Source organism: Promicromonospora sukumoe 327MFSha3.1 (assembly GCF_000385135.1).
Taxonomy (GTDB): Bacteria; Actinomycetota; Actinomycetes; order Actinomycetales; family Cellulomonadaceae; genus Promicromonospora; species Promicromonospora sukumoe_B.
In genome coordinates this window covers 230,459-287,004 of the sequence record NZ_ARQM01000012.1, presented here as the reverse complement: position 1 = coordinate 287,004, position 56,546 = coordinate 230,459, and the positions used below count along the sequence as shown (strand labels likewise).

Sequence of the window (56,546 nt, the reverse complement as noted above, 5' to 3'; positions counted from 1 at the left end):
ACCGGTACCGCGCTCTCCGGAGGCTGGATCGCATCGGAGTTCCCGGGTTGCTGGCGTCGATTGCCTTGGCCGGGGGTAGTGCCCTTCTTGCTCAGCGCGATGACCTTGTCTACCCGGCATGGGCTGTGTGGGTGTACGGGATTATTGGTCTCGCTTCGTGGACCGCTGCGGGGTTCTCGCTGGTCGGAGGGCGCCTGGTTCTTCTCTCCATCCAGGGACAACGCGAGGTCGAACATGCGGCCGGCTACACGACGTCGCCCTACGCACCCAACTTCATGATCAGACCGCCAGAGATCGACCACGTCGACGGTGAGTCAGGCCGGATCGTGCGGCTCGCCAGCGAACCCTGGCTCACCGAGGCGGAGTACGAGGCCCGCATCCGGGCGATCCGCGAAGCCGCGGGCCACGACGGCGCGTGATCCCCGCCCGTGTCAGACGTACAGGTCACCCGGGGGATCTGTACGTCTGACACGTGGCGGAGGTCTCCAGGTCCGCGGGCGGGCAGGGTCGTCAAGCACTGGTAATGTGGTACCGCCGTCAGAACGGCCGCGGATCCAGAGCGCCCCGGTGAAATCAGTCCCGGAGCACCGCGCAACGACACCGAAGGAGAGCCATGCCGCTCGACACTGCCACGAAGCAGCAGATCATTTCCGAGTACGGAACCAAGCCGGGCGACTCGGGTTCGCCGGAGGTGCAGATCGCGCTCCTCACGCAGCGCATCAAGGACCTCACCGAGCACCTGAAGGAGCACAAGCACGACCACCACAGCCGTCGTGGCCTGCTGCTCCTCGTGGGTCAGCGCCGTCGTCTCCAGGGTTACCTCAAGGGGATCGACATCGAGCGCTACCGCGCCCTGGTCGACAAGCTCGGCCTGCGTCGCTGATCATGCTTCCCACCAGCCCGGCCCCCGTCGCGGGGGCCGGGCTGGTCTGGTGAGATGCTGTAGTACGACAACGCAACAGCGCCGCCCGTGACCTCGTCCGGTCCTCGGTAGTGGCTTCCCGAGTCTTCCGCTCCACGCGAGCAGCGGCTCGGTGGGCCTCGATCGATGACCGTCAGGCACGGGGGCGTTCCCAGAGAACACCACAGAGAAGGAGGGCACCCGTGGAGGGTCCCGAGATCCAGTTCGCCGAGGCAGTGATCGACAACGGTCGCTTCGGCACCCGTACCGTCCGGTTCGAGACCGGGCGCCTCGCCAAGCAGGCCGCCGGCTCCGTCGCCGCGTACCTCGACGGCGAGACCATGCTGCTGTCGACCACCGCGGCCGGCAAGCACCCCAAGGACCAGTTCGACTTCTTCCCGCTGACGGTGGACGTCGAGGAGCGGATGTACGCCGCGGGCCGCATCCCCGGCTCGTTCTTCCGCCGCGAGGGCCGTCCCTCGACCGAGGCGATCCTGGCCTGCCGCCTGATCGACCGCCCGCTGCGCCCCCTGTTCGTCAAGGGCCTGCGCAACGAGGTCCAGGTCGTCATCACCGTCATGGCGATCCACCCGGACGACGCCTACGACACGCTGGCGATCAACGCCGCGTCGGCGTCGACCCAGATCTCCAGCCTGCCGTTCGACGGCCCGGTCGGCGCCGTCCGCATCGCGCTGATCGACGGCCAGTGGGTCGCGTTCCCCAAGTACTCCGACAAGGAGCGCGCGGTCTTCGACATGGTCGTGGCCGGCCGCGTCGTCGGTGACGACGTCGCGATCGCCATGATCGAGGCCGAGGCCACCGACGGTGCCTGGAACCTCATCAAGAACGAGGGCGTCGCCGCGCCGACCGAGGAGGTCGTCGCCGAGGGCATCGAGGCGGCCAAGCCGTTCATCAAGGCCCTGTGCGACGCGCAGGCCCAGCTCGCCGGCCAGTCCGCCAAGGAGACGCAGGAGTTCCCGCTCTTCCCGGACTACCAGCCCGACGCCTACGCCGCCGTGGAGGGCGCCGTCTCCGGCACCACCCGCGACGCGCTCACCATCGCCGACAAGCAGCAGCGTGAGAACACGCTCGACGAGATCAAGGCGACCGTCCACGAGCAGCTCGACGGCCAGTTCGAGGGCCGCGAGAAGGAGCTCTCCGCCGCCTTCCGCTCGCTGCAGAAGCAGCTCGTGCGCCAGCGCGTGCTGACCGACGGCGTCCGCATCGACGGCCGTGGCCTCGCGGACATCCGCACCCTCTCGGCCGAGGTCGAGGTGCTGCCCCGCGTGCACGGCTCCGCCATCTTCGAGCGCGGCGAGACCCAGATCCTGGGTGTCACCACGCTGAACATGCTCCGCATGGAGCAGCAGATCGACTCGCTCGGTCCGGAGACGCGCAAGCGCTACATGCACAACTACAACTTCCCGCCGTACTCGACCGGTGAGACGGGCCGCGTGGGCAGCCCGAAGCGCCGCGAGATCGGCCACGGCGCGCTCGCCGAGCGCGCCCTGGTGCCGGTCCTGCCGAGCCGCGAGGAGTTCCCCTACGCGATCCGCCAGGTGTCCGAGGCCCTCGGCTCCAACGGTTCGACGTCCATGGGCTCGGTGTGCGCCAGCACGCTGTCGCTGCTCAACGCCGGTGTGCCGCTGCGCGCCCCGGTCGCGGGCATCGCGATGGGCCTCGTGTCCGACACGGTGGAGGGCGAGACCCGCTACGCCGCCATGACGGACATCCTGGGCGCCGAGGACGCGTTCGGCGACATGGACTTCAAGGTCGCCGGCACCAAGGAGTTCGTCACCGCCATCCAGCTCGACACCAAGCTCGACGGCATCCCGGCGTCGGTCCTCGCGGCCGCCCTGGGCCAGGCGCGCGACGCGCGCCTGACGATCCTCGAGGTCCTCGCCGAGGCGATCGACGTCCCCGACGAGATGTCCCCGAACGCCCCGCGCGTCATCACCGTGAAGGTGCCGGTCGACAAGATCGGCGAGGTCATCGGGCCGAAGGGCAAGATGATCAACCAGATCCAGGAGGAGACGGGCGCGGACATCTCCATCGAGGACGACGGCACCGTGTACATCGGTGCCACCGACGGCCCCTCGGCCGAGGCCGCCCGCGCGGCGATCAACGCGATCGCCAACCCGCACGTCCCCGAGGTGGGCGAGCGGTTCGTCGGCACCGTCGTCAAGACGACGTCGTTCGGCGCCTTCATCTCGCTGTCCCCGGGCAAGGACGGTCTGCTGCACATCAGCCAGATCCGCAAGCTCGTGGGCGGCAAGCGCGTCGAGAACGTCGACGACGTGCTGTCCATCGGCCAGAAGGTCCAGGTCGAGATCGGCGAGATCGACCCGCGCGGCAAGCTCTCGCTGGTCGCCGTCACCGACGAGGAGGAGTCGGCCTCGTCCGACGCCGCCGAGCCGGCCGCCGAGGCCACCGCGTCCGCGGACGCCTGACATGACGTGGCACCTGCCGCTCGTTCCCACGGGCGAGCCCGGTGCCGAGCTGACCGCCGGGCAGGACGGGGCGACGATCCGTCGCTCCGTCCTGCCCGGCGGTGTCCGTGTGCTCACCGAGAACATGCCGGGCCAGCGCTCGGCCACGATGGGCGCATGGATCGGCGTCGGCTCTCGGGACGAGACCGACGGGCACTTCGGCTCGACGCACTTCCTGGAGCACCTGCTCTTCAAGGGGACCAAGCGGCGGTCCGCGATGGACATCGCCGAGGCGTTCGACGCCGTCGGCGGTGAGGCCAACGCGGCCACCGGCAAGGAACACACCTGCTACTACGCGCGGGTGCTGGACTCCGACCTGCCGATGGCCGTCGACGTCATCGCCGACATGGTCACCTCCGCGCGCCTGGACACCGACGAGCTCGAGACCGAGCGCGGCGTCATCCTCGAAGAGCTCGCGATGAACGACGACGACCCGACCGACGTCGTGCACGAGCAGTTCTCCGCCGTGGTGCTGGGCGACCACGCGCTTGGCCGCCCCATCGGCGGCACGCCGGAGACCATCAACGCCGTGCCGCGCGACGCCGTCTGGGACCACTACCGCTGGAACTACCGGCCCGAGACCCTCGTGATCACGGCGGCCGGCGGCATCGACCACGACAAGCTCGTGCAGCAGGTCACCCAGGCGCTGACCGACGGCGGCTGGGACCTCGACCCGGCCACGGCGCCGCGGGACCGCAGGTCCACAGCGGAGGACCGGGCCGGCGTGCCGGAGGCGGGCGCCGAGCTGACGATCAAGCGCTCGGTCGAGCAGGCCAACATCATCATCGGGTCCACGGGCATCTCGGCCACGGACGACCGGCGCTTCGCGCTGTCGGTGCTGAACGCCGTGCTGGGCGGCGGCATGTCGTCGCGCCTGTTCCAGGAGATCCGCGAGAAGCGGGGCCTGGCGTACTCGACGTACTCGTTCGCGTCCGCCCACGGCGGGCTCGGCACGTTCGGCCTGTACGCGGGCTGCGCGGCCGCCAAGGCCGACCAGGTGACCGAGCTGCTGGTCGAGGAGCTGGAGAAGCTTGCGAACGACGGCATCACGGAGGCCGAGCTGAAGCGGTCCGTCGGGCAGCTCAGCGGCGGCACCGTGCTCGGGCTGGAGGACTCCGGCTCGCGCATGAGCCGCCTCGGCAAGGCCGAGCTCGTGTACGGCGACCTGCTGTCGCTGGCTGAGTCGCTGGAGCGCATCCAGGCGGTCACCGCGGCGGACGTGCGGGACCTGGCCCAGGACCTGGCCGCGCGCCCACGCTCGGTGGTCCGCGTGGGCCCGTTCGACGACCGAACAGCACGTGGCGAAGAACTAGGGTGAGAACGTGAGTGACATCAAGGTGGCCGTGCTCGGTGCGACCGGCCGCATGGGCACACAGGCCTGCGCCGCGGTCGAGGCGGCCGACGGGCTCCGGCTCGTGGCCCGCCTCGGGCGGGGCGACACGGTCTCCGCCGAGACCCTCGCCGGGGCCGACGTCGCCGTGGACTTCACCGTCCCGGCCGTGACCGAGGCCAACGTGCACGCGGTGCTCGACGCCGGCGCGCACGCCGTGGTCGGCACCACCGGGTGGGACGACGCCTCCCGCGCCCGGGTCTCGGCGCACCTCGCCGAGCTCTCGCCCGGGGGCTCGGGCAGCACAGGCGCGCTCGGCGTGCTGATCGCGCCGAACTTCGGCCTCTCGGCGGTGCTCGCGATGACGTTCGCCGCCAAGGCCGCCCGGTACTTCGAGTCCGCCGAGGTCGTCGAGCTGCACCACCCGAACAAGGTGGACGCGCCCTCGGGGACCGCCCGGCACACCGCCGCCGCGATCGCCCGTGCCCGCGCCGAGGCCGGCCGCGGGCCCTCGCCCGACGCGACCGAGACGGGCTGGGAGGCCCGCGGCGCCGACGTCGACGGGGTGCGCGTGCACGCCGTCCGCCTGCGCGGCCTCGTGGCGCACGAGGAGATCCTCTTCGGCAACGAGGGGGAGCAGCTGATCATCCGGCAGGACTCGTTCGACCGGGCGTCGTTCATGCCGGGCGTGCTCCTCGCCGTGCGCTCCGTGGTCTCCCGCCCCGGGCTGACCGTCGGCCTCGAGAACGTGCTGGACCTGTCGTGAGCGATCCGGCGTCCGGGAGCCCGGTCGAGCGGCCGACGTCGGGCCGCAAGCTGCCGCGGGGGCTGCCCGGGGCCATCGCCGTCACGGCGCTGCTGGCGCTGTACGTCTGGCAGATCGCGGGCCGCGGCGTCTCGATGATGCGCACCGGCGAGCCGGTGCTGATCGCCATCGGCCTGGGCGTGCTGATCATCCCGCTGCTGGTCATCGGACTGATCGCCAAGGAGTACTGGCTGGCCGCGACCGTGCAGAAGATGGCGGACACCCTGTTCGCCGAGGGCAACCTGCCCGTGGACGACCTGCCGCGCTCGCCCGGCGGGCGCATCGACCGGGCCGCCGCCGACGAGGCCTTCGAGCCGTACCGGGTGGCCGTCGAGGCGGCGCCCGAGGACTGGCGCGCCCGGTACCGCCTGGCCTTCGCGTACGACGCCGCGGGCGACCGCCGCCGGGCGCGCGAGGCGCTGCGGCACGCGGCCCGGCTGTTCCGCGCCTGAGCCCGTCGTCCCGCGCGGCCGTCAGGCCGGGTCGGCCGCCGGCGTGGGCTCGTCGCCGTGATGGGTCGGCACCCAGCGCAGCGACACCAGCACGAGCCCGACGACGAGCAGCGCCGACGTCAGCACGAACGGGTAGGTGCGGTCGATCCCGGACAGCCAGCCGGAGATCCAGCCGAACGGCGCCGCGGCCAGCATGATGCACGTGCGCTGGATCGCCATGACGCGGGAGCGCTCGCCCTCGTCCACGTGCAGCGCCACGAGCGACTCCGAGAGCATGAACAGCATGCCCGCGCCGAAGCTGTCCAGCAGCAGGCACAGGCCGAGGAACGCGTACGTGGACGCCGTCGCGCCGCCGCTCGCCGCCGGGATCGCGACCAGCACGAGCTGCCCGGCGAGGTGCACCCCGAACCCGAGCAGCGTGGCGCGCCGCAGGTCGACGGCGGTGGTCAGGAGCGGGATCAGCGTGAAGAAGAAGACCACCGACAGCACCGAGCGGACCATCGGGAAGAACGGCAGCAGCGCGTCCGGCACGCCCAGGTGCTGGCTGGCCACGACCTGCCAGAACGTGCCGTTGACGAGCGTGACCGCTGCGGTCAGCGCGGCCACGGCCAGCGCGAGGAGCGACCCCCGCGAGCGCAGCAGCAGGCCGAGCACGCCGCGGTACCCGGCCAGGAGGCTCCACACGCTCTGCCCGCGCGTGGCCGCCATGCGGACGCGGCCCTGCCGGGTCTCGTTGGACCACAGGTAGAGCCAGACGATCTTCACCGTCATCACCACCGCGGCGTTGATGTACAGGATGCGCACAGCGGGCTCCAGCCCGAGCTGGGCGACCAGGACGGCGGCCAGCGGCGCGAACAGCGCCGAGCAGTCGGCCGCGACCTTCACCAGCGAGTAGATCCGCGTGATCTTGCCCCGCTCGGCGTCCTCGACCATGAGGCAGTCCCACGAGTTCTGCGTGACCTGCAGCGCGCCGTTGACCAGCGACGCCGCGAGGAAGAACCAGAAGTCCTGCGCGAACGCCCACAGCACGCACGGGATCACCCAGGCGATCACGTCGAACCACGCCGTCGTGGCCCGCCGGCCGAGACGGTCGGTGATGATCCCGCCGGCCAGCCCGAAGCCGACCTGGGAGATCATGCCGATGGTCGCGAGGAACCCGATCTGGGCGTCGTGCAGGCCCAGGGCCAGCATGAACACCGACGCGTACGGCAGCACGAGGGCCATGGACAGACCCCACAGCGGCTCGGTCCACACGCAGGCGCGGGGGTTGCCGCGGAGCTCGACGAGGGTCCGCCAGAGCGGGTTACGGGCGCGGTTCACGGGGGCAAGTGAAGCACCTCCGCGAACCCGGTCGCGCACGTGCCTCGTCCCTCGGGCAGCCGGACTACAGGACCCGCTCCATGCAGACGAGATCGGCTCGCTCGTCCCAGGGGTCGACGACGACGAAGCCCAGCCTCTCGTAGAGGCCGACCGCGCCCGCACGCCACCGCCAGACCGACAGCGCGGCGGTGCGCACCCCGTCGTCGGCCAGCCCGGTCAGCGCGGCGCCGATGAGCCGGGAGGCCACGCCCCGGCCGCGCAGGTCCGGGTCCGTCCAGAGCCGCTTGAGCTCGGCGCGGCCCGCGACGGGCGCGGTGACGACCAGGCAGCCCACCGCGGCGGCCCCGTGCCGGGCCAGCAGCACCGTGTCGCCCGCGAACGCGGACCGCGGGTCGGTGATCTCCGCCAGGTAGCGCGCGGGCAGCGCGGCCACGTCGTCGACCGGCACACCCTTCTCGGCCTCGGTCCGCAGGTGGTAGGCCGTCAGCAGCGCGGTCAGGCCGTCGGCGGGGGAGCCGGGGCCGAACCGGTGGACGACGACGGACGGGGCGTCGGTGGTGTTCACGGCCGTCAGTCGGTGAGGCTCGTCCAGCAGTACACGCCCTGGCGCTCGTCGGCGGCGCGGGCGGCGAGCGCTCCGAGGGACAGCAGCGCCGAGACGAGCACCTGCGGGGCGACGGCGGGCGTCGCGTCGCCGGACCACTCGCGGGCGGCCGCGGCCAGGCGCGTGGGGCCGGCGGAGGCGAGGTCGTCGACGAGGATCTGCGAGACGGTCACGACCCACGGCCCTTCCTCACCGCCGCTGCCGACCAGCGCGCCGTGCCGCGGGTGCGCCGTGACCTCGGCGTACGGCCGGCCGGACAGCACGCCGGCCAGCCCGCCGAGCATCACGAACGGGTCCACGGACGGCACCGCGACGGCGTCGAACCGGGGCTGGTCGGTGCGCAGGTCCGGTTCGGACGGCCCTCCGGGCGTGTGGAGCGCCGTCGCCGCCACCTCGTCGGTGGGTGCTGCGAAGTACTCCGTGCGGATCCCCATGCAGTCGATGGTCGCAAGGTCGTGTCACGGGACTGTCACGCGGGCGTGAAACCTTGAGTTCGCCTGCCGAACAACGACCGCTCCGGCCACGCGCCGGGGCGGCGTCAGATCTGGGCGGACCAGCGGTGCTCGACGACCTCGCGCACCCCGGTGGCCAGAGTGCGGCTGCGGCCGTCCTCGCCGAGGCCGCTGGCTGCGAGGAACTGCGCGCGGGCGGTGTCGTCCACCAGCGCCCAGGTGGTCACGGTGTCGGAGCCGTCGGAGCGCAGCCGATCGACGGCGGCCGCCAGCAGGCGCGAGCCGTGCCCGCCGCGCTGCGACTCGGGCAGCACCTCGAGCGAGAGCACCTGGCCGGGGGAGACCGCGGCGAACCCGACCACCTTGGGGCCGGCGAGCGCCACCAGCACGGCGAACCCCGGTCCGGGCGGCGACGTGATCGCGGAGGCCCAGCGCTCGCGCATCGCGGGGACGTCGAGCTGCTCGAGCACCCCCTCGCCCAGCACGCCCGTGGCGCGCCACGCGGCGACCTGGACGTCGGTCACCGCCGCCTCGTCACCGGCGACGGCGGGGCGGACGGACACATCGGCGGTCTCGCGAAAAAGGGCCACGCTCAACCCTAGCGGCACCTCACCCGCCGGCGTCGGGTCAGCCCCAGCCGAGGGCGCGGAGGCCTGCCGCGGTGGCGGCCGCCAGGACCACCACCAGGATGAACGGGGCGCGCAGGGCCAGGGCGAGGGCCGCGACGGCCAGGGCGGGGACGCGGGCGTCGACCACGAGGGTGCGGCCGTCCGCGAAGCCCTGGACCACGACGAGCGACACGAGCAGCGCCACCGTGACGAGCGTCGTGACCCGCGAGACGCGCTCGGAGGCGAGCCAGGAGCGCGGGACCAGGTGCCCGCCGAGCTTGAGCGCGAAGCAGGCCAGGGAGGCCACCAGCACGGTGGTCCAGAGGGCGGCGGTGGTCATCGGGCGGGCTCCCTGTCGCTCTCGGTCCCGGGCTCGGCGGGCGTGTCGCCGGCCGGTTCGGACGGCGCCTCGGCGGGCACCGTCGCCGGAGCCACCAGCCCGACGACGATCGCCACGGCGGCCGCGGCGAGCACCGGGATGCCGGGCGGGACGAAGGGGATCAGCACGGCCGTGGCCGCGACGGCGAGGCCCGCCACGAGCTGGGCGCGGCGCGGCGCGAGCCGGGGCCAGACCAGGGCGAGGAAGGCGGCCGCGGCGGCGGCGTCGAGCCCCCAGGCCCGCGGGTCGCCCAGGGCGTCGCCGGCCAGCGCGCCGAGCAGCACGAACGCGTTCCAGAGCACGTAGACGCCGAGCCCGGTGACCCAGAACCCGATGCGGGACACCGCCGGGTCGGGCTGGGCCACGGCGACCGCCGTCGACTCGTCGATCGTGACCTGCGCGGCGGCGATCCGGCGCCAGCCGCGCACCTGGAGCAGCGGCGAGACCACGGCGCCGTACAGGGTGTTGCGCAGGCCGAGCAGGGTGGCGGTGGCGATCGCGGCCACCGGCGTGCCCGCGGCGCCGATCACGCCGATCAGCGCGAACTGCGAGCCACCGGAGAACATGAGCAGGCTCAGCGCCATGGTCGGGCCGAGGCCGACGCCGGCCGCCACGGACAGGGCGCCGAACGAGATGCCGTACAGACCGGTGGCCACGGAGACGCTCACGCCCTGGCGGACGGCGGCCCGGGCCGCCGGGTCGGTGGGGAGGACGTTCACGACGTGAGGCTACGTGGTCGCCGCACCGGGCCGGTCCGGCGACCGCGAGCCGGACGCGCTACAGCGCCACGTACACCGTCTCCTGGTACTCCTCCATGCCCGCCTCCGCGCCCTCGCGGCCCAGGCCGGAGGACTTCACGCCACCGAACGGCGCGCTCGCGTCGGACACCAGGCCGCGGTTGATGCCGATCATCCCGGCCTCGATCTCGTCCATCGCGCGCTGGGCCCGGGCGAGCGAGGTCGTGTACGCGTAGGCGGCCAGGCCGAACGGGGTGCCGTTGGCCAGCTCGTAGGCCTCGTCGTCGGACCCGAAGGCCACGATCGGCGCGACCGGGCCGAAGATCTCCTCGGTGACGATCCGCGCGTCGCCGCTGACCCCGGTGAGCACCGTGGGCTCGAAGAAGTGGCCGGGGCGCTCCAGGCGGGAGCCGCCGGTGAGCACCTGCGCGCCGTGCGCCGCGGCGTCGTCCACGAGGCCCGAGACCTTCTCGACGGCGGCCTCGTTGATGAGCGGGCCCACCTGGGCGCCGGGCTGCGTGCCCGGGGCGGTCACGAGCTCGCCCACCGCGGTGGCGAACCTGTCCGCGAAGGTGCGCGCGACGGCGTCGTGCACCAGGAAGCGGTTGGCCGCGACGCAGGACTGGCCGGCGTTGCGCAGCTTGGCGATCAGCGCGCCCTGCACGGCGGCGTCGACGTCGGCGTCCTCGAACACGACGAAGGGCGCGTTGCCGCCCAGCTCCATGGAGCTGCGCAGCACGTTCTTCGAGGCCTGGGCCAGCAGCACCTGCCCCACGTGGGTGGAGCCGGTGAACGAGACCTTGCGCAGGCGAGGGTCGTCGAACAGCGGCTCGGTGACGGCGCCGGCCCGGGTGGTCGGGACCACGTTGACGATGCCCGTCGGCAGGCCGCGCGACTCGGCCTCCGAGCGGATGATCTCGGCGACCAGCAGGGTGGTCATCGGGGTGAGCTCGGACGGCTTGACCACCACGGTGCAGCCGGCCGCGAGCGCGGGCGCGATCTTGCGGGTCGCCATCGCGATCGGGAAGTTCCAGGGCGTGATCAGCAGCGACGGCCCCACGGGCCGGCGGCTCACGTACTGCTTGTTGCCGCCCGACGGCGCCGTGCGCACCAGGCCGTCGGCGCGCACCGCCTGCTCGGCGAACCAGCGCAGGAACTCGGCGCCGTAGACCACCTCGGCGCGGGCCTCGGCCAGGGGCTTGCCGGCCTCGGCGGTGATGAGCGCGGCGACGTCGTCGGCGCGGGCGATGATGCGGTCGAAGACGGCGCGCAGCAGCTCGGAGCGCTCGCGCGGCGGCACGGCGCGCCAGGCGGCGGCGGCCGCGTGCGCGGCGTCGAGGGCGCGGACGGCGTCGGCGGCGGTGGCGTCGGAGACGTCGAAGATGGGCTGGGCGGTGGCGGGGTCGGTGACCTCGAACGTGGCGCGGCCCGACGCGGGGCCCCAGTGCCCGTCGATGAGGAGGCCGGTGGGCAGGTGCGCCACGAGGGCGGGGGAGAGCGTCGTCGCCGTCATATTCCGAGTATCCACTCCGGCGCAAGCGCGTCGGGTGCCGGATCCGGGACCGAGTATCGTCTGGCGCACGCCAACGAGACGGGGGATCACATGACCGCGACGGCCGACCTGTACGACGAGCACGGCGAGGCGCTGGCCTCGCTGGCCCTGCAGCTGCGCGACTTCGGCGGGGTGCGGGCCTTCTCCGGCCCGGTGCGCACCGTGCGGTGCCACGAGGACAACGCGCTGGTCAAGGCGGTGACGCAGACGCCGGGCGAGGGCGCGGTCCTGGTGGTCGACGGTGGCGGCTCGCTCCGCAGCGCCCTGATGGGCGACCTCATCGCCGCCGCGGCGGTCGAGAACGGCTGGGCCGGGGTGATCATCCACGGTGCGATCCGTGACTCGGTGGCGATCGGCTCGCTGGCGCTCGGCGTCAAGGCGCTGGGCACCAACCCGCGCAAGTCGGCGAAGACCGGCGCGGGCGTGCTGGACGAGCCCGTCGAGATCGGCGGCGTGCTGTTCCGCCCGGGCGCCATGGTCCACGCGGACGAGGACGGCGTGCTGGTCGAGCGGTGACCCGGAGCGAGGGGCGAGCGGAGGTGCCACGGCTGGTCCTGCTCAACGGGCTGCCCGGCGTGGGCAAGTCGGCGCTCGCGGCGGCCTGGGCGGCCCGCCGGCCGGGCACGCTGAACCTCGACATCGACGTGGTCCGCGCGCTGATCATCGGCCCGCCCGGGGAGACGGCCGGCCCGGCCCGGACCGCCGCCTACGCGGAGGGGCTGCGGGAGGTGGCGCGGACCCCCGGTGTGCTCCGCCTGGTCAACGACGATCTCGCCCGCGCGGTCGCGGCGCTGGAGGCGCTCGTGGAGGCCGATACGGAGCCCGGCGGGTCGGCGGGCCCGAGCCCGTTGCAGGGCCGGAAAACGGTACGGTAGGGCCATGGTTCTTCCCACTGATCCCGCGCGCCCGTTCGGCGCGGTCCTGACTGCCATGGTCACCCCGATGACGCCCGACGGCGCCGTGGACCTGAAGGCAGCGGTGAAGCTGGCGAAGAAGCTCGTGGACGACGGCAACGACGGCATCGTCCTGTCCGGCACGACCGGCGAGTCGCCGGTGACGCACACCCCGGAGAAGGAGGAGCTCGTCGCCGCCGTCGTGGAGGCCGTGGGCCACCGCGCCGCGGTCGTGGCGGGCGCCGGCTCGAACGACACCGTGCACGCGATCCGCATGGCCGAGCAGGCCGCGGAGTCCGGCGCGGACGGCCTGCTCGTCGTCTCCCCGTACTACTCCCGGCCCAGCCAGGAGGGGCTGTACCAGCACTTCGTGGCCGTCGCCGACGCGACCGACCTGCCCGTCATGCTGTACGACGTGCCGGGCCGCACCGTGGTGCGCATCGCCCCCGACACCTACCGGCGCCTGGCGCAGCACCCCCGGATCATCGCGAACAAGGACGCCACCGGCGACGTCTACGCGGCGAGCAAGCTCATCGGCGAGACCGGCCTGGCCTGGTACTCGGGCGACGACGGGCTGCTCCTGCCGTTCCTGAGCGTCGGCGGTGCGGGTATCGTGTCCGTGTCGGCCCACGTGGTCGGCGCCCACTTCGCGGAGACGGTCCGCCGGTTCGACGCCGGCGACATCGCCGGAGCGATCGAGGTCTTCCGCACGACGACCGGCGTCATCGACGCGCTCAACGGCGCAGGCGCCCAGGCCGTGATGGCCAAGGCGGCGGTCGAGCTGCTGGGCGTCACGGACAACCGCTTCCTGCGTCTGCCCAACGTCGCCGCGTCGGACGACGAGGTCGCCGCCCTGCGCGCGGTGCTGGCCGAGGCCGGCCTGCTGCGCGACGGCGACGCACACCAGCCCGAGGTGAACGAGCTCGCTCAGGCGAGCTCCGCCGGGCACTGAAACTTTCTGTTGGAACGAGGCCTTGGAGGCCACGTGAGTCATCCTCACCCCGAACTGTCCCTGCCCCCCGCACTGCCCGACGGCGGTCTGCGTGTGGTCGCCCTCGGCGGCCTGGGCGAGGTGGGACGCAACATGGCGGTCCTGGAGCATGCCGGACGGCTGCTCATCATCGACTGCGGAGTGTTGTTCCCCGAGGACAACCAGCCCGGCGTGGACCTGATCCTGCCGGACTTCGACTACATCAAGGACCGTCTCGACGACATCGAGGCGATCGTGCTGACGCACGGGCACGAGGACCACATCGGTGCCGTGCCGTACCTGCTGCGCCTGCGCAAGGACATCCCGCTGGTCGGGTCGCGCCTGACGCTCGCCTTCATCGAGGCGAAGCTCAAGGAGCACCGCATCAAGCCCTACACCCTCGAGGTGAAGGAAGGGCAGCACGAGAAGCTCGGCGTCTTCGACTGCGAGTTCGTCGCGGTCAACCACTCCATCCCGGACGCGCTCGCCGTGGCGGTCACCACCGCCGCCGGCACCGTGCTGCACACCGGTGACTTCAAGATGGACCAGCTGCCGCTCGACGGCCGCATCACGGACCTGCGCGCCTTCGCCCGCCTCGGCGAGAAGGGCGTGGACCTCTTCATGGTGGACTCCACCAACGCCGAGGTGCCCGGCTTCGTGACGCCCGAGGCCGAGATCGGCCCGGTGCTGGACAACGTGTTCGCCCACGCGGACAAGCGCATCATCGTCGCGTCGTTCTCCTCCCACGTGCACCGCGTGCAGCAGGTGCTGCGCGCCGCGCACGCCCACGGCCGGCGCGTCGCCCTCGTGGGGCGCTCCATGGTGCGCAACATGGGCATCGCCGCCGACCTCGGCTACCTCGACGTGCCGCCGGGCGTGCTGATCGACCTGAAGAAGGCCGACTCGGTGCCGGACGACCAGATCGTCTACATGTCCACCGGCTCGCAGGGCGAGCCCATGGCCGCGCTGAGCCGCATGGCCAACGGCGACCACAAGGTGCAGGTCGAGTACGGCGACACCGTGATCCTCGCGTCGTCGCTCATCCCGGGCAACGAGAACGCCGTCTTCCGCATCATCAACGGGCTCACCCGCCTCGGCGCGCGCGTCGTGCACGGCGGCAACGCCAAGGTGCACGTCTCCGGGCACGCCTCGGCCGGCGAGCTCATGTACTGCTACAACATCCTCAAGCCCAAGAACGTCATGCCGGTGCACGGCGAGGTGCGCCACCTCGTGGCCAACGGGGCGCTCGCGGTCCGCACCGGCGTGCCGGCCGACCGCGTGGTGCTCGCCGAGGACGGCGTCGTGGTCGACCTCGTGGACGGCAAGGCCTCCGTGGTCGGCGCCGTGCCCTGCGGCTACGTGTATGTTGACGGTTCCTCGGTCGGCGAGATCACCGAGGCCGAGCTCAAGGACCGCGTGATCCTGGGTGAGGAAGGTTTCGTCTCAGTCTTCGCCGTGATCGATACGGCGACGGGTAAGGTGCTGGCACCCCCGCAGGTGCTGGCGCGGGGTATGGCCGAGGACGCCTCGGTGTTCGACAAGGTGATGCCGGAGGTCACCGCGGCGCTGGAGAACGCGATCGCGGGCGGGGCCACGGACACACACCAGCTTCAGCAGATCATGCGGCGGACCATCGGTCGCTACGTAGCCACCCGGCTGCGGCGCAAGCCGATGATCGTGCCGGTGGTCGTCGAGGCGTGATCGGCAGGTAAGCACCACCCCCTCGGGCGGGGTAACGCTGAGGTAGCACTGCTACCTCAGCGTTACCCCGCCCGTTGTCTTGTCCTTCCCCGGCGGGGCCGAATGTCGTGATCTGCGAAGATCACCCGCTAATTGGCTCAACGTCATGGTTTCCCGGGGCTAGCGTTCGGGTGTTTTCCAGCCGCATCACGAAAGACACCATCCATGACGCAGCCCTATGACCCGTACGCCCCGCCTCCTGCGGGCTCTCCGGCACCGAGCACCACGCCGCTCTACGACGCCTACGCGACCGCGAACCAGGCGCGCAGGCTACGGGTTCCCGAGGGCCTCGCCACCGCGGTGGTCGTGCTGTCGTCGGTCTTCCTGGCGGTCCAGATCCTCTCGACCGCGCTGTCGTTCGGGGCCGTGGAGGCGTACGCCGCCGCCGCCGACCCGATGGACGTCTTCACGGCGTACGACGGCGTGGCGGGGCTGCTCAGCGCGGTCATGCTCGCGGCCTTCATCGTCTCGTGCCTGTGGCTGAACGAGTCCCGGAAGTTCGCGGTCGCCGTCAAGCCCACCTACCGCCACCAGCGTGGTCCGGTGTGGGTGTGGCTCGGCTGGGTGGTCCCCGTCGTGTCCCTCTGGTTCCCCTACCAGGTGGTGCGGGACGTACGCCGGAGCACCATCCGTGGGTCGTCGGGTCTTGCCGGCTGGTGGTCCACATGGCTGATCGGCAACTTCGCCAGCTACCAGGCGACCCTGGTGACCATGCGCGGTGAGGACCCCGTGATGCTGCCCTTCTACGAGCTCGTCACCGCGGTCGCCCTGCTGATCTCGTTTGTCTGCTGGCTCCGGATCGTCCGGGAGCTCACGGCGGCGCAGCGGGCGCACGTCGCGGCACTCGACGGCGTGGCCGGCTGAACCTCCGGTCCCAACCGGCCGGGCCGCGGCCGCTCAGTTCTCGGATCTCGGTCGTCTACCTGGACAGGACGCCGGCACCCCGCCGGTGCGACGGTCCCGGAGGGCGAGATGACACAGGAGACGGAGTTCGACACGGCGGCCGCGGTCACGCGGTCGATGCTCGGCTGGGGTGTGGTGGCGGGGCCGTTCTACCTGGTGGTCGGGCTGGTCCTGGCGCTCACGCGGGACGGTTTCGACTTCTCGCGACACCCGCTCAGCGTGCTCATGCTGGGCGAGCTCGGCTGGATGCAGGTCACGAACCTGGCGCTGAGCGGCCTGATGGTCCTGGTCGCGGGCGTGGGCATGGCTCGGGCGCACGCACGGGGCGCGGGCATCGCGGTGGGCGTCTACGGCGCCGCGATGATCGCGAGCGCGGTCTTCCCGCCGGATCCGATGCCCGGGTTCCCGCCCGGGCAGGACGGCGCGACGACGCCCAGCGCGTCCGGCGTCCTGCACCTGGCGTTCGGCGCGGTCGGGTTCGTCTCGCTCGGCGTGGCCGCCCTGCTGCTCGGGCGCTGGTTCGCCCGGCGCGGCGAGGGGCGGGCCGCCGTCTGGTCCCGGGTCGCGGGCGTGGTCGTCCTCGTGGGGTTCGTCGGGGGAGTCGCGCTGGGGCCCGCGGGCGTGGCCGGCCTGTGGCTGGCGGTCGTGGCCGGGTTCGCCTGGCTGCTGCTGGCCTCCGTGCGGCTGTACAAGACCGTGCCACACCCGGTGGTGTCGCGCCGCTGAGGCGCCGGCGGCCGGCCCGAGGGGCCGGCCGCCGGCCGAGGGATCAGGCGCTGACCTGATCGCGGATCCAGCCGGCGTGGCCGCCGAAGCCGCTGAGCTCCTCGTCGCCCTCGATCCGGGCCTCCACGGCCGCGACCAGCTCCAGGCCGGCCGCGGTGCTGCCCGACTCCACCGCGAGCTCGGCGGCCAGCAGGGCGCTCCGGCACCAGCGCGCGACGTCGCCGGACTCCCGCACGAGCGACTCGGCGCGGCTCGCCAGCGCGTACGCCTCCTCCAGGGCGCCCTCGTAGAGCCCGCGGAAGCGGGCGGTGTCCAGGTCCTCGTCGGCGATGACCCGCGCGTGCTGCTCCAGCGTCTCGGGCAGCTGCACCCGCAGCTCCGCGAGCTCGTCCTCGTCGGCCGAGTCGGCCAGCGCCGCCTCGCACGCACGGGTCGCGCCGGTCATGATCCGGCTCGCCTCGGCGACGTCGCGGTCCCGCACGGCCCACGCCCAGGCGCGGGTGGTGCGGACCTGGCGCAGCGCGTCGCCCACCTCGGCCCAGAGGTCGGCGGCCCGCTCGTACGCCAGCTCGGCCGACAGCCCCTCGCCGGCCCGCTCCAGCGCCTCCGCGGCCAGGGTGGCGAGCATCGCGTGGTCGGCCTGGTCCGGCCAGTGCTGCGCCACCTGCGCGGCGGCCAGCCAGTGCTGGGCGGCCTCCGCCGGCTCGTGGCGGTTGGCCGCGCACTCGCCGAGCCACCAGCGCACCTGCACGAGGTTGCCCTCGCCGTGCGCCTCGGGGGAGGGGTCCAGGTCGCTCAGGGCCTGCTCCAGCACGGGCGCCGCCTCGTCGTGCCGCCCGCCGGCCATGAGGTGGGCGCCGAGCCGGGTCCGGGCCACCACGGCGAACCGCGGGTCGGCGAGGTCGGCCCAGGCCACCGCCTCGTAGCCGTGGTGCACGGCGCCGGGCAGGTCGTCCGCGACGGCCAGCACCTCGGAGAGCTGCAGGTGCGCGCCCGCCCGCCAGCCCGGAGCGGCGGAGTCGCCGGCACGGTCGATGGCCTCGGACATCCCCGCCCGCATCCCGTCCAGGTCCTCGGCGTCCCGGGCGCTCTCGTACCGGTCGATCGCCTCCCGGACGGCGGCGGGCATCTCGCCGGCAGGACCGTCGTCGACGTCGGGTCCGGGCGCCGCCGCGACCTCGTCACCGGCGGTCGCCGGCTCGTCGCCGTCCGCCTCGTCGGTGGTCGCCGCGGTCGCCGCGCCGGCCGGGGCACCGCTACCGGACCCCGCCACGGGGAGCGCCGTCCGCAGGCCCAGCGGCAGCCGCTCCAGCAGCGGCTCGGCGTCCAGGGTCGAGCGCACCCGCTCGCTGACCGCCGTCGTGCCGTTGCGCTCGTCGAACGCGGCGGCGATGCGGAGCGCCTCCGTCCGGGCGTGCCCGGCGAGCTCGGCGGCGGTCCACGTGCGCCCGGCGGGGCCGGTGACCGGCAGGTCGCCTCGGCCGAGGGTGACCAGGCGGTCCATGAGCAGCGCGGTCACGGCGTAGAAGCCCATCCGCGGCTCGGGCTCGCCGTCGGCCTGGAAGTAGCCGGGGGTGTCGGCCAGGAGCTCCAGCGCGCGGGCCTCGTTGCCGGTCAGCGCGCAGAACTCGATGTGCTTGGCCACCGAGTGCATCAGGCTCTCCGAGCCCTTGACCATGGGGTAGCCGCGCATGTGGTGCGCCCGGGCCTCGTCGAGCCGGCCGAGCCGCACGAGCGGCAGGAGCGAGCGGGCCAGCGCGCGGTGCGGCTCCTCGGCGCAGGTGAGGCGACCGTCCAGGACCGGGGCCCAGTGCCGCACCGCCTTCGCGTCGTCGCCGCCGTCGGAGAAGAACTCGCCCTGCCGCGCCGTCTCGCAGGCGTGGCAGTCGGCCAGCTCGCCGCGCTCCGCCGCGAGCCAGCCGTCGAAGGCCCGCTGCGCGCGCTCGGTGTCACCGATGTGGTCGGCGATGTAGAACTCGGACATCCGCACGGCCCGCTCGGTGTGCCCGGCCAGCCGGTAGCGCCGGTCCATCTCCGTCAGCCAGTTCTCGATCGCGGCCAGCGGCACCCGCGGCAGGTCGAGCATGCCCGTGGTGACCCACTTGAAGTCCCAGAACAGGGCGTGGGTGGCGGACGCGTCGAAGACGCTCGGGTCCTGGTCCCACAGCCGCAGGGCGCGGGCGAACGGGACCAGCACCTTGTGCCGGTCGGCGCTGAACTCGTAGGCGCTGATCAGGTGGAAGACCGCCTTGATCTCCGCCTGCGGACCGAGCTGCGCGGCCTGGTCGAGGATGTTCTCGGCGGCCGCGGCCTGCGAGGTGCCGTGGGGGCGCTGGTCGTTCTCCCAGATCGCCTCCTGGAGGGTCGCGAGGTCGGTGATCTGGGTCATCGGTCGTTCTCCTGGGTGTCGTCGGCCCGGTCACGGGGCCGGTCGTCGCGGGCCGGCGGCAGGCTGGGCGCGGCCCACTCCAAGAGCTCGCCGAACGCGCGGTTCACGAGGGCCTGGTCCACCGGGCGCAGGGGCCGGCGCGCCTGGAGCAGCGACTGCCCGTACAGGGCCTCGACGGCCACGCCGGTCAGGTCCGGGTCGGGCAGCCCCGCGATGCGTCGCACCAGCGGGTTGAGGTGGTTCAGCACGAGCCGGGCGCGCGGCGCCTCGTCGCGCAGGGAGCCGAGGATCCCGGCCCACAGGTCGTCGGCCTCGCTCTCGGCCTCGGCCCGGGCCCGCTCGTGCCGGGCGGACCGGTCGTCCAGGTGCACCGCGGCCAGCGACGCCGGGTGGAAGGCGCGCACCACGACGTCGCAGTCCAGCGGGTCCAGGCGCACCCGGGCCGTGGCCAGGAACGGGGCCAGCGCGAGCTCCGCCGCCGGGTCCAGGTGGTCGAGGTGCGCCGTGACGACCGACGCGTCGAGCTCCTCGACCGCCACCCCGGGCCGGGCCAGGGGGAGCGCCTGCACCAGCGCGGCGTCGTAGGTGTACCCGCCGTTGACGACGGCCATGCCCTGCGCCGCCGCGATGGCGGAGACCTGCCGGAACTCGTCGACGGTGCGCGTGAAGTGCACGGTGGCGTGCCGCCGGGCCAGGTCGTCGAGCGTGAGCTCGCCCTCCGACGTCTCGAACGGCAGCCACGGCAGCATGGTGCGCAGCACGTCCTCGTCGTGCAGGGCCAGCGCCTTGACCCCCAGGTGGTGCACCGCCAGGAAGCGCCGCAGGCGCTCCGGCGACGTCGTCGCGAGCTGCGCGAGCCAGCCCCGGACCCGGTCGCCGAGCGCGTCGCGGACGGCGGCGAGCGTCTCGTCCTCGTAGAGCTGCTCACGGCTGGCCGTGGGGCGCAGCGCGTCGGTGTCCAGCACGCACCGCACGAAGAACGCCCAGTCGGGCAGCAGCGTCTCGGCGCGGTCGGTCAGCAGCATGCCCTTGAGGTGCACGCGGTGTCCGCCGCGCTGGGCCGGGCTGACGACGCCGGGCAGCACGTAGGCGACGCCGCGGATGCCGACCAGCGGCAGGTCGAGCTCGATGGAGTCGAGCGGCGCGAAGCCGAACGTGTCCTGGCAGTACGCGGACAGGGCGGCGGCCCGCGCCGTCGGGCTGGCGTGCTGTGCCTCCCACGGCGGGCGCTGACCCGTGATCGGCTCGTCGCCCACGCGGACGTCGTAGGGCAGCAGCGCCCCGAAGTCGGCGGCGAGGTCGGCCACGGTGTCGGCCTCGAACCACTGCTCGCTGCCGCGGCGGGCCGCGAGGTGCACCGTGGTGCCCGGCTCGGGGTGCTCGGCGACGTCCAGGGTGCGCACCGTGTACGAGCCGTCGCCCCGGGCCACCCACTCGACGGGCAGCGCGTCGGGCGTGCGGGCCGACCGGCTCACCACCCGGATGGTCTCGGCCACGACGAAGCAGGCCAGCAGGCCGATGCCGAACTGGCCGAGGAACTCCTTGCGGGCCTCGGCCAGGCCGTCGCGCTTGGAGCTGCGGCCGATCGTGGCCAGGAGCTGGTGCACCTCCGGCTCGGTCAGGCCGATCCCGGAGTCGGTGACCCGCACCGCCGTACCGGTGGCCTGGATGCGTACCGTGCCCGGGGCGTCCGGGTCGAGGGCGCGTCGCGCGGTGATCGCGTCGACGCCGTTCTGGAGCAGCTCGCGGACGTAGACCCGCGGGCTGGCGTACAGGTGCTGGGACAACAGGTCCACCAAACCACGGAGGTCGACCTGGAAGGTGTGCGGTGAATCCGTCGGGGTCTCTTGCGTCGTCATGGTGGGCGCGATGCTAGTGGCGCACACTGACAGCCCCCACGAAAGTCCGGCACGTAACCTGCCCCCATGACCTCTCCCGCGCCGTCGTCCCGCCCGCCACGGGCAGAGCTGCACGTGCACCTCGAAGGCACCCTGGAGCCGGACCTGGCGTTCGAGCTCGCCGCCCGCAACGGCGTCGCGCTGCCCTACCCGGACCCGGAGAGCCTGCGCGCCGCCTACGACTTCGCGGACCTGCCCGCGTTCCTCGACCTGTACACCGCCAACATGGCCGTGCTGCACACCGAGGCCGACTTCGCCGACCTCACGCGCGCCTACCTCGCCCGCGCGGCCCACGCCGGGGTGCGGCACGCGGAGATCAGCTTCGACCCGCAGGCGCACCTCGTGCGCGGCGTGCCGCTCGAGGCCGTGGTCGGTGGCATCACCGGCGTCCTGGACCGTGCCGAGGCCGACCACGGCGTCTCCACCCTGCTCATCGCCGCGTTCCACCGCGACAAGCCCGTCGCCGACGCGCTCGACGTCCTCGAGCGCCTGCTCGCCATCGACACGCCGATCGTCGGCATCGGGCTGGACAACGCCGAGATCGGCTACCCGCCCGGCCTGTTCACCGACCTCTACGCCCGGGCCGAGGCCGCCGGCCTGCGCCGCACCGCGCACGCGGGGGAGGAGGGCCCGGTTGCGAACGTCCGGGACGCCCTCGACCTGCTGCACGCCGAGCGGATCGACCACGGCATCGCCGTCGTCCAGGACCCCGCCCTCGTGGCCCGCGTCGCCGCCGAGCAGGTCCCGTTCACCCTGTGCCCCGTCTCCAACGTGCGCCTGCGCGCCGTCCCGACCCTGGCCGAGCACCCGCTGCCCGACATGGTCGCCGCCGGCATGCTCGTCAGCCTCAACTCCGACGACCCGCCCTACTTCGGCGCCTACGTGGACGACGTCGACGACGCCGTCACCGCCGCCTTCGGCCTGACCCGCGACCAGCGGGCGGCGCTCGCGGCGGCGTCCTTCGAGGGCTCGTTCCTGCCCCGCGACCGGGTCGCGGCGTACGTGGCCGACGTCGAGGCCTGGCGGGCCGCGGGCGCCTGAACTGGGCCCGGTCCGCGGCGGCGCCCACGGCTCATCCCCGCAGCAGCGCGGCCCCCACCGTCCCGCTGGCCCGTTCGAACGCGGCCGCCCGCGTCCGCTCGTCCCCGGGCAGCAGCCCCGCGAGCTCCAGCGACACCAGCCCGTGCACGAGGCCCCACAGCCCGACGGCGGCGCTCAGCACCTGCTCGGCCGGCGCCCCGGGCAGCACCCGGCCCACGGCGTCGTGCAGCACGCGGAAGGTGGGCCGCTCGACGGCGTCGGCCGGGTCGCCGTCGGCGAGCGCCACGCCGCGGTCGAACATGACGCGGTAGAAGTGCGGGTCCGCCAGGGCGAACCCGCGGTAGGCGCTGCCCAGGTCGCGCAGGTCTGCGGCCGGGTCCACGCCCTGTCCGACGGCGGCCAGGTGCTCGGCGAACCGCCGGAACCCCTCCTCGCTCACCGCCGCCAGGAGCGCCTCGCGCGACCCGAACAGCGCGTAGACCGCCGACGCGCTGGTCGCGGCCTCGGCGGCGACCTTGCGCACCGTGACGGCGGCCTCGCCGTCCGACGAGATGACCCGGGAGGTGACCTCCAGGAGGCGGGTGCGCAGGGCGTCGTCGTGCAGTCGGGGTCGGGCCATGCCGTGAGTCTAGAAGCCTTGACGGGAGTTTGCGAACGTTGTTTGATAACACTGTTACAAAACAACGGACGCACCCCAGGAGGACGTCGTGCTCGAGCTCTCGGACCCCGCCCGCATCACCGCGGGCATCGTGCTGCTGACCGTCGTCGGGATCGAGTCCGGCGGCTTCTTCCTGCTCAAGGTCTTCGGCGGCAGGCTCGCCACGACCGACCTGCAGAAGAGCTTCTTCCGGGCCGGGCACGCCCACGCGGGCGTGCTGGTGATCCTCGGCCTGCTCTGCCTGCTGCTGACGGAGGCGACGGACCTGACCGGGTTCCTGCGCTGGCTCGCCGCCACGGGCGTCCTGGTCGCCGCGATCCTCATGCCGGCGGGCTTCTTCCTCTCCGCGATCGGGACGGGGCGCACCACGCCCAACCGCGCTGTCGTGCTGCTGCCGACGGGCGCGGTGGTCCTGGGCGCGGGCGTCGTGACGCTCGCGGGCGGCCTGCTGCTGGGCTGAGCGCCGGGGCGCGTAGCCGGACAAACCGGTCGACGGCCCGGTCCGGGACACACCGCGAGGGGTCCTGGGCCGGGCCGTCCGCGCCGGTTACGGTGGCGACATCATGGCGACCCGCACGTCGGCCCGGCGAAGTTCCGGGAAGAGTTCCGGGCAGGGCGCGAAGAGCGCCAAGCCCCGCGCCGCAGCGTCGAAGCGATCGACCCAGCGCCGGGGGGCTACCCGCCCGGCAGCCAAGGCTGCGCCCGTACCGTCCCGCCCGCCGTGGCCGGTCCGCGCGGTGCGCGGCCTGTGGATGGGTATGGCGCACGCGGTCGGCGGCGCGACCCGCGCCGCGGGGCCGCGACGGGCGCCTGACGCAGCGGACGAGGACGCACAGAACGCGGGAAAGAGCGGCGTGGCGAGGAACAGCACGAGCAAGAGCACAGGACAGCAGGCAGAGACGGAGCTGCCGGACCACCGGCGCGACGGCGTCGGCTTCGCGCTGCTCGCCGTGGCGGTCATCGTCGCGGCGCGTGAGTGGTGGGGTATCGACGGCCCCTTCGGCGACGGCGTGCACGCGGTCGTCGCGGGCACGCTCGGCGTCGCGGGCGTGGCGCTGCCGGTGCTGCTCATGTGGCTCGCCTTCCGCGTCATGCGACACCCCGAGCGCACCCAGCAGAACGGCCGGGTCGCGATCGGGCTCAGCTTCCTGGTCGTGGCCACGTGCTCGCTGGTGCACATCAGCGCCGGCCTGCCCTCGCCCGCCGACGGCTTCACCCCTGTGCAGAACGCCGGCGGCGTGATCGGCTTCCTCTTCGCGACCCCGGTCGTCACCGGGCTGACGCAGTGGTTCGCGATCCCGCTGTACGTGCTGGCCGGGTTCTTCGGCGTCCTCATCGTCACCGCGACGCCGGTGCACCGGATCCCCGCGCGCCTGCGCGGCATGTACGACCGGCTCACCGGCAACCACCGCGAGCCGGAGGACGGCGCCGAGGACGGGCTCTCCCTGGCCGACGGCGTCTCGGCGCACGACGGCAGGCCCGAGGCCAAGCGCCGCAAGCGCCGCACCAAGCAGGAGATCGCCGAGGAGAAGGAGCGCCTGGCCGGGTTCACCGGCGACGAGGCGTTCGAGAAGGCCGCCGAGGTCGAGCAGCGTGGCGGCAAGGCCGGCAAGGCCACGACCCAGCGCATCCCGACCAGCCAGTCCGCCGGCAAGGTCACCGGCGCCCCCGCCATCGGTCCCGGTGTGCTCGGACCGGACGGCGAGCCGGCGGCGTCGGCGGCGTCGGCCAAGAAGGACGGGCCGCGACCGCCGCAGCAGGGCGAGCCGATGCCGCGCGGCGTGCAGCCGATGCTGGAGGGCGACACGGTCTACCTGCTGCCCGACGAGGAGGTGCTGGTCCAGGGCCCGCCGCACAAGGCGCGCTCCGCCGCCAACGACCGCGTCGTGGAGTCCCTGACGGGCGTCTTCGAGCAGTTCGGCGTCGACGCCAAGGTCACGGGCTTCAGCCGCGGCCCGACGGTCACCCGGTACGAGGTCGAGGTGGGCGCCAAGACCAAGGTCGAGCGCATCACGTCCCTGTCCAACAACATCGCGTACGCGGTCGCCAGCGCGGACGTGCGCATCCTGTCGCCCATCCCGGGCAAGTCCGCGATCGGCATCGAGATCCCCAACACCGACCGCGAGACCGTGGTGCTGGGCGACGTGCTGCGCTCGGGCGCGGCCCGCCGCACGGAGCACCCGATGGTGATGGGCGTCGGCAAGGACGTCGAGGGCGGCTACGTCGTGGCCAACCTCGCCAAGATGCCGCACATCCTGGTGGCCGGTGCGACCGGCGCCGGTAAGTCGAGCTTCATCAACTCGATGATCACCTCGATCCTGATGCGCTCCACGCCGGAGCAGGTGCGCCTGATCCTGGTGGACCCCAAGCGCGTGGAGCTCACGATCTACGAGGGCATCCCGCACCTGATCACGCCCATCATCACCAGCCCCAAGAAGGCCGCGGAGGCCCTCGACTGGGTGGTGCGCGAGATGGACGCCCGCTACGACGACCTGGCGACCTTCGGCTACAAGCACGTCGACGACTTCAACGTCGCCGTCCGGGCCGGCAAGGTCAAGCCGCTGCCGGGCTCGGAGCGCAAGATCGCGCCGTACCCGTACCTGCTCGTGGTGGTCGACGAGCTGGCGGACCTCATGATGGTCGCCCCGCGCGACGTCGAGGCCTCGATCCAGCGCATCACGCAGCTCGCCCGCGCCGCGGGCATCCACCTGGTACTCGCCACGCAGCGCCCGTCCGTCGACGTCGTGACGGGCCTGATCAAGGCGAACGTGCCGTCCCGGCTCGCGTTCGCCACGTCCTCGCTCGCCGACTCCCGCGTGGTCCTGGACCAGCCCGGCGCCGAGAAGCTCATCGGCCAGGGTGACGCCCTGTTCCTGCCCATGGGCGCGGCCAAGCCGATGCGCGTGCAGGGCGCCTGGGTCACCGAGTCCGAGGTGCACCAGGTCGTCGAGCACGTCAAGAGCCAGCTCAAGCCGATCTACCGCGAGGACGTCGCCGCGCCCGCCGCGGCCAAGAAGCAGGTCGACGAGGACATCGGCGACGACCTCGACCTCCTGCTGCAGGCGACCGAGCTCGTGGTCACCACCCAGTTCGGGTCCACCTCCATGCTCCAGCGCAAGCTGCGCGTGGGCTTCGCCAAGGCGGGGCGGCTCATGGACCTGCTGGAGTCGCGCGAGATCGTGGGGCCCTCGGAGGGCTCCAAGGCACGCGACGTGCTGGTCGCGGCCGACGACCTGCCCGCCGCGCTCGCCCTCATCCGGGGCGAGGAGCCGGCTGGGGTCTTCGACCAGGCGTCGTCCGACGGCGACGGGGCGGACGGCGGTTCGGCCGACGGCGGGGGCGACCAGTACGCCGACGGCACGGACGGGCACATGCCGCCGGTCGCCCGCGACTACCACGACGACGCCGAGGCGGTCCGCTGACCGTCCCTCGCCACGTGTCAGACGCTCAGATCCCCCTGGTGATCTGAGCGTCTGACACGTTGTCGGTCAGTCGCGGCGGATGACCTTCGGCGCCTTGCCCGCGTCGTCCTTCGGCGGCTGCCGTTGCTCGTCCGCGGCGGTCCCGGCCGCGGTCCGTGCGATCCGCAGGCGCTGCTCCAGCTCGGCGGTGCCGAGCTGCCCCTCCTCGGGGTGCGCCAGGGCGTCGCGCGTGGCGCGCAGCCGGTGCCCGGCGGCGCGGTCGACCGTGGTCGCGGCCCAGCGCGCGTCCGTGACCCGGGCCGGGCCGTTCGGCGGCTGGACGACGTCCGCCACCAGCAGCAGCCCGACGGCGGACGCCGCCACGCAGCACTCCTTGCCCTGGTTGGACAGGAGGTTGCCGAGGCCGTAGGCCACCCACATCCCGTCGCCGCCCGGCCCGCCGCCCAGGTGCGTCAGCGGCTGCGGCACGTGCGCGTGGTGCCCGATCACCAGGTCGACCTGCCGCGAGCGGGCCAGCGCCCGGACGGTCTTCCGCTGGTGCTCGGTGGGCTCGGTGACGTACTCGGTGCCGTCGTGCAGGCTCACCACGACCAGGTCCGCGCCCGCGTCCCGGGCCGCCCGGGCCTGCTCGACGATCCGGTCCGCGTCGATGAGGTCCACCGACCAGGGCCCGGCGGGTGGCTCCAGGCCGTTCAGCCCGTAGGCCGCGGCCAGGTGCGCGACCGTGACGGTCCGGCCCTCCCGGCGCAGCTCGTAGAGCTGGGGTTCGAGCGACTCGCGCTCGTCACGCGCCGTACCGACGTGGCCCATCCCGGCGTCGTCCAGCGCGTCGAGGGTCGCCGCGATGCCGTCGAACCCCGAGTCGGCCGAGTGGTTGGACGCCGTCGAGCAGCCGTCCCAGCCCTGCTCGCCCAGGTCGCGGACGATCTCCTTCGGCGCGCGGAACACCGGGTAGCCCGACGGCCGCGTGCCGGGCGGCGCGACCGGCACCTCCAGGTGGCACAGGGCCAGGTCCGCGTGCTCCACCCAGGGGTCGATGCCCGCCAGCAGCGGCGAGTAGTCGATGCCGTCCGGCCCGGTCGCGGAGTCGTTCACGGGCGTGTGGGTGAGCACGTCGCCGCCGGCGAGCAGCGTGAGCTCGACGTCCTGCGGGGTGGGGGACGGGGAGGGGGTCGGCGTCGCGGACGAGGCGACGGGGGTCGACGTCGTCCCTGGGTCGCCCGAGCCGGCGGACGGCGGTGCCGAGCCCGGGTCGGCTAGGAGCGTGCAGCCCGCGGCCGTCGTGACGAGTGCGCAGGTCACGGTCGCGGATGCGAGGAGCCGCAGGGCGCCGACGTTGGCCACCCTCGGATGTTATGGCAGGCCCGGCGGGGGAGCGAGCGGACGCGCGGGGCGAGGGCGCGGGAGCCGCCCGTGGGACCGTGTGCGGTCCGGGGGGCGGACGATCCGCGGCTAGGCTGGGGCAATGGTCACCGACGCTCCGTCGCCCTGGAACATTGCGAACATCGTCACGATGATTCGCATCGCCATGGTCCCGTTCTTCGCCTGGGCACTTCTCGTCGAAGGCGGGGACGACACGACCTGGCGGCTCGTGGCCACGGCGATCTTCGTGGTCGCGGCGGTGTCGGACAAGGTCGACGGCTACCTCGCGCGGTCGCGGGGCCTCATCACCGACCTGGGCAAGCTGCTCGACCCGATCGCGGACAAGCTGCTCGTGGGCGCCGCCCTGATCCTGCTCTGGATCCCGCTGGGCGAGCTGCCCTGGTGGATCCCCGTGATCATCCTGGTGCGCGAGCTCGGCATCACGTTCATGCGCCTGGGCATGGTCAAGTACGAGGTGATGCCCGCGTCCCGGGGCGGCAAGCTCAAGACGGTGCTGCAGAGCGTGGCGATCTCGCTGTTCCTGCTCCCGCGGGACGGTCTCGACTGGCTCACCGTGATCGCCTGGGTCGTGCTGCTGGCCGCGTTCGTCGTGACGGTCGTGACGGGCCTGGAGTACGTCTACCAGGGCTGGAAGATCCGCCGGGACGCGCGGGCCCGGGCAGCGCGGTCATGACGGCGGCGCGCCTGCTGGCGGCGGCCGCCGCCCGTGGGTGGACCATCGGCGTGGCCGAGTCGCTCACGGGCGGGCTCGTCACGGCGACGCTCGTGTCGGTCCCCGGCGCGTCCAAGGTGCTGCGCGGCGGCGTCGTCGCCTACGCCACCGACCTGAAGGCCGGCCTGCTCGGCGTGGACGCCGACCTGCTCGCCGAGCGCGGGGCCGTGGACGAGGCGGTGGCCGCCCAGATGGCGGCCGGCGTGCGCACGGCCACGGGCGCCGACGTCGGCCTCGCGACGACCGGCGTGGCCGGTCCGGACCCGCAGGACGGTCAAGCGCCGGGTGTGGTGTTCGTCGCAGTCAGCACCCCGCTGGCGTCCGAGGTGCACCGCCTGGACCTGTCGGGCGACCGGCCCCGGATCATCGACGACGCCGCCCGCGGCGTGATCGAGATGGCGTCGCTGCTCGTCAGCGAGCTGCCGGGTGAAAAAAGCGATGCGGAGCAAGTTAGGCTCCCAGAAGTTACAGACAAGTGAAACTTCTTGGCCTAATCTTGCACAGGGCTTGACGCGGGCACACTTCGGGAACAAGGCTCATACCAGCGGCGTTGGTCCCGGTGTGATCACGAACAAGCCGACCACTCGGGGCCGGCGCAAGAACTCTTCGAGCGCGGGGTACGGTAGAACGACCTCCGCACCCGGGGGACGTACCACACGCAAGGCACGGCCGGTCCAGCCAGGACAGGGCGTGAGGACAGGGACAGGCACTGAAAGGGGGCGCGAGATGGTCGTACTACGGCGAGAAATCGGAGACGTGCTGCGAGACACGCGGCAGCGTCAGGGGCGCACCCTCCGCGAGGTGTCGTCGGCGGCGCGAGTGTCGCTGGGTTACCTCAGCGAGGTGGAGCGAGGGCAGAAGGAGGCGTCGTCCGAACTTCTGGGTTCCATCTGCGAAGCGCTCGACGTGCCGCTGTCCTTGGTGCTGCGTGAGGTGAGCGACCGCGTGGCGGTTGCCGAAGGATTCCAGATTCCGGACACCATCCCGGCGGACTTCGTCGCCGGGCTGCTGGCCAGGGGAGGCGAGCGGACCGCAGCGCGGCGGGACGTCGAGCAGTCCGACCTGGCGCCGGTGGGCTGACCTGGCAGCTGCCCCCGAGCAGCGCCTTAGGACGAGGGCGGAGCACCTGGTGCTCCGCCCTCGTCGTGTCTCCGCCGGCCTGTCCTGCCGAGCGGCGCCGGCGTCACTCCGGACCCGGCGCCTGGCAGGTGGGGCACCAGAAGACGGGCCGCTCGTAGGGCTTCTCGTTGGCCGTCCCGACGGCGATGGGGGTGCCGCACCGGTGGCACGGCCGGCCCGCGCGGCCGTGCACGTGCAGCTCGACCGAGCCGAGCCCGCGGGCCCGGCCCACGGCGACGCTCCGCTCCATGAGCCGCCGCGCGGTGCGCAGCAGGACCGTCCGCTCGCCCTGCGGCAGGGAGCCCGCCGGCAGCCACGGCCACAGGCGCCGCGCGAACAGGGACTCCGCCATCCAGATGGTGCCCAGGCCCGCGACCGTGCGCTGGTCCAGCAGGGTGGCGCACAGGGGCCGGTCGGGCTCCCGCACGAGCCGCGCGACGCCGTCGGCCAGCCCGGCGGTGGGGAAGTCGTCGCCCAGCACGTCCGGGCCCAGGCCGTTCAGGATGCGGCTCTCGTCGTGGGTGCGCAGCAGGTCGAGCATCCCGAGGTGCCAGCCGATGGCGGTCCAGGCGTCGGTCGCGAGCACGACCCGGACGGCCGGATGCCGGGCCGTGGCCTCCCGTGAACCGGTGCGGTGCACCCGCCAGTAGCCGTCCATCCGCAGATGGGTGTGCAGCGTCCGACCGTCGTCGAGCCGGGTGAGCAGGTGCTTGCCGTACGCGCTGGTCTCCAGCGCGGTCGCGCCGGTCAGGTGCGCGGCGCCGGCGCTGGGCCACCGCAGCTCCGCACGGACGAGCGGCAGGCCGCGCAGCGCGGCGGTCAGCCGCTCGGCGGTGAGACGCAGGACATCCCCCTCGGGCACGGCCGCTCCCCTCGTCGTGGGGTTTCAGCGTAGTGTGCGCCCGGCCCGGGAAGGCGGCACAACCGGCATATCACCCATGTGATCCGGATCGGCCCCGTTCCGGGGGTCCAGGCCCCCGCAGGTCGGTCAGGGATGGCCCCGAGTGCGGTTCAGGGCGTGACCGGGGGTAAACCCGATGGCTTTCCGCCGTCCGTTACACGACTCTTGTCCCATGACCGTAGTTGGCGCTGACCTGGGCAGACACCCGGACCAGCCGATTGAGTCCCCAGACCCCCGCAGCACCCGCACCGTGAGCTGGTTCGGCGCCACCGCACTGCTGCCGATGATCGCCGCGCACGTGGTGGGCGCCTCCGTCGTGGACCCGGTGCTCGACCCGATCAGCTGGTACGCCTTCGTGCCCATGGGCGGCGAGATGATCCTCGCGGGCGGGGTGATCCTGGCCGTGCTCGGGCTGATCCTCACCGTGCGGATGTACCGCGCGGGGCTGGCCGTCGGCCCGGTGCCCGCCGCCGCGATGATCGTCTTCGCGATCGCCATGGTGCTGGTGGGCGCGTTCCCCACGGACCCGCCGGGGACGGAGGCCTCGATGTCGGCGATCATCCACCGGGTCAGCGCCGCCACGGCGTTCTGCGTGCTCCCCGTCGTCGGGCTGAGCCTTGAGCGCTCGATCGTCCGCCCCCGCTCGTCGCTCCCGCGCTCCCTGCGGTCGGCCGCCCGGGCGCTGGGGATCATGGTCGCGCTGTTCCTCGTGATCCACCTGTCGCTCGTCTACCTCGCCGACTCGGGCATCGCCGCCTTCGGCCTCATCGAGCGCGTGGGCTTCGTCATCATGATCGGCTACCTGTTCCTGCTCGCGGCCACCATCGACCGTGAGGGACCGGAGGGGCAGCCCGACCCGCTCGCCGCCCTCGACGGCCCGGGCCCGGCCCTGGCGCTCAGCGGACCGAGATCCGCAGACCACGTGGAGTGACCGCGAAACCAGCCTCGACGAGGGCCCGCGCCGCCGGGTGGTGGCGTGCGGCCTCCAGCGCGGGCAGGCCGTCGACCCGCTGGACCACCAGGCGCCCGAGCCGGCCCTCGCGGACCGTCCTGGCCAGGGCGGCGGCCGCCGCCGCGAGCCGCGCGGGCTGCTGTGTGAACGACAGCACCGTGCGCCCGCCACGTTCCACGAACAGGGTCAGGTCGCCGTGGGTGAGCACCACGACGGCGCCCGCCTTGCGGCCGGGCCGGTGGGCGGTGACGTGCCGGTCGCCCGGGGTCCCGTCGACTGTGGCCGGGCCGGGGTCCGACGGCTGTCCGGTCGGCTGCCCGGCTGCCTCGGACGACGCGGCCGCCGGCCACGCGAGCGCGGCCCCGTAGGGGTTGGCGGGGTCCATGGCGGCGAGCACCACGGCGCCGCTCGTGCTGTTCGCGCCCGTGCCGGTCGCCACGGCCGCCGTCCGCTCCGCGACCTCCAGCTCCGCCTCGACGATCCGCGATCGGTCGGTCGCGTCCACGCGCAGCCGGTCGACGGCGCCGGGCAGGGCGAACTGCGACCCGCCCAGGTGCTCCACGAAGTACCCGCGGCGCACCGCACCGCGCTCCTCCAGGCCGGACAGCACGCGGTAGACGTCGCGGTAGCCGGCCCCGACGCCCTCCGCGGCCGCGGCCGAACGGGTCAGTACCCCGTGCCGTTCGAGCAGCACCTGGGTCAGGGCGTGGGCGCGCAGCGTGGGGTCCGGCTCCCGCAGCGGCAGGGCGGCCCAGCGCCCGCTGCCGCCCACGGTCGAGGCGCCGGCCCGCAGCGCTGAGGCGGGGCGGCCGGGGGACACGGCGAACCGGGACCGGCGCACCGGCCGGGCCCGCGCGGCGGTCCGGGGCGCGCGGTGCGCGCCGCCGCCGCCGACTCGGTCGCGGAGCGCGCCGAGCCCGTCGTTGGTGACCTGCCCGGCCCAGACGAGGTCCCAGAGCACCTCGAGCACGGCGTCCGGCTCGGCGGAGGTGAGCTCGGCGACCCGGGGCAGGAAGAAGCCGCCCGACCCGGTCAGCAGGTCGAGCACCGCGCGGTGCAGGTCGGAGTCGAGCGGGCTCTCCTCCTCGACCGGTTCGAGCGTGGGCAGGGTGAGCGCGGCGCCGTCGGCCAGGTGCAGGGAGACCAGGCCGTCCCCGCCGCCCGACCCGGGCAGCCGGGAGTGCCCGGCCCACAGCACCTCGCCCGCGACCGTCAGCTCGTCGAGCAGGGCGGGGGAGTAGTCGGTCACGCGGGCGGGCAGCACCAGGGTCTCCAGGGCCGACGCCGGGACCGCGGCCCCCGCGAGCTGCTCGATCGCCTGCACCAGCCCGTCGGCGCCGCGCAGCAGCCCGGTGGAGACGTTCTGCCAGCGGGGCAGGAAAGCGCCCAGCGCCTCCTGCTCGACGGGCTCGACCTCGGCCCGCAGCACGGCGAGCGAACGGCGGCGCAGCAGGCGCAGCACGCCGGGGTCGCACCAGTCGTCGCCCGTGCCGCCGAGCGCGCCCGGCCGCAGCCGCCCGCGCGCGAGGGCGCCGTCGGCCTCCAGCCGGGCCAGGCCGTGCGCGACCACGGCGACGCCCAGCCCGAACCGCTGGGCGGGCGCGGCGGCGCCGAACGGCCCGTGCGTGCGGGCGTGCCGCCGCAGCAGGTCGCCGAGCGGGTCGGGGACGAGCTCGGTGAAGGTCTCCGGGATGCCCACGGGCAGGGCCACGCCGAGCGCGTCGCGCAGCCGGCCGGCGTCCTCGGCGACCGCCCACTGCTCCTGGCCCGCGAACCGGACCCGGATCACGCGGCGCGTGGTCTCCAGCTCCTCCAGCCAGTGGGCGACGGCGTGCCGGGCGTCCTCGCGCGTGCGCGCCTCCAGGGCGTCCAGCGGGTGCGGGCCCGTACGGCGCAGCAGGTCCCACAGGCCCTCGGCGTCCCGGGCCTGCCGGTCGGGGGCGAGCCCGGCGAGCTCGGCCTCGGTGCGCTCCACGGCGCCGGGGTCGAGCAGGTCGGCCAGGTCGGCGGAGCCCTGCTCCCCGAGCAGCTCGGCGAGCAGCTCCGGGTCGAGCGACAGGGCGGCCGCCCGGCGCTCGGCCAGCGGCGCGTCGCCGTCGTACAGGAACTGGGCGGTGTAGCCGAACAGGAGCGACTGCGCGAACGGCGACGGAGTCGGGGTCGTCACCTCGACCACGCGGACGCCGCCCGAGCCGATCTCGCGCATCAGCTCGGTCAGGGCGGCCACGTCGAAGTCGTCCTGGAGGCACTCGCGGGCCGCCTCCAGCACGATCGGGAAGTCCGGGAACTGGCTCGCGACCTCCAGCAGCTGGGCCGAGCGCTGGCGCTGCTGCCACAGCGGCTGCCGCCGGTCCGGCCGACGCCGGGGGAGCAGCAGGGCGCGCGCCGCCGCCTCGCGGAACCGCGCGGCGAACATGACCGAGGAGCCCAGCTCGTCGCGGACGGCGCCGAGCACCTCGTCGGGGTCCAGCAGCAGGTCCTCGAGGGTGACGCGGCCCGGGGCGTGCTGGGGTGCGCCGTCGCCGGTCTCGAACGCCGGCTCGGTGCGGGCCTGGTCGTCGGCGCCGAACCCCGTGAGGTCGGTGCCCACGTCCCACTGGTCGCCGTCCCAGCCGCCGCCGGAGTCGGGCAGCCGCAGCACGATCCCGTCGTCCGAGTGCATGGCGGCCACGTCCAGGCCGAACCGGGCCCGGAGCCGGGCGCTGATCACGAGGGCCCACGGGGCGTGCACGCGCGCGCCGAGCGGCGAGTGGATCACCACCCGCCAGTCGCCCAGCTCGTCGCGGAACCGCTCGACCACGACCGTCCGGTCGTCGGGCACGCGCCCCGTGCCGAGCCGCTGCTCGGTCAGGTAGGCGGCGAGGTTGTCCGCCGCCCAGTCGTCGAGCCCGGCGTCGCGCAGGTGCTTGCGACCGGCGTCGACGTCGTCGGCCAGGGCGGCGTCGGCCTCGCGGACGAACGCGCCCACCGCCTTGCCGAGCTCCGCCGGGCGGCCCGGGGCGTCGCCCTTCCAGAAGGGCAGGCGGCCGGGCAGTCCGGGCGCCGGGGTGACCAGCACCCGGTCGGTGGTGATCTCCTGGATGCGCCAGGTGCTCGACCCCAGCGTGAACGTGTCGCCCACGCGGGACTCGTAGACCATCTCCTCGTCGAGCTCGCCCACGCGCTTGCCGCCGCGGGCCCGCCCGGCGCCGGACGAGCCGCCGACGCTGTCGGCGAGCGTGCCGCCTTCGGGCGCGTCCGTGGCGAGGAAGACGCCATAGGCGCCCTTGTCGGGGATGGTGCCGCCGCTCGTGGCGGCCAGGCGCAGCGCGCCGGGGCGGCCGCGGAGCATGCCCGTGGCGCGGTCCCAGGTGATGCGGGCGCGCAGCTCGGCGAAGTCCTCGCTGGGGTAGCGGCCCGCGAGCATGTCGAGCACCGCGCGCCAGGTGGCGTCGCCGAGGTGCGCGAACGGCGCGGCCCGGCGGACCAGCGCGAGCAGCTCGGCCTCGTCCCAGTCGTCGACGGCGAGCGACGCCACCACCTGCTGCGCCAGCACGTCCAGCGGGTTGGCGGGGACGTGCATGTGTTCGATGGCGCCCGCGCGCATGCGCTGCGCGATGACCGTGGCGGGCACGAGGTCGCCCCGGAACATCGGGAAGACCACGCCCTTGGACACGGCACCGACCTGGTGGCCGGCGCGGCCGATGCGCTGCAGCCCGCTCGCGACCGACGGTGGTGCGCCCACCTGGACCACCAGGTCCACCGCCCCCATGTCGATGCCGAGCTCCAGGGAGGAGGTGGCGACCACGGCGGGCAGCCGGCCCTCCTTCAGCTCCGTCTCGGTACGGGTGCGCTCGGCGCGGCTCATGGAGCCGTGGTGGGCGCGGGCCAGGACGACGTCGGCGGGCGGCTCCGGCGTGCCCGGGACCGCCTCCGGCAGGCCGCGCTCGCCCGGCACGGGCCGGGGGATGCCGGCGGACGTGCCCGACTGGCCCGGGACCAGGGCGGCCCACGTGCTGGCGGGGTCCGCGACGTCGAGGCCCTGGCGCTGGGCCCAGACCTCGTTCATGCGGGCGGTCAGCCGCTCGGCGCCGCGCCGGTTGTTGGTGAAGACGATGGTCGAGGTGTGGTCCGCCACGAGGTCGACCACGCGCTCCTCGACGTGCGGCCAGACCGAGGCCTTGCGCAGAGGCTGGGTCGCCTCGCCGGACAGGTCGATCTCGTCGTCGCCCGAGGCCCGGCCGCCGGGGTCGCCCGGGTCGGGCACGCCGGGGCCCGGCGCGCTGCCCAGGTCCGCGAGGTCCGGCACCGGGACCACCACGTCGATGGCCCACTCCTTGTGCGACGGCGGCTGCACGACGACGACCTCGCGCGCCGCGGAGCCGGTACGGCCGCCGCCGAGGAACCGTGAGACGGCCTCGACCGGCCGCACCGTGGCGGACAGGCCGATGCGCTGCGCGGGCCGCTCCAGCAGCGCGTCGAGGCGCTCCAGGCTCAGCGCCAGGTGGGCGCCGCGCTTGGTGCCCGCCACGGCGTGGATCTCGTCGAGCACCACGGTCTCGACGCCCGCGAGCCCGGCGCGGGCCGAGGAGGTGAGGATGAGGAAGAGGGACTCCGGCGTGGTGACCAGGATGTCCGGCGGTCGCGTGGCGAACGCGCGCCGCTCGCTCGCGGGCGTGTCTCCCGTGCGCATGCCCACGGTGACGTCGGGGACCTCGACGCCTTCCCGGGCCGCGGCCTGCCGGATGCCCGTCAGCGGGGAGCGCAGGTTGCGCTGGACGTCCGCGGCCAGGGCCTTCAGCGGCGACACGTACAGCACGCGGCAGCGGTGCGCCCGGTCCTCGGGCGGCGGCGCCGACATGATGCGGTCGATCGACCAGAGGAACGCCGCGAGCGTCTTGCCGGACCCCGTCGGTGCCACCACGAGCGCGTGCTGGTCGCGCGCCACCGCGTCCCATGCGCCGGCCTGGGCGGCGGTGGGCTGCGCGAACGCACCCGTGAACCATGTGCGGGTGGCCGGGCCGAACCGGGAGAGCGGGTCGTCGGGCGTGGGCATGGTCCCCATTGTGTCCCCGACCACTGACACGGGCCGGGGGAGGTCTCCCGGCGTCGTAGGGTTGACGGGTGCGCGAACGGGATTTCTGGCAGCTGGTCGACGAGGTCTTCGGTCCTGCCTACGGGCGGGCCCTGGCGCGCGAGCAGGTGCTCCCGACGCTGGACGGGCGGACCCCGGCGGCGGCCCTGGAGGACGGCGACGAGCCGCGCGACGTGTGGCACGCGCTGTGCGACGCGCTGGACGTGCCGGACGCCGACCGGTGGGGCACCGACAAGTACCGGCAGGCCCCGCCGCCGCGTCGCTGACCGGCCGCCACCGCCTGATCGGCAGCCCGCGCGGGGCTCGCCGAGATGTCCCGCGACACACCGGTGTGTCCTGCCTTGCCTCGAACACGCGTTCGGCTAGACTTTGACCACAGGCACGGATTCCGGAACGTCGTCCACAGGCGGCGGCCGGAGCAGGCGTCCGTGTCAGTGGCTCCGCGTACGGTCGGCAACGACGTACAGAGCCATCCATGTCGGCGCACACAGCGCCCAGAGACCGAAGGTGTTGCACATGCCCGCACCAGCAGACCGCGAGAAGGCCCTCGAGGCGGCCCTCGCACAGATCGACCGTAACTTCGGCAAGGGCTCGGTCATGCGCCTCGGCGAAGAGACCCGCGCCCCCATCGAGGTGGTCCCCACCGGTTCGATCGCCCTGGACGTCGCACTCGGCATCGGGGGTCTTCCCCGCGGCCGCATCGTCGAGGTCTACGGCCCCGAGTCCTCGGGTAAGACGACCATCGCGCTGCACGCGGTGGCCAACGCCCAGCGCCAGGGTGGCATCGCGGCGTTCATCGACGCGGAGCACGCGCTCGACCCGGAGTACGCCAAGAAGCTCGGCGTCGACACCGACGCCCTCCTGGTCTCGCAGCCGGACACCGGCGAGCAGGCCCTCGAGATCACGGACATGCTGATCCGCTCCGGTGCGCTCGACATCATCGTCATCGACTCCGTCGCGGCCCTGACGCCGAAGGCCGAGATCGAGGGCGAGATGGGTGACAGCCACGTGGGTCTCCAGGCCCGCCTGATGTCCCAGGCCCTGCGCAAGATCACCGGTGCGCTCAGCGCGTCCGGCACCACCGCGATCTTCATCAACCAGCTCCGCGAGAAGATCGGTGTGTTCTTCGGCTCGCCCGAGACCACCACCGGTGGCAAGGCGCTGAAGTTCTACGCCTCGGTCCGCCTCGACATCCGGCGCATCGAGACCCTCAAGGAGGGTACGGACGCGGTCGGTAACCGCACCCGCGTCAAGGTCGTCAAGAACAAGATGGCGCCGCCGTTCAAGCAGGCGGAGTTCGACATCCTGTACGGGGTGGGCATCTCCCGCGAGGGCGGGCTCATCGACATGGGCGTGGAGCACGGCTTCGTGCGCAAGTCCGGCTCGTGGTTCACCTACGAGGGCGACCAGCTCGGCCAGGGCAAGGAGAACGCGCGGTCCTTCCTGCGCGACAACCCGGACCTCGCCAACGACATCGAGAAGCGCGTCAAGGAGAAGCTGGGCGTCGGACCGAAGGTCGACGCCCCGGCGGACCCGGCCGCGGGCGCCCCGCTCTCGTCGGCGACCGAGGGCGACGGGCCCACGGGCACCGTCGCGGCGGCCAGCTCGTCCTCGCGGACGACCACGACCGCCAAGGCCACGAAGTCGACCACGACGCGTGCGAAGACCGCCACCAAGACGACGGCGGCCAAGACCGCCGCCAAGGCGGAGGCGGCCGCCGAGAAGGCACCGTTCTGACGTGCAGTACGGTGATCCATCGGACGGTCCCGGCGTGGGGAAGCGTCGGGGCCGTCCGGCCGCCCAGGAGGGCGGAGCGGAGAGCAGCTGGGAGGGCGGTCGCGAGGCCGCCCGCGATGGTCGCCGTCCGAGCGGCCGAGGGCGGCGCGGCACCGGCGAACGGGCACCGCGGCGCACCGTCGCGGAGCGCCTGGAGGCCGGCGAGATCAGCCGGGACGACGCCGTCGAGAAGACCCGCGAGGTCGTCCTCCGGATCCTGACGGCGGCGCAGAAGTCCCGCCGCGAGCTCGAGCAGTCGCTGGCCCGCAAGGGTTACCCGGAGGACGTCGTCGTCCAGGTGCTCGACCGGTTCGGCGAGGTGGGCCTGGTGGACGACGCGACCTACGCCGAGACCATCGTGCGCACCCGGCACGCCGAGCGCGGGCTGGCCCGCCGCGGCATCGCCGCGGAGCTGCGCCGGCGGGGCATCGACGAGGACACCGCCGTCGAGGCCCTCGACCAGCTCGACTCCGACGACGAGCGGGCCGCGGGGGCGAAGCTGGCCACCAAGCTCGTCACCCGCACGCGCAGCCTGGAGCGCCAGGTGCGGGTGCGCCGCGCCGTCGGTTCCCTCGCGCGCAAGGGCTACGCGCCCGGCCTGGCCTTCGAGCTGGTCAAGGACGCGCTCGCCGCGGAGGGCGAGGAGACGGACGACCTCGGCTACGCCGAGGACTGAGCCCCAGACCGACGAGAGGCCGGGTGATGAGCAGCGTCCGCTGCCGACCACCCGGCCTCTCGTCGATACCTGACAGCGGCCCCGCCGGACCAGGTCCGGCGGGGCGCCCCGTCAGATGTTGTTCGGCCCGCCGGCCCCCGCCGCGACCGCGGTCGGGTTGCCGATGCCGGTGCCCTCGATGGTCTGCCCGGCCGTGCGGCTCGACAGCAGCCGGGACAGCTGGTGCGCCACCACGGTGAGCAGCAGGTTCAGCACGATGAACACCACGGCCACGACGGTGAGCACCTGCAGCGGGTTGCCGTCGGCCGAGTAGACGATCTGCCCGGTGCGCAGCAGCTCCTGGTAGCCGATGAGCTGGCCGAGCGCCGAGTCCTTCAGGACCACGACGATCTGCGACACCATCGCGGGCAGCATGGCCACCAGCGCCTGGGGCAGCTGGATGGAGCGCAGCGTCTGACCCGGCGTCAGGCCGATCGCGAGCCCGGCCTCACCCTGGCCGCGGGGCAGGTTCCCCACGCCCGACCGCACCAGCTCCGCGATGACCGAGCCGTTGTACAGGATGAGCGCGACCACGACGGCGAGGAACGCCTTGTCGCTCACGCCGGGCAGCAGCTGCCCGAACAGGCCGTAGAAGAACACCATCATGAGCAGCACGGGGACGGCCCGGAAGAACTCCACCACGGTGCCGCTCACCCCGCGTACGAGGCTTACCTGCGACAGCCGCCCCATGCCGAACACGAGGCCGAAGACGATCGAGCCCACGATCGCGAACGCCGCCGCCCGCAGCGTGTTGAGCAGGCCCGGGATCAGGTAGTACTGCCAGGTGCGGGCCGAGACGGCGTCCGCCCAGAGCTGGGGCTCCAGCTGGCCCTTGCTGTCGAGCTGGACCAGCACCCACGCGGCCACCGCGAGCACGACGAGCGCGCCGACGATGTTGCCGACGAGGGTCCAGCTCCGCGCCCGGGGCCCGGGGGCGTCGAAGAGTACCGAGGCGCTCATCGCTTCACCGCCAGTCGCTGGGACAGCCAGGTCGTCAGCAGTCCGATGGGGATCACCAGGATGACGTAGCCGATCGCGAACACCGCGAAGATCTCCCAGAGATAGTTGGGGTTGAACTCGATCATGGTCTTCATCGTGGAGGAGGTCTCCCAGGAGACGCTGGCCGCCGCGGCCACGGTCGAGTTCTTCAGCAGCGCGATGAGGGTGTTGCCCAGCGGGGCGGTGGCCCCGCGGAACGCCTGCGGAAGGATGATCAGGCGCGCGGCCGGCAGGAACGACAGGCCGATCGCGCGGGCGGCCTCGGCCTGGCCCAGCGGGACCGTGTTCACGCCGGAGCGGATCGCCTCGCAGACGAACGCCGCGTGGTAGACGGCCAGGCCGACGACGGCGAGGCGGAAGAAGTTGTCCTCGAAGTTGTCGGCGAGCTGGATCTGGAGCGCGGTCCACACGCCCATGACCATGAAGGTCATGATGATCGTCAGCGGGGTGTTGCGGAAGACGCTCACGTACGTGGCGCCGGCCCAGCGCAGCGACGCGATGGGGGAGATCCGCATGAGCGCGAGCAGCGTGCCGAGCGCCAGCGCGATCAGCGCGCCCCAGAACGTGAGCTGGATGTTGGTCCAGAACGCTCCGAGCACGTCGTACTGCTGCAGGAGCGCGCCGAGCCCTGACAGATAGTCGTTCACGGGTCACCTTTCGGGAGAGGCACGGCCTTGGTCGGCGCGCCCCGGTAGGTCACAGTCGCGGACGGCGGGATGCCGCCCCGCAGCGAACCGGGATCGCGTCTCGCTGGGCGGACGCGATCCCGGTGCACTACGAAGGAGACGTCAGGCGCAGGCGTCCGGCGTCGGCGGGTTGAGGTCCGCGTTCGGGGTGTAGTCGGCGCCCTCGGTGTTGGCGGCGACGAGCTCCTCCCACGTGCCGTCGTCGATCATCTTGGTGATCGCCGCGTTGATGTCCTCGCACCGGTCCGAGCCCTTGGGCAGGCCCACGCCGTAGCGCTCCTCGGAGAACGGCGCGCCGACGACCTTGAGGTTGCCGTCGCCGTTGGCGGCGGAGAGGCCGGCGAGGATGATGTCGTCGGTCGTGACGGCGTCGACCTGGCCGGCGGCCAGGGCGGTGACGCACTCGGCGTAGCCCGGGCGCTCCAGGAGCTGCACGCCCTCGGCGTAGTCGGTCTTGATCTTCTCCGCCGACGTCGAGCCGGTGACCGAGCAGAGGTTCTTGCCCTCCAGGTCCTCCGGGCCGGTGATGTCGGTGTTGTCGGCGGCGACGAGGAGGTCCTGACCGGCGACGAAGTACGGTCCGGCGAAGTCGATGACCTCCTTGCGCTCGTCCGTGATCGAGTACGTCGCGAAGATCATGTCGACGTCACCGTTCTGGAGCATGCTCTCGCGGTTGGCGGAGGGCGTCTCCTTGAAGGTGATCTGGTCCTCGCTGTAGCCCAGCTCGTTCGCGACGTACCGGGCGACGTCCACGTCGAACCCGGTGTACTCGGCGCCGTCCTGCAGGCCGAGGCCCGGCTGGTCGTACTTGATGCCGATCGTGATGCCGTCGCCGCCCGCGGACGCGCCCTCCTCGGGCTCGCCGCCGACCTCGGCTCCGCCGCAGGCCGAGAGCGCGAGGGTGGACGCGGCGGCCATCGCCAGCAGCCCCATGGTGTGCTTGCGCATGATTCCCCTTCGGTAGTTCGGGTCCGGGTAGGACCCCTTGGCTGAGATCAGTCTGTGAAAGATCAGTGGGTCAGGATCTTGGACAGGAAGTCGCGCGCCCGCTCGCTCTTGGGCGCGGTGAAGAACTCCTCGGGCTGAGCCTCCTCGACGATCTGCCCGTCCGCCATGAAGACCACGCGGTCGGCGGCCTTCCGGGCGAAGCCCATCTCGTGGGTCACGACGATCATCGTCATGCCCTCCTGGGCGAGCGCGACCATCGCGTCGAGCACCTCGTTGACCATCTCGGGGTCGAGGGCCGACGTCGGCTCGTCGAACAGCATCACCTTGGGCTGCATCGCCAGGGCGCGCGCGATCGCGACGCGCTGCTGCTGGCCGCCGGAGAGCTGGGCGGGCATCTTGCCCGCCTGGTTGCCGACGCCCACGCGGTCGAGCAGCTTGCGGGCCTGCTCCTCCGCGTCCTTCTTGCTCAGCCCGCGAACCTTGCGCGGCCCGAGGGTGACGTTGTCGAGCACGGTCTTGTGCGCGAACAGGTTGAACGACTGGAATACCATCCCGACCTCGGCGCGGAGCTGCGCGAGGGCCTTGCCCTCCTCGGGCAGGGTCTTGCCGTCGACTGTGATGGTGCCGTCGTCGATGGTCTCCAGGCGGTTGATCGCCCGGCACAGCGTGGACTTGCCGGACCCGGACGGGCCGATCACGACCAGCACCTCGCCCTTGCGGACGGTGAGGTCGATGTCCTGCAGCACGTGCAGCGCGCCGAAGTGCTTGTTCACGCTCTTCAGCTCGACGAGGGGCGCCCCGAGGGCGCGGTCCGACGTCGGAGCGTCCACGGTGTTGTCGGCCGCCGGTTGGCCGGTGGTCGAGGTGCTCTGGTCCATCCCTTGAACCTAACGATCCGATGTTTCAAGGACCAAGTCGACCGGTCATCACTGCACAACGTTTCGGTAACAGATGCCCGTTATGTGCCTGGATCAACCGTTCGGCGGGCCTCGAAAGGGGTCGTAAAATCGGGGACGATGTCCACGACCGCCCTCCCCTCAGCCCTGCCCGACGCCGCCGCGACCGACACCGCCGTCCGCGACGAGGTGCCCGAGGCGCCCCGCACCTACATGGTCCGCACCCTCGGGTGCCAGATGAACGTGCACGACTCGGAGCACATGGCCGGCATGCTCGAGCAGGCCGGCTACACGCGCGCGTCCAGCCAGGACGAGGCCGCGAACGCCGCCGACGTCGTCGTGATCAACACGTGCGCCGTGCGCGAGAACGCGGCCAACAAGCTGTACGGGAACCTCGGCCAGCTCGCGGGCATCAAGGCGACGCGGCCCGGCATGCAGATCGCCGTCGGCGGCTGCCTGGCGCAGAAGGACCGCGGCGACATCGTCGCGAAGGCTCCGTGGGTGGACGTCGTCTTCGGCACGCACAACCTGGACGCCCTGCCGGTGCTGCTGGAGCGCGCCCGGCACAACGAGGCCGCCCAGGTGGAGATCGCGGAGTCCCTGCAGGTCTTCCCGTCCACGCTGCCGACCAAGCGCGAGTCGGTCTACGCCGGCTGGGTCAGCATCTCGGTGGGCTGCAACAACACCTGCACCTTCTGCATCGTGCCGCACCTGCGCGGCAAGGAGCGCGATCGCCGTCCGGGCGAGATCCTCGCCGAGGTCGAGGCGCTCGTGGCCGCCGGCGCCATCGAGGTGACGCTGCTGGGCCAGAACGTGAACAGCTACGGCGTCGAGTTCGGCGACCGCGGCGCGTTCGCCAAGCTGCTGCGGGCCTGCGGGCAGATCGAGGGTCTGGAGCGCGTGCGGTTCACGTCCCCGCACCCGGCCGCCTTCACGGACGACGTCATCGCCGCGATGGCCGAGACCCCGAACGTGATGCCGCAGCTGCACATGCCGCTGCAGTCCGGCTCCGATCGGATCCTGCGCGCGATGCGCCGCTCGTACCGCTCGGAGAAGTTCCTCGGCATACTCGACCGGGTCCGCGCCGCGATGCCCGACGCGTCGATCACCACCGACATCATCGTCGGCTTCCCGGGCGAGACCGAGGAGGACTTCGCCGAGACCATGCGTGTGGTCGAGGCCTCGCGGTTCAGCTCGGCGTTCATCTTCCAGTACTCGCCGCGGCCGGGCACGCCCGCCGCGACCATGGACGACCAGCTCCCGAAGGCCGTGGTGCAGGAGCGCTTCGAGCGCCTGCTCGCCCTGCAGGAGCGCATCGGCGCCGAGGAGGCCGACCGGCAGGTCGGCCGCACCCTCGAGGTGCTCGTCGCCGAGGGCTCTGGCCGCAAGGACGGCGCGACGCACCGCCTGTCGGGCCGCGCGGCGGACAACCGCCTGGTGCACTTCGGCCTGTCCGCGCTGCCGGACGGCGCCGGGTCCGCCGACGTCGCTCCCGGCGTCGACCTCACGCAGGCGCCCGCCACGCTGGACGACCCGCGCCTGGCCGACGTCGTCCCCGCGGGCGTGCCGCGCCCCGGCGACATGGTGACCGTGACCGTCACCAAGGCCGCCCCGCACCACCTGATCGCCCAGCCCGCCGACGCCGCGGGCCTCGTGGTGCGCCGCACCCGGTCGGGCGACGCCTGGGCCGCGCGCGAGAAGGCGCGGCTCGGCGGGGGAGAGGACGAGCACTCGCACGGCACGCCGGCGCCGTCCGGCCCGGTGTCGCTGGGCCTGCCCACGCTGCGCCGCTGACCGACGCTGCGCCGCCGATCCGACGACGTCGGCCCCCGGCACGATGACCTGATCACCGTGCCAGGGGCCGTCGTCGTACCGAAGCCTCAGCCGTTCTGCTCGAGCCATCGGGCGCGGGCCCGCTGGGTACGCGCGATCGGCAGGCACCAGATGCCCGCCACGACGCAGAGGCCGATGAAGATCCAAGGGAACCCGTCGCCCGCGTTGAACCCACGGATGTTGTTCTCGTAGCTCCCGACCTGCGCGACCCACCAGGCGAGCCACGCGACCCCGCCCAGCACCCAGGCGACGACCCCGAACGACACCCACATCCGCGCGAGCCGCCCGGCCAGGTCAGGGTCGCCGCGGTCGGACCAGTGGTCCCTCTCCGGCGAGCTCACGGCCGGTCGTGAGGTGTGTGGCGCGCCAGCTCACGGGCGCGGGCCCAGCGGCGTGCGGCCACGACCGCCAGGCACAGCCCGAGCAGCCCGAACGGGACCACGAGGTACCAGGGGAACACGTCGCCCTCGGCGTACCCGCGCCACTGGTTCTCCCCGGCCCGGCCGGTCACCTGCGCGGTCCACCAGCTCAGCGTCGAGAACCCGGCCATGACCCAGCCGACGGCGGACAGCGCGGTCCACATCAACGCGAGGCCGCGGGCGCGGGCCGGGTCCCCGCCGTCCGACCAGGGGCTCGCCGGGCGCTGCGCGTTCACGCGACCGCCTCCGCGAGGATGCGGAACGTCGGGTCGGGCCGCACCGGCGCCGGCTCGAGCTTCTGGTCCGCGGGCCCGTGCACGAGCTGCCAGGTGTCGTCGGCCGCGACGCGTACCGCCGCCGTCCGGGCGCCCTTGGCGTCCGTGACCTTGACGCTCCCGCCGAACGGCCGCCCCTGCAGCGTGCGGAACGCCGCCTGGACGTACCGCGACGCGGCGACCTGCACCGGCTCCGCGGGCTCCAGCGGCAGCACCTGCCAGATCCCGTTGGGCCGCGGCTCGACGACGACCGAGCCGTTGGGGGAGCGGATCAGCAGCGCCGCGTTGTTCTCCCGGTCCGTGATCCCGGCGGCCTCGACCCAGGTGTCCGCGGTGAACAGGACGTTCGAGAGCGCGGCCAGCTTGCCGACCGGCACCAGGGCGCCGTCCTCCGTCCTGGCCAGCCGCCGGACCACGAGCGAGCTCAGGCCGGCGCCGAGCAGCGGGGAGTCCTGCGGGAGCTCCGGCAGCCGCAGCATCTCCGTGGTGCGCTTGCCCGCCTCGGTCCGGCCCTGGCTGAGCAGGGTGATCAGCTCGAAGGCGGTGAGCTCGAGCAGCGCGACGTCGGGGTCGGCGGACACGTCCCGGTCGGGCGTGAAGTTGTCAGTCATGTGTTTCTGTCCTCCCAGTGGCCGCTGAGGGCCTGGTTCAGGCTGTCAGTGGTGTGGGTTCAGCTGAAGAGGCCGCCGATGGCCTTCCCGGCGCCCTTGAGCATATTGCCGCCGGCATCGAACGCGTCCCCGGCGGCGTCGGCGATCCCGCCCACCGCGTCGGTGCCGCGGTCCCAGGCCCAGCTTCCGGCGTCGGTCACGGCCTCCGAGAACGGTTTGTCGGAGAAGGCGTTCCAGGCCATCCCCACGGGGCTGTAGTTCACGAGGTTCTCGCTCAGCGGGCGGTCGGAGACCAGCCCGTTGATCAGCGAGAGCCCGCCCCAGATCGCCGCACCGCCGGCCACGAAGGGGCCCGCGGGGGTCGCCGCGGTCGCGAGCACCGCGACGCTGAGGCCCGCCGTGATGGCGCCGTCCGCGCCACCGTAGAAGTCGCCCTCGGACCACTCGTCGAACGCCTGGAGGCCGCCCGTGACGATCCCCGCGACCGCGAAGGCCTTGCCGAACGCGTCGAGCAGGTGTCCGCCGGCGCCGAGGTCGGCGAGCGAGTCGACCGCCGTCCCGGTCTTGACGATCCAGTTGAACAGGTCCTGCCCCAGCCCACCCGCGGTGAGCCCGTTCGACCAGCCGCCGAGGGCCTCGTCGAACCACTCCGGGAAGCCCTCGTCCTCGGGGTTCCCGGCGGGGCTGCCCTCGCCGGCCTTCGTCCCGATGCCGCCCGTTCCGCCGGGGCCGCCGGTCCCGGAACCGGCCTCGCCCCCGTAGTCGCTGCTCGTCTCCTCCTGCGCGTCGGCGTTGCGCTCCAGGATCCCCCGGACGTCCGCCAGGCTGCCGGAGACGCCGCGGATGGCCGGCGCGTGGTGGCCGTCCCACTCCGCGCGGAACTGGTCGCCGCCCGGTCCCAGCCAGTCCACGCTCGACAGCACGGACGTGACCTCGGTGACCGTGGTGTCCAGCGACTGCGACGCCCCCTCGAACTCTCGTGCCAGGGCGCGCAGCTGAGTGATGTCAGCGCCCCACATCTCACCCATCGGGTCCCCTGTCGCTCATCCGGTCGTTGTCTGCTCACGACCGTAACTGACCTGCGACAACAGGGCTAAAAAACGATACGGGTAGAAGTACCCGTCGGGTCCGTGGGACCCGCGGGCGGGGTTCAGCGGGCGGTGTCGTCCCCGCCGGGCTCGTCCGGCTCGGCGTCCGGCGGCGGGGCCAGGGACGCCACGGTCGAGAAGAACTGGCTCGCCGTGACGAGCCCGCACGACACCGTCTGGGCGAGCTGCTCCTCGGTGGCGCCGTGCTCGAAGTCCACCGACACCTCGGCGTACAGTGCCAGACCCGCACCCTCCTCGCGGGTGTAGACCTTGGGCCAGATGCGCTCGCGGTTCCAGTCGTTCGCCGCCTGGAGCACCGCGAGCCGCGCCGCGGCGGGCAGAGCGCCCGCCCAGCGGCCCCGCACCTGCAGGATCTCGTCGTGCTCGCCGAGCAGCAGGAACCAGAACCGGTTCCCGTCCCAGGTGCCGGTCACGTCGCCGTCGTCGTCGATGCGGAAGCGGTAGCCGCGCCGCGACAGGTCGTCGCCGACCCGCTGCGTCGTCAGCGGCCGCGGCTTCTCGACCGGCGGGTTCGCGAGCGTGCGGACCTGGGCGCCCGTGGGGCGCCGGGCCGCCGGCGGACGTGGGTTGAGCAGGCGCGCGAGCCAGCGGCCGGCGCCGCCTCCGCTCCGGGGCGGGCTCATGGCGCGGACCTCAGCGGGTCGGGGAACGTCTCGTCGAGATGCTCGAAGAACATGGAGCCCGTGGTCAGCCCGCACTGCAGCAGCTGGTCGAGCTGGTCCTCGGTGACGCCGTGCTCCAGGTCGACCGTCACCTCGGTGTAGACGAGGACGGCGCCGTTGTCCCGCACGCGCACGTACGTCTTGGGCCAGATGCGCTCGGCGTTCCACTCGTTGCACAGCTCGAGGATCTCCTCCAGCCGCTCGATCGTGAGGTCCCGGTGCCACTGACCGCGCACCTGGAGCACCTCGTTGCTCTCGCCGACCATGAGGAAGTAGAACAGCCAGCCGTGCCACAGCCCGCCGACGTCGCCCTCGGAGTCCACGAAGTAGCTGAACCCGTTCTCGCCCAGCCACTCGACCACGCGGTCGCGCGTCAGTGGCTCGGGGACCGAGGAGGGATCGTCGAGGCCGCCCGTGAGCTCGCGCAAGAGCACGCCCTCCACCTGCGCCCGCAGCTCCTCATCGTCGAGTTCCCTGGGCTCGGGCTGTTGCGGGCCGGTGGCCGCACGGTCGCCGTCGCCCGCCGTGTTCCGGCGTCGTGACCCGAAGAACCTCACCAGCCCACAGTACCTGCCAGACCCCTCCCCCCGCTGCGCCCTTTGCGTGGAAAGGGGGGTGGAATCGCCCAGGAGCCGCTTGATGCCGGGGCCGGTGCTACTTTCGTCCATCGTGCACGCCGTGATCCTGCCCGCGACCCCCCTGCTCGTCCCCGGGACGGTCCCTGGCCTGCGCACCGACCCGCTCGCGGACGTCCGGCAGGCGGTTTCCGCCGCACTGGCCCGGCTCACCGCGGGCGGTCGCGTACCGCTGGTCCTCGCGCACGGCCCCGCGCTCCGGCGCGGCCGGCAGCGCCCGTCCCTGGCGGGTTCCGGCATCGGCGACCGCTGGTTGCCCGACGACGCGCGCCGGCACTGGGCCCCGGGCCTCCCGGCCGCCGGGACCGGCGCGTCGGTGGCGCTGCTGGTGCTCGCGGACGTGCTCGGGGCACGGGCCGCCGACGTCGACGTGCTGGAGGTGCCGCCGTCGTCCGGCGCCCTGGACGCGGGCTCCCTGCAGGCCCTGCGCGCCGCCGACGGCCTCGTCGTCGCCGGCGGCGGAGCGCCCGGTGGCCTGGAGACCGCCCCGGACGCGCTGACCGACGGCGTCCGGGCCGCCCTGCGCGCGGTGGGCGCCGACGCCTGGAGCGCGCAGGCCCAGGAGTTCGAGCAGACGCACGACCACCTGCCGCCGCGGTACCGCGTGACCACGCTGTCGTGACGACCCTGTCGTGACCATGCTGTCGTGACCACCTGTGGCCGCCCGTAAGGTTGCCGAGTGATAGTCGTCGCCGTCGTGGGGCCCACCGCCACCGGGAAGTCGGACCTCGCCCTCGACCTGGCCCAGGCGCTGGGCACCGACCGGGCCCCGGCCGAGATCGTCAACGCCGACGCCTACCAGCTCTACCGCGGCATGGACGTCGGCACCGCCAAGGTGCCGCCCGCCGAGCGGCGCGGCATCACCCACCACCAGCTCGACGTGCTCGACCCCGTGCAGGACGCGTCGGTCGCGCGGTACCAGCACGACGCCCGCGCCGACCTGGACGCGATCGCCGCGCGCGGCGCGCGCGCCGTCGTCGTCGGCGGGTCCGGGCTGTACGTCCGGGCGCTGCTGGACCAGATGGACTTTCCCGGCACGGACCCGGCCGTGCGGGACCGGCTGGAGGCGCGCGCCGAGGCCGAGGGGCGGCGCGCCCTGCACGCCGAGCTGGAGCGGCTGGACCCGCAGGCCGCCGAGAGCATCGGGCCGCACAACACCCGCCGCATCGTGCGCGCGCTGGAGGTCATCGAGATCACCGGCCGCCCCTACACCGCCAACCTGCCCCGCCAGGAGTACGTCCGCCCCGCCGTGCAGATCGGGCTGGACTGCTCGCGCGAGGTGCTCGACGCGCGCGTCGGCAGCCGCGTGGACCGGATGTGGGACGGCGGCCTGGTCGACGAGGTGCGCCGGCTCGCGAGCCCCGAGCAGGGCGGCACCGGCCCCGGGCTCGGCGTGACCGCCGCGCGCGCCGTCGGCTACGCCGAGGTGCTCGCCTGGTGGCGCGGCGAGTCCACCGAGGCCGAGGCCCGGGAGGCGGTCACCGCCAACACGCGGCGCCTGGCCCGCAAGCAGATGGGCTGGTTCGGCCGCGACCCCCGCGTGCACTGGCTCGACGCCGCCGCCCCGCACCTGCTGGACGACGCCTTGCAGATCGTCGCCGACGCCGACGCCGGGACCCTGCCGGTTGCCGGGACCGAGCCCGTGCGCCGTAGCCTGGGGTCATGACGCAGCCCGCGACCAGCCCCGTGCCCGCCGTCCCGACCCCCGGCACGCTCGCCTTCACCAAGGGGCACGGCACGCAGAACGACTTCGTGCTGATCGCGGACCCCGAGGGGCAGCTCGACCTGAGCCCCGCCGACGTCCGCCGGCTGGCCGACCGGCGCGCCGGGATCGGCGGCGACGGCGTCATCCGGCTCGCCCCGACGGCGGCCCTGGCGAGCGCGGGCGAGGAGTCCGCGCAGGCCGCCCTGGCCCAGGACCCGACGGCCGAGTGGTTCATGGACTACCGCAACTCCGACGGCTCCGTGGCCGAGATGTGCGGCAACGGCGTGCGCGTCTTCGCCGCGTTCGCCGAGCAGCAGGGCCTGGCCGACCTGTCCGCGGGCCCGCTCAGCCTCGGCACGCGCGCCGGTGTCAAGCGCGTCACCAAGGAGGCGAACGGCTGGTACGCCGTGGACATGGGTCGCTGGTTCCTGCCCGGCGGCGAGACCGCCGTGACCGACGGGTACGACGCCGCCGTCGCGGTGCGCGGCTGGACCGCGCCCCGCCCCGCCCTGAGCGTGGACCTCGGCAACCCGCACACCGTCGTCGCCCTCGCGAGCGTCGAGGAGCTCGCCTCGCTGGAGCTGTTCCACGCCCCCGAGGTCGCGCCCGTGCCGCCGCACGGCACCAACGTCGAGCTCGTCGTGCCGCTCGGCGAGGAGGAGGGGTCCGACGGCGTCGTCGGCCGCCTGCGCATGCGGGTGCACGAGCGCGGGGTCGGCGAGACGCCGTCCTGCGGCACCGGCGCCTGCGCCGCGGCGCTCGCGGTCCGCACGTGGCAGGGCGGCACGACCGGCGCCGGCGCGCCGGACACCTGGATCGTCGAGGTGCCGGGCGGCGAGGTGCGCGTGCGCGTGCTGCCGGGCGGCAACGTCGAGCTCGCGGGCCCCGCCGAGCTGGTCTACTCGGGCCGGGTCGCGCTCTGACCTGACCGGTCAGCCGTCGACCCGCAGCACGCGGAACCCCTTGGACGACGTCGTGCGCTCCACCGGGAGCCCGAGCGTCTCGGTGATCCAGCGGGCCAGCGAGTCCGAGCCCAGGTTCTTCTGCACCACGAGCCACGCCGCGGCGTCCGGGCCGAGCCGGGGCAGCCAGCGGGTCAGGAGCTCGTGCAGCACCTGCTTGCCCACGCGGATCGGCGGGTTGGACCAGCAGGCGGCGAACCGCACGTCGTCGGGGACGTCGTCGGGCAGGACGGCCCGCACGTTGGTCAGCCCGAGCCGCTCGGCGTTGCGCCGCACCAGGTCTAGCGCGCGCTCGTTGACGTCGACGGCCCAGACCGTGGCCCGAGGGGCCTCCAGCGCCAGGGTGATCGTGATCGGGCCCCAGCCGCAGCCCAGGTCGAGCAGGTCGCCCGTCGCCGGGGGCGCGGGCACGTGGTCCAGGAGCACGGCCGTCCCCTTGTCCACGCCGCCGGGGGAGAAGACGCCGGACGCCACCTCCACCTCCAGCTCGCGCCCGGCCAGGCGGACGGTGCGGGTGCGGCGCTCGTCGTCCGAGGCGGGCTGTGCGGTGAAGTAGTGGTCGCTGGACACCGCGCAATCGTAGGCGCTTGCCGGGTGGCATGAGCGGTGCCAGCCTGCGGGCATGGAGATCGCCGTGGCCACCGCCGACCGCTGGGACGACGTGCAGACCGTGTTCGGCACGCGCGGCGGCGCGCACCACTGCCAGTGCCAGCGCATCCGGCTCGGCGACCGCGCCTGGTGGTACATGCCCGTCGAGGAGCGCACCCACCAGCTCCGCGAGCAGCTCGACCCGGGGCCGGACGCCCCGGCGACCGGCGCCCTGCTCGGGTACGTCGACGGCGAGCCCGCCGGGTGGGTCGCGGTGGCGCCCCGCACCGAGTTCGTGCGCTACCGCGGCAGCCAGGTCCCGTGGGCGGGCCGGCACGAGGACAAGGACGACGCCGGGGTCTGGGCGGTGACCTGCTTCGCCGTCCGCGCGGGCAGGCGCAAGCAGGGCCTGATGTACCCCCTGGCGGCCGCCGCCGTGGCGCACGCGCGTGAGCGCGGCGCCCGGGCCGTCGAGGGCTACCCGATCGCCCCCGAACCGGGGCAGGACATCTCGTGGGGCGAGGTCAACGTGGGCACCCCCGGGCCGTTCGCCGCGGCGGGCCTCGTGGAGGTCAGCCGCCCGACCAAGCGCCGCCGCGTGATGCGCCTCGACCTCGGCTGAGCCGCCGCCTCACTCCCACGGCCCGTACCTCTCGTACGCCGCGTACCGGCTCGCGCCGAGACCGACCGCCGTGGACCAGCGGTGGACCCACTCGTCGACGTCCCGGATCCCGGCCGGCTCGCGGAGCGTGGCCAGGTAGGACTCGTGGGCCGCGACGACGTCCCGGCCCAGGCCGCGCTCCCTGACCTCGGCGACGAGGCGCTCGCGCAGCTCGGCCGTGGCTGCCCGGTCGTCGAGCAGGACGCTGTGCGCGACGCCGACGAGGTCGTCGTCCGTCAGCCCGGCCACGCCCGTCCGGACGATCTCGGGCGGGCGGACCACCGGCCGGGGCGGCGGCGTCAGCAGCATCGCCGCCCGCCAGTCGTAGCCCGGGTCGCGCAGGTGGCCGCGCAGGGCGGGCACCACCATGTCGACCGGGCACGAGCGGTGCTCCAGGGGCAGCATCCGCCGCAGGCGGCTCACCACCGAGCCGCTGGACCGCCGGGCCCGGACGGTCACGGTGTGCTCGTCGGCGCCGTCGCGGACCAGGGCCACGAGCCGCACGGTCTCCTCGTCGGTCCACGGGCGGCCCGTCCGGTCGGGTCCCTCTTGTGCCTCGTGCATGGTCGTACCGTCCCCTGCGTGTGGTTGTCGTCCTCCAAGTTGTAGCGGCCGCCGTCGTGCCGTGCTGGTTGTCCACAGGGGACACCACCGCGGAAGCGGGTCGGGGAAAGACATGGCCGCGGGACTTTCGGGCGTGGGATCCTTGTTGTACGAGAGCAAGAACCATCGAGAGTTAGGTAGTACATGACCCACACCCCGACAGAGCCCGAGCTCCCCGCAGAGGAGACGCCCGAACTCCGCGCGGCCCAGGCAGACGCCCAGGCGATCGCGAACGATGTCGTGGCACGGGTTCTCGCTCGGGCGGGGACCGCACGTGCCGACGGCGAGACGGTGCACACCGTGGCCGACGGCGACCAGCTGGACCTCGAGGAGCGCACCGCGCTGCGTCGCGTGGCCGGCCTGTCGACCGAGCTCGAGGACGTCACCGAGGTCGAGTACCGGCAGCTGCGCCTGGAGAAGGTGGTGCTCGTCGGCCTGTTCTCGGGCGGCGAGCACGCGGCCCGAGACGCCGAGATCTCGCTGCGCGAGCTCGCGGCGCTGGCCGAGACGGCCGGCTCCCAGGTGCTCGACGGCCTGCTGCAGCGGCGGCAGAAGCCCGACCCCGGCACGTACCTCGGCTCCGGCAAGGCGCTGGAGCTGGCGCAGGTCGTGCTCGCGACCGGCGCGGACACCGTGATCGTCGACAGCGAGCTCGCCCCGTCCCAGCGCCGTGCGCTGGAGGACGTGGTCAAGGTCAAGGTCGTCGACCGCACCGCGCTGATCCTGGACATCTTCGCCCAGCACGCCAAGTCCCGTGAGGGCAAGGCCCAGGTCGAGCTCGCCCAGCTCGAGTACCTCCTGCCGCGCCTGCGCGGCTGGGGCGAGTCGATGTCCCGCCAGGCCGGTGGCCAGGTGGGCGGCGCGGGCGCCGGCATGGGCTCGCGTGGTCCCGGTGAGACCAAGATCGAGCTGGACCGGCGGCGCATCCGTGACCGGATGGCCAAGCTGCGGCGCGAGATCGCCGCGATGAAGCCGGCCCGCGAGACCAAGCGGCTGAGCCGCAAGCGCAACGCGATCCCCGCGGTGGCGATCGCCGGCTACACGAACGCCGGCAAGTCGTCCCTGCTGAACGCGCTGACCGGCGCGGGCGTGCTCGTCCAGAACGCGCTGTTCGCCACGCTGGACCCGACGGTCCGGCGCACCCGCACGGAGGACGGCCGCGTCTACACGTTCACCGACACCGTCGGGTTCGTGCGGCACCTGCCGCACCAGCTGGTGGAGGCGTTTCGGTCCACGCTGGAGGAGGTCGGCGACGCCGACATCCTGCTGCACGTGGTCGACGCGTCCCACCCGGACCCCGAGGGGCAGATCGCGGCGGTCCGCGAGGTGCTGTCCGAGATCCCGGCGTTCGAGGACGTCCACGAGATCGTGGTGCTGAACAAGGCCGACGTCGCCGACCCGACGGTCGTCGGCCGCATCCAGCGGCGCGAGCGGCACACCGCCGTCGTCTCCGCGCACTCCGGCGAGGGCATCGCCGAGCTGCGCGCGCGGATCGCGGCCGAGCTGCCGCGCCCGGGCGTGCAGGTCGACCTGGTGGTCCCGTACGACCGGGGCGACCTGGTGCACCGCGTGCACGAGCACGGGGACATCGAGCTCACCGAGCACGTCGCGGCGGGCACCCACCTGCGCGGCCGCGTGGACGAGCAGCTCGCCACGGAGCTGCGGCAGGTCGCCGTCGCGCACTGATCCGTCCCGCACCACCTGTCAGACGCCCAGATCCCTCCGGGGAACTGGGCGTCTGACACGTTTCCGGCCCTGTCGGGTTACGCAAGCGACTTGCAGGGCACTGCAACCCCTGCAAGCGATTTGCGTTCCGCGTGGCTAGGATCGATCCATGTCGAGACGGCTTGCCGATGTGGCGAAGAAGGTAGGCGTGAGCGAGGCGACGGTCAGTCGCGTGCTCAACGGGAAGCCCGGCGTGTCCCAGGGCACGCGGGACGCGGTGCTCACCGCCCTGGACGTGCTGGGCTACGAGCGGCCCACCAAGCTGCGCGGCAGTCGCGGCAAGCTCGTGGGGCTGGTGCTGCCCGAGCTCGTGAACCCGATCTTCCCGGCGTTCGCCGAGGTGATCGGCGGTGCGCTGGCCCAGCAGGGGTTCACCCCGGTGCTGTGCACCCGCACGGCCGGCGGTGTGACCGAGGCCGAGTACATCGACCTGCTCCTGGCCCAGCAGGTCTCGGGGGTGATCTTCGCGGGCGGCTTCTACGCCGAGCGCGAGGCCGACCACGCCCACTACCGGCGCCTCGAGGACCTGGGCCTGCCCGTGGTGCTGATGAACGCCTCCATCGAGGACCTCGCGTTCCCGCGCGTGGCCTGCGACGACCTCGTGGCCATGGAGCAGGCCATGGGCCACGTCACCTCGCTGGGGCACCAGCGGGTCGGCCTGCTGCTGGGCCCGGCCGACCACGTGCCCTCCGAGCGCAAGCTCGCCGCCGCCCAGCGGTTCGCGCAGCGGCACGACCTGGAGCTCGACCCCGCGCTGGTCGTGCACTCGCAGTACTCCCTGGAGAGCGGTCAGGCGGCGGCGAACCGCCTGGTCGAGGCCGGTGCGACGGCGATCGTGTGCGCCAGCGACCCGCTGGCCCTCGGCGCCATCCGCGCGGTGCGCCGGGCCGGGCTGTCCTGCCCCGCGGACGTGTCCGTCGTCGGCTTCGACGACTCCGCGCTGATGAACTCCACCGACCCCGCGCTGACCACGGTGCGGCAGCCGATCGAGCCCATGGGCCGCGCCGCCGTCGACCTGCTGGCCGCGCTGATCGGCGGCAGTGACGTCGCGCGCGACGAGCTGCTCTTCGAGCCCGAGCTCGTGGTGCGCGCCTCGACCGCCATGGCGAAGGTGGCCGCGCGCTGACCTGTCACAATTTCATCAAGTAGCTGTCGAGTTCTTGCGCGCTCGTTGTCATGTGATTTACGGTTCACGACATGACGACGACGTCCGACGCGACCCTCGAGCCGCGCCCCGCAGACGAGTGGTGGCGCAGCGCCGTGATCTACCAGATCTATCCCCGCAGCTTCGCGGACGGGAACGGCGACGGCACCGGTGACCTCGCCGGCGTCCGTTCCCACCTGGGCTACCTGCGCGACCTCGGCGTCGACGCGATCTGGTACACGCCCTGGTACGCCTCGCCCCTGGCGGACGGCGGCTACGACGTGCGGGACTACCGCACGATCGACCCCGCGTTCGGCACGCTGGAGGACGCCGAGGCGCTGATCGCCGAGGCCCGCGAGCTGGGCATCCGCACCATCGTCGACGTGGTGCCCAACCACATCTCCTCGGAGCACGAGTGGTTCCGGGCGGCGCTCGCGGCCGGGCCGGGCTCGCCGGAGCGCGAGCGCTTCTGGTTCCAGGACGGCAAGGGACCCGACGGCGACCAGATGCCCACCGGCTGGGTCTCCAGCTTCCAGGGCGACACCTGGACGCGGACCACGAACCCGGACGGCACGCCCGGCCAGTGGTACCTGCACCTGTTCACCCCGGAGCAGCCGGACGTGAACTGGAACCACCCCGACGTGCGGCAGGAGCACGAGGACGTGCTGCGGTTCTGGTTCGACCGGGGCGCGGCCGGCATCCGCATCGACTCGGCGGCGCTGATCATCAAGGACCCGGCGCTGCCCGAGGTGCCCGCGACGCCCGGCCCGGGAGAGCACCCGCACCTGGACCGCGACGAGATCCACGACGTCTACCGCGGCTGGCGGCGCGTGGCCGACGACTACGCCGAGCCGCGCGTGCTGGTGGGCGAGGTGTGGCTCGCGGACCACGAGCGGTTCGCCCAGTACCTGCGGCCCGACGAGATGCACACCGCGTTCAACTTCGACTTCATGGCGCGCCCCTGGGACGCCAAGGAGCTGCGCGAGTCGATCCGCACCACGCTGGAGGCGCACGCGCCCGTCGGCGCACCGGCCACCTGGGTGCTCTCCAACCACGACGTCACCCGGCCCGTGACCCGGTACGGCCGCGAGGACTCCTCGTTCGACTTCGCCGCCAAGCGGTTCGGCACGCCGTCCGACCTGGACCTCGGCACCCGCCGGGCGCGCGCCGCGGCCCTGCTGACC

The 56,546-nt window shown here is 73.4% G+C and carries 55 protein-coding genes (2 of these 55 running past the window's edge); 30 read left to right on the top strand and 25 right to left on the bottom strand.

Translation table 11 applies throughout. The annotated features are described in order from the left end of the window. From H291_RS0120070 to H291_RS0120045, 6 genes are all read left to right on the top strand, one after another. A protein-coding gene (locus H291_RS0120070) for a hypothetical protein (RefSeq protein ID WP_232216122.1) crosses the window boundary here: on the top strand, positions 1-419 show its 3' portion. It extends 37 nt beyond the left edge of the window; 419 of the gene's 456 nt are visible here — the last part of the coding sequence; its start codon lies beyond the left edge, outside the window; it ends in the stop codon at positions 417-419. Positions 420-613: 194 nt separating this feature from the next. Then, on the top strand, positions 614-883 hold the full coding sequence (gene rpsO / locus H291_RS0120065) for a 30S ribosomal protein S15 (protein ID WP_020016810.1): 270 nt from the start codon (positions 614-616) through the stop codon (positions 881-883). Between the two features lie 221 nt (positions 884-1,104). Continuing rightward, the gene (locus H291_RS0120060; RefSeq protein WP_020016809.1) at positions 1,105-3,351 is read left to right on the top strand and encodes a polyribonucleotide nucleotidyltransferase; all 2,247 of its coding nucleotides are present in this window, start codon (positions 1,105-1,107) and stop codon (positions 3,349-3,351) included. A gap of 1 nt (position 3,352) precedes the next feature. Next, positions 3,353-4,708 carry a M16 family metallopeptidase gene (locus H291_RS0120055; protein WP_020016808.1) on the top strand — a complete coding sequence of 452 codons (1,356 nt, stop codon included), beginning with the start codon at positions 3,353-3,355 and terminating at the stop codon, positions 4,706-4,708. Between the two features lie 4 nt (positions 4,709-4,712). Next, positions 4,713-5,486, top strand: coding sequence for a 4-hydroxy-tetrahydrodipicolinate reductase (gene dapB, locus H291_RS0120050; RefSeq protein WP_020016807.1), 774 nt, complete (start codon positions 4,713-4,715; stop codon positions 5,484-5,486). Beyond that, entirely contained in the window at positions 5,483-5,977 is a 495-nt protein-coding gene (locus tag H291_RS0120045) for a hypothetical protein (protein WP_020016806.1), read from the top strand. Before dapB ends, H291_RS0120045 begins: the two co-directional genes overlap by 4 nt. Before the next feature lie 21 nt (positions 5,978-5,998). Here the strand turns inward: H291_RS0120045 and H291_RS0120040 are convergent, their stop codons facing one another. The 7 genes from H291_RS0120040 to H291_RS0120010 all read right to left on the bottom strand — a co-directional run bounded on the left by H291_RS0120040 (position 5,999) and on the right by H291_RS0120010 (position 11,590). Further along, entirely contained in the window at positions 5,999-7,297 is a 1,299-nt protein-coding gene (locus H291_RS0120040) for an MFS transporter (protein ID WP_020016805.1), read from the bottom strand. Between the two features lie 64 nt (positions 7,298-7,361). Beyond that, positions 7,362-7,862, bottom strand: a complete 501-nt coding sequence (locus H291_RS0120035) for a GNAT family N-acetyltransferase (RefSeq protein WP_020016804.1) — start codon at positions 7,860-7,862, stop codon at positions 7,362-7,364. Positions 7,863-7,867: 5 nt separating this feature from the next. Further along, positions 7,868-8,335 (bottom strand): hypothetical protein, encoded by a 468-nt coding sequence (locus H291_RS0120030; protein ID WP_020016803.1) that lies wholly within the window; start codon positions 8,333-8,335, stop codon positions 7,868-7,870. A 104-nt stretch (positions 8,336-8,439) separates the two neighbouring features. Continuing rightward, complete coding sequence (locus H291_RS0120025) at positions 8,440-8,943, bottom strand: GNAT family N-acetyltransferase (RefSeq protein WP_026365940.1); 504 nt, start codon at positions 8,941-8,943, stop codon at positions 8,440-8,442. A gap of 37 nt (positions 8,944-8,980) precedes the next feature. Next, positions 8,981-9,301, bottom strand: coding sequence for an AzlD domain-containing protein (locus H291_RS0120020; protein ID WP_020016801.1), 321 nt, complete (start codon positions 9,299-9,301; stop codon positions 8,981-8,983). Then, entirely contained in the window at positions 9,298-10,059 is a 762-nt protein-coding gene (locus H291_RS0120015) for an AzlC family ABC transporter permease (protein ID WP_020016800.1), read from the bottom strand. Before H291_RS0120015 ends, H291_RS0120020 begins: the two co-directional genes overlap by 4 nt. 58 nt (positions 10,060-10,117) lie before the next feature. Further along, positions 10,118-11,590: an NAD-dependent succinate-semialdehyde dehydrogenase gene (locus H291_RS0120010; RefSeq protein WP_020016799.1), complete on the bottom strand. Its 1,473-nt coding sequence runs from the start codon at positions 11,588-11,590 to the stop codon at positions 10,118-10,120. Positions 11,591-11,680: 90 nt separating this feature from the next. Here H291_RS0120010 and rraA point away from each other — a divergent pair, with 90 nt between their 5' ends. The 6 genes from rraA (at position 11,681) to H291_RS0119980 (ending at position 16,861) form a co-directional block, all read left to right on the top strand. Then, positions 11,681-12,145 (top strand): ribonuclease E activity regulator RraA, encoded by a 465-nt coding sequence (gene rraA, locus H291_RS0120005; RefSeq protein WP_020016798.1) that lies wholly within the window; start codon positions 11,681-11,683, stop codon positions 12,143-12,145. A gap of 23 nt (positions 12,146-12,168) precedes the next feature. Then, a complete protein-coding gene (locus H291_RS0120000) occupies positions 12,169-12,504 on the top strand; it encodes a hypothetical protein (protein WP_157237202.1) in 336 nt (111 codons plus the stop codon). A 4-nt stretch (positions 12,505-12,508) separates the two neighbouring features. Further along, positions 12,509-13,474: a 4-hydroxy-tetrahydrodipicolinate synthase gene (gene dapA, locus H291_RS30905; RefSeq protein WP_051109558.1), complete on the top strand. Its 966-nt coding sequence runs from the start codon at positions 12,509-12,511 to the stop codon at positions 13,472-13,474. 33 nt (positions 13,475-13,507) lie between these two features. Further along, complete coding sequence (locus H291_RS0119990; RefSeq protein WP_026365939.1) at positions 13,508-15,193, top strand: ribonuclease J; 1,686 nt, start codon at positions 13,508-13,510, stop codon at positions 15,191-15,193. Between the two features lie 204 nt (positions 15,194-15,397). Next, complete coding sequence (locus H291_RS0119985) at positions 15,398-16,096, top strand: DUF4328 domain-containing protein (protein ID WP_020016794.1); 699 nt, start codon at positions 15,398-15,400, stop codon at positions 16,094-16,096. A 108-nt stretch (positions 16,097-16,204) separates the two neighbouring features. Then, a complete protein-coding gene (locus H291_RS0119980; RefSeq protein ID WP_020016793.1) occupies positions 16,205-16,861 on the top strand; it encodes a DUF998 domain-containing protein in 657 nt (218 codons plus the stop codon). Positions 16,862-16,904: 43 nt separating this feature from the next. Here H291_RS0119980 and H291_RS30900 read toward each other — a convergent pair whose 3' ends face one another. Together H291_RS30900 and H291_RS30895 are read right to left on the bottom strand one after the other, a co-directional pair. Then, on the bottom strand, positions 16,905-19,250 hold the full coding sequence (locus tag H291_RS30900; RefSeq protein ID WP_020016792.1) for a hypothetical protein: 2,346 nt from the start codon (positions 19,248-19,250) through the stop codon (positions 16,905-16,907). Next, complete coding sequence (locus tag H291_RS30895) at positions 19,247-21,109, bottom strand: HSP90 family protein (RefSeq protein ID WP_084468282.1); 1,863 nt, start codon at positions 21,107-21,109, stop codon at positions 19,247-19,249. Before H291_RS30895 ends, H291_RS30900 begins: the two co-directional genes overlap by 4 nt. Positions 21,110-21,175: 66 nt before the next feature. Between H291_RS30895 and add the strand changes: the two genes are divergently transcribed. Beyond that, complete coding sequence (add, locus tag H291_RS0119965; RefSeq protein WP_033327417.1) at positions 21,176-22,189, top strand: adenosine deaminase; 1,014 nt, start codon at positions 21,176-21,178, stop codon at positions 22,187-22,189. A 31-nt stretch (positions 22,190-22,220) separates the two neighbouring features. Here add and H291_RS0119960 read toward each other — a convergent pair whose 3' ends face one another. Continuing rightward, positions 22,221-22,808, bottom strand: coding sequence for a TetR/AcrR family transcriptional regulator (locus H291_RS0119960; RefSeq protein ID WP_020016789.1), 588 nt, complete (start codon positions 22,806-22,808; stop codon positions 22,221-22,223). Between the two features lie 88 nt (positions 22,809-22,896). Between H291_RS0119960 and H291_RS0119955 the strand changes: the two genes are divergently transcribed. Together H291_RS0119955 and H291_RS0119950 are read left to right on the top strand one after the other, a co-directional pair. Beyond that, a complete protein-coding gene (locus tag H291_RS0119955; RefSeq protein ID WP_020016788.1) occupies positions 22,897-23,307 on the top strand; it encodes a hypothetical protein in 411 nt (136 codons plus the stop codon). 103 nt (positions 23,308-23,410) lie between these two features. Beyond that, positions 23,411-26,269: an FtsK/SpoIIIE family DNA translocase gene (locus H291_RS0119950; protein ID WP_232216121.1), complete on the top strand. Its 2,859-nt coding sequence runs from the start codon at positions 23,411-23,413 to the stop codon at positions 26,267-26,269. Positions 26,270-26,335: 66 nt separating this feature from the next. Here H291_RS0119950 and H291_RS0119945 read toward each other — a convergent pair whose 3' ends face one another. Further along, complete coding sequence (locus H291_RS0119945) at positions 26,336-27,613, bottom strand: CapA family protein (protein ID WP_020016786.1); 1,278 nt, start codon at positions 27,611-27,613, stop codon at positions 26,336-26,338. Between the two features lie 121 nt (positions 27,614-27,734). Between H291_RS0119945 and pgsA the strand changes: the two genes are divergently transcribed. The 3 genes from pgsA (at position 27,735) to H291_RS0119930 (ending at position 29,444) form a co-directional block, all read left to right on the top strand. Beyond that, positions 27,735-28,325, top strand: coding sequence for a CDP-diacylglycerol--glycerol-3-phosphate 3-phosphatidyltransferase (gene pgsA / locus H291_RS0119940; RefSeq protein ID WP_020016785.1), 591 nt, complete (start codon positions 27,735-27,737; stop codon positions 28,323-28,325). Further along, positions 28,322-28,843 (top strand): CinA family protein, encoded by a 522-nt coding sequence (locus H291_RS0119935; RefSeq protein WP_020016784.1) that lies wholly within the window; start codon positions 28,322-28,324, stop codon positions 28,841-28,843. Before pgsA ends, H291_RS0119935 begins: the two co-directional genes overlap by 4 nt. Before the next feature lie 247 nt (positions 28,844-29,090). Beyond that, a complete protein-coding gene (locus H291_RS0119930) occupies positions 29,091-29,444 on the top strand; it encodes a helix-turn-helix domain-containing protein (RefSeq protein ID WP_020016783.1) in 354 nt (117 codons plus the stop codon). Between the two features lie 103 nt (positions 29,445-29,547). On the opposite strand, the gene H291_RS0119925 is transcribed toward H291_RS0119930, so the two are convergent. Further along, the gene (locus H291_RS0119925; RefSeq protein ID WP_020016782.1) at positions 29,548-30,345 is read right to left on the bottom strand and encodes a DNA-formamidopyrimidine glycosylase family protein; all 798 of its coding nucleotides are present in this window, start codon (positions 30,343-30,345) and stop codon (positions 29,548-29,550) included. Positions 30,346-30,634: 289 nt separating this feature from the next. Here H291_RS0119925 and H291_RS0119920 point away from each other — a divergent pair, with 289 nt between their 5' ends. Continuing rightward, the gene (locus H291_RS0119920) at positions 30,635-31,315 is read left to right on the top strand and encodes a DUF998 domain-containing protein (protein WP_020016781.1); all 681 of its coding nucleotides are present in this window, start codon (positions 30,635-30,637) and stop codon (positions 31,313-31,315) included. Here the strand turns inward: H291_RS0119920 and H291_RS0119915 are convergent. Continuing rightward, positions 31,281-36,380 (bottom strand): Lhr family helicase, encoded by a 5,100-nt coding sequence (locus H291_RS0119915; RefSeq protein ID WP_020016780.1) that lies wholly within the window; start codon positions 36,378-36,380, stop codon positions 31,281-31,283. The genes H291_RS0119920 and H291_RS0119915 overlap by 35 nt on opposite strands. Positions 36,381-36,439: 59 nt before the next feature. Between H291_RS0119915 and H291_RS0119910 the strand changes: the two genes are divergently transcribed. The 3 genes from H291_RS0119910 to H291_RS0119900 all read left to right on the top strand — a co-directional run bounded on the left by H291_RS0119910 (position 36,440) and on the right by H291_RS0119900 (position 38,862). Beyond that, positions 36,440-36,676 carry a DUF3046 domain-containing protein gene (locus tag H291_RS0119910; protein ID WP_020016779.1) on the top strand — a complete coding sequence of 79 codons (237 nt, stop codon included), beginning with the start codon at positions 36,440-36,442 and terminating at the stop codon, positions 36,674-36,676. 250 nt (positions 36,677-36,926) lie between these two features. Next, positions 36,927-38,147 (top strand): recombinase RecA, encoded by a 1,221-nt coding sequence (recA, locus tag H291_RS0119905; RefSeq protein ID WP_020016778.1) that lies wholly within the window; start codon positions 36,927-36,929, stop codon positions 38,145-38,147. Positions 38,148-38,181: 34 nt separating this feature from the next. Further along, positions 38,182-38,862 carry a regulatory protein RecX gene (locus tag H291_RS0119900; RefSeq protein ID WP_020016777.1) on the top strand — a complete coding sequence of 227 codons (681 nt, stop codon included), beginning with the start codon at positions 38,182-38,184 and terminating at the stop codon, positions 38,860-38,862. 111 nt (positions 38,863-38,973) lie between these two features. Here H291_RS0119900 and H291_RS30890 read toward each other — a convergent pair whose 3' ends face one another. From H291_RS30890 to H291_RS0119880, 4 genes are all read right to left on the bottom strand, one after another. Continuing rightward, on the bottom strand, positions 38,974-39,861 hold the full coding sequence (locus H291_RS30890) for an amino acid ABC transporter permease (protein WP_020016776.1): 888 nt from the start codon (positions 39,859-39,861) through the stop codon (positions 38,974-38,976). Next, positions 39,858-40,547 (bottom strand): amino acid ABC transporter permease, encoded by a 690-nt coding sequence (locus H291_RS0119890; protein ID WP_020016775.1) that lies wholly within the window; start codon positions 40,545-40,547, stop codon positions 39,858-39,860. Before H291_RS0119890 ends, H291_RS30890 begins: the two co-directional genes overlap by 4 nt. Positions 40,548-40,688: 141 nt before the next feature. Next, positions 40,689-41,534, bottom strand: a complete 846-nt coding sequence (locus H291_RS0119885) for a glutamate ABC transporter substrate-binding protein (RefSeq protein WP_020016774.1) — start codon at positions 41,532-41,534, stop codon at positions 40,689-40,691. A 62-nt stretch (positions 41,535-41,596) separates the two neighbouring features. After that, positions 41,597-42,412 carry an amino acid ABC transporter ATP-binding protein gene (locus tag H291_RS0119880; protein WP_020016773.1) on the bottom strand — a complete coding sequence of 272 codons (816 nt, stop codon included), beginning with the start codon at positions 42,410-42,412 and terminating at the stop codon, positions 41,597-41,599. A gap of 138 nt (positions 42,413-42,550) precedes the next feature. Here H291_RS0119880 and miaB point away from each other — a divergent pair, with 138 nt between their 5' ends. After that, entirely contained in the window at positions 42,551-44,224 is a 1,674-nt protein-coding gene (miaB, locus tag H291_RS0119875) for a tRNA (N6-isopentenyl adenosine(37)-C2)-methylthiotransferase MiaB (RefSeq protein WP_020016772.1), read from the top strand. Between the two features lie 86 nt (positions 44,225-44,310). Here miaB and H291_RS0119870 read toward each other — a convergent pair whose 3' ends face one another. From H291_RS0119870 to H291_RS0119845, 6 genes are all read right to left on the bottom strand, one after another. Continuing rightward, positions 44,311-44,604: a hypothetical protein gene (locus tag H291_RS0119870; RefSeq protein ID WP_020016771.1), complete on the bottom strand. Its 294-nt coding sequence runs from the start codon at positions 44,602-44,604 to the stop codon at positions 44,311-44,313. Next, on the bottom strand, positions 44,601-44,918 hold the full coding sequence (locus H291_RS0119865; RefSeq protein ID WP_020016770.1) for a hypothetical protein: 318 nt from the start codon (positions 44,916-44,918) through the stop codon (positions 44,601-44,603). Before H291_RS0119865 ends, H291_RS0119870 begins: the two co-directional genes overlap by 4 nt. Next, positions 44,915-45,568: a hypothetical protein gene (locus H291_RS0119860; protein ID WP_020016769.1), complete on the bottom strand. Its 654-nt coding sequence runs from the start codon at positions 45,566-45,568 to the stop codon at positions 44,915-44,917. The genes H291_RS0119865 and H291_RS0119860 overlap by 4 nt, the downstream gene beginning before the upstream one ends. Positions 45,569-45,627: 59 nt before the next feature. Next, entirely contained in the window at positions 45,628-46,596 is a 969-nt protein-coding gene (locus tag H291_RS32770; RefSeq protein WP_020016768.1) for a WXG100 family type VII secretion target, read from the bottom strand. Positions 46,597-46,718: 122 nt separating this feature from the next. Continuing rightward, complete coding sequence (locus H291_RS0119850; protein WP_020016767.1) at positions 46,719-47,300, bottom strand: YbjN domain-containing protein; 582 nt, start codon at positions 47,298-47,300, stop codon at positions 46,719-46,721. Continuing rightward, complete coding sequence (locus H291_RS0119845) at positions 47,297-47,896, bottom strand: YbjN domain-containing protein (RefSeq protein ID WP_232216120.1); 600 nt, start codon at positions 47,894-47,896, stop codon at positions 47,297-47,299. Before H291_RS0119845 ends, H291_RS0119850 begins: the two co-directional genes overlap by 4 nt. A gap of 112 nt (positions 47,897-48,008) precedes the next feature. On the opposite strand from H291_RS0119845, the gene H291_RS0119840 reads away from it, so the two are divergent. The 3 genes from H291_RS0119840 to dapF are packed head-to-tail and all read left to right on the top strand — an operon-like array spanning position 48,009 to position 50,602. Continuing rightward, positions 48,009-48,596, top strand: coding sequence for a hypothetical protein (locus tag H291_RS0119840; protein WP_084468275.1), 588 nt, complete (start codon positions 48,009-48,011; stop codon positions 48,594-48,596). Between the two features lie 57 nt (positions 48,597-48,653). After that, a complete protein-coding gene (gene miaA, locus H291_RS0119835) occupies positions 48,654-49,640 on the top strand; it encodes a tRNA (adenosine(37)-N6)-dimethylallyltransferase MiaA (protein WP_020016764.1) in 987 nt (328 codons plus the stop codon). Then, positions 49,637-50,602 (top strand): diaminopimelate epimerase, encoded by a 966-nt coding sequence (dapF, locus tag H291_RS0119830; RefSeq protein WP_020016763.1) that lies wholly within the window; start codon positions 49,637-49,639, stop codon positions 50,600-50,602. Before miaA ends, dapF begins: the two co-directional genes overlap by 4 nt. Positions 50,603-50,611: 9 nt before the next feature. On the opposite strand, the gene H291_RS0119825 is transcribed toward dapF, so the two are convergent. Further along, entirely contained in the window at positions 50,612-51,211 is a 600-nt protein-coding gene (locus H291_RS0119825) for a class I SAM-dependent methyltransferase (protein WP_020016762.1), read from the bottom strand. A gap of 52 nt (positions 51,212-51,263) precedes the next feature. On the opposite strand from H291_RS0119825, the gene H291_RS0119820 reads away from it, so the two are divergent. Continuing rightward, positions 51,264-51,851 (top strand): GNAT family N-acetyltransferase, encoded by a 588-nt coding sequence (locus H291_RS0119820; protein WP_020016761.1) that lies wholly within the window; start codon positions 51,264-51,266, stop codon positions 51,849-51,851. A 9-nt stretch (positions 51,852-51,860) separates the two neighbouring features. Here the strand turns inward: H291_RS0119820 and H291_RS0119815 are convergent, their stop codons facing one another. Continuing rightward, positions 51,861-52,454, bottom strand: a complete 594-nt coding sequence (locus tag H291_RS0119815; RefSeq protein ID WP_020016760.1) for a hypothetical protein — start codon at positions 52,452-52,454, stop codon at positions 51,861-51,863. Between the two features lie 183 nt (positions 52,455-52,637). Between H291_RS0119815 and hflX the strand changes: the two genes are divergently transcribed. From hflX to H291_RS0119800, 3 genes are all read left to right on the top strand, one after another. Continuing rightward, entirely contained in the window at positions 52,638-54,179 is a 1,542-nt protein-coding gene (gene hflX, locus H291_RS0119810; protein ID WP_020016759.1) for a GTPase HflX, read from the top strand. 148 nt (positions 54,180-54,327) lie between these two features. After that, positions 54,328-55,344: a LacI family DNA-binding transcriptional regulator gene (locus H291_RS0119805; protein ID WP_084468273.1), complete on the top strand. Its 1,017-nt coding sequence runs from the start codon at positions 54,328-54,330 to the stop codon at positions 55,342-55,344. Positions 55,345-55,415: 71 nt separating this feature from the next. Then, on the top strand, positions 55,416-56,546 hold the 5' portion of the coding sequence (locus tag H291_RS0119800; protein ID WP_020016757.1) for a glycoside hydrolase family 13 protein. Its footprint extends 525 nt past the window's final position; the window shows 1,131 of its 1,656 coding nt (coding positions 1-1,131); its start codon is at positions 55,416-55,418; the stop codon falls past the right edge of the window.

Coding starts and splice junctions, on each gene's coding strand:
- rpsO (WP_020016810.1), top strand. CDS start 614: ATGCCGCTCGACACTGCCACGAAGCAGCAGATCATTTCCGAGTACGGA.
- H291_RS0120055 (WP_020016808.1), top strand. CDS start 3,353: ATGACGTGGCACCTGCCGCTCGTTCCCACGGGCGAGCCCGGTGCCGAG.
- H291_RS0120030 (WP_020016803.1), bottom strand. CDS start 8,335: ATGGGGATCCGCACGGAGTACTTCGCAGCACCCACCGACGAGGTGGCG.
- H291_RS0120020 (WP_020016801.1), bottom strand. CDS start 9,301: ATGACCACCGCCGCCCTCTGGACCACCGTGCTGGTGGCCTCCCTGGCC.
- H291_RS0120010 (WP_020016799.1), bottom strand. CDS start 11,590: ATGACGGCGACGACGCTCTCCCCCGCCCTCGTGGCGCACCTGCCCACC.
- rraA (WP_020016798.1), top strand. CDS start 11,681: ATGACCGCGACGGCCGACCTGTACGACGAGCACGGCGAGGCGCTGGCC.
- dapA (WP_051109558.1), top strand. CDS start 12,509: ATGGTTCTTCCCACTGATCCCGCGCGCCCGTTCGGCGCGGTCCTGACT.
- H291_RS0119985 (WP_020016794.1), top strand. CDS start 15,398: ATGACGCAGCCCTATGACCCGTACGCCCCGCCTCCTGCGGGCTCTCCG.
- H291_RS0119980 (WP_020016793.1), top strand. CDS start 16,205: ATGACACAGGAGACGGAGTTCGACACGGCGGCCGCGGTCACGCGGTCG.
- H291_RS30900 (WP_020016792.1), bottom strand. CDS start 19,250: ATGACCCAGATCACCGACCTCGCGACCCTCCAGGAGGCGATCTGGGAG.
- H291_RS30895 (WP_084468282.1), bottom strand. CDS start 21,109: ATGACGACGCAAGAGACCCCGACGGATTCACCGCACACCTTCCAGGTC.
- add (WP_033327417.1), top strand. CDS start 21,176: ATGACCTCTCCCGCGCCGTCGTCCCGCCCGCCACGGGCAGAGCTGCAC.
- H291_RS0119960 (WP_020016789.1), bottom strand. CDS start 22,808: ATGGCCCGACCCCGACTGCACGACGACGCCCTGCGCACCCGCCTCCTG.
- H291_RS0119950 (WP_232216121.1), top strand. CDS start 23,411: ATGGCGACCCGCACGTCGGCCCGGCGAAGTTCCGGGAAGAGTTCCGGG.
- pgsA (WP_020016785.1), top strand. CDS start 27,735: ATGGTCACCGACGCTCCGTCGCCCTGGAACATTGCGAACATCGTCACG.
- H291_RS0119935 (WP_020016784.1), top strand. CDS start 28,322: ATGACGGCGGCGCGCCTGCTGGCGGCGGCCGCCGCCCGTGGGTGGACC.
- H291_RS0119930 (WP_020016783.1), top strand. CDS start 29,091: ATGGTCGTACTACGGCGAGAAATCGGAGACGTGCTGCGAGACACGCGG.
- H291_RS0119915 (WP_020016780.1), bottom strand. CDS start 36,380: ATGGGGACCATGCCCACGCCCGACGACCCGCTCTCCCGGTTCGGCCCG.
- recA (WP_020016778.1), top strand. CDS start 36,927: ATGCCCGCACCAGCAGACCGCGAGAAGGCCCTCGAGGCGGCCCTCGCA.
- H291_RS30890 (WP_020016776.1), bottom strand. CDS start 39,861: ATGAGCGCCTCGGTACTCTTCGACGCCCCCGGGCCCCGGGCGCGGAGC.
- H291_RS0119885 (WP_020016774.1), bottom strand. CDS start 41,534: ATGCGCAAGCACACCATGGGGCTGCTGGCGATGGCCGCCGCGTCCACC.
- H291_RS0119880 (WP_020016773.1), bottom strand. CDS start 42,412: ATGGACCAGAGCACCTCGACCACCGGCCAACCGGCGGCCGACAACACC.
- miaB (WP_020016772.1), top strand. CDS start 42,551: ATGTCCACGACCGCCCTCCCCTCAGCCCTGCCCGACGCCGCCGCGACC.
- H291_RS0119860 (WP_020016769.1), bottom strand. CDS start 45,568: ATGACTGACAACTTCACGCCCGACCGGGACGTGTCCGCCGACCCCGAC.
- H291_RS32770 (WP_020016768.1), bottom strand. CDS start 46,596: ATGGGTGAGATGTGGGGCGCTGACATCACTCAGCTGCGCGCCCTGGCA.
- H291_RS0119850 (WP_020016767.1), bottom strand. CDS start 47,300: ATGAGCCCGCCCCGGAGCGGAGGCGGCGCCGGCCGCTGGCTCGCGCGC.
- dapF (WP_020016763.1), top strand. CDS start 49,637: ATGACGCAGCCCGCGACCAGCCCCGTGCCCGCCGTCCCGACCCCCGGC.
- H291_RS0119820 (WP_020016761.1), top strand. CDS start 51,264: ATGGAGATCGCCGTGGCCACCGCCGACCGCTGGGACGACGTGCAGACC.
- H291_RS0119815 (WP_020016760.1), bottom strand. CDS start 52,454: ATGCACGAGGCACAAGAGGGACCCGACCGGACGGGCCGCCCGTGGACC.
- hflX (WP_020016759.1), top strand. CDS start 52,638: ATGACCCACACCCCGACAGAGCCCGAGCTCCCCGCAGAGGAGACGCCC.
- H291_RS0119805 (WP_084468273.1), top strand. CDS start 54,328: ATGTCGAGACGGCTTGCCGATGTGGCGAAGAAGGTAGGCGTGAGCGAG.